This window comes from Pararcticibacter amylolyticus, assembly GCF_003130405.1.
Classification (GTDB): Bacteria; Bacteroidota; Bacteroidia; order Sphingobacteriales; family Sphingobacteriaceae; genus Arcticibacter; species Arcticibacter amylolyticus.
Window position 1 is genome coordinate 40,106 of the sequence record NZ_QEAS01000003.1, and the last position, 55,859, is coordinate 95,964.

48 protein-coding genes, 1 tRNA gene and 1 riboswitch are annotated in these 55,859 nt (G+C 44.7%); of the genes, 30 read left to right on the forward strand and 19 right to left on the reverse strand.

Annotated elements, in window-relative coordinates:
* The 4 genes from DDR33_RS04585 to DDR33_RS04600 all read right to left on the reverse strand — a co-directional run.
* On the reverse strand, positions 1–630 hold a 630-nt coding region (locus tag DDR33_RS04585; protein ID WP_158280633.1), incomplete at its 3' end, for a DUF4136 domain-containing protein.
* Between the two features lie 231 nt (positions 631–861).
* The gene (locus DDR33_RS26440) at positions 862–2,529 is read right to left on the reverse strand and encodes a M56 family metallopeptidase (RefSeq protein ID WP_109414602.1); all 1,668 of its coding nucleotides are present in this window, start codon (positions 2,527–2,529) and stop codon (positions 862–864) included.
* Between the two features lie 7 nt (positions 2,530–2,536).
* Positions 2,537–2,917 (reverse strand): BlaI/MecI/CopY family transcriptional regulator, encoded by a 381-nt coding sequence (locus DDR33_RS04595; RefSeq protein WP_109414603.1) that lies wholly within the window; start codon positions 2,915–2,917, stop codon positions 2,537–2,539.
* A gap of 215 nt (positions 2,918–3,132) precedes the next feature.
* A complete protein-coding gene (locus DDR33_RS04600; protein ID WP_109414604.1) occupies positions 3,133–3,354 on the reverse strand; it encodes a hypothetical protein in 222 nt (73 codons plus the stop codon).
* A 240-nt stretch (positions 3,355–3,594) separates the two neighbouring features.
* On the opposite strand from DDR33_RS04600, the gene DDR33_RS04605 reads away from it, so the two are divergent.
* Entirely contained in the window at positions 3,595–4,314 is a 720-nt protein-coding gene (locus tag DDR33_RS04605; protein ID WP_109414605.1) for an EcsC family protein, read from the forward strand.
* 31 nt (positions 4,315–4,345) lie between these two features.
* Positions 4,346–5,548, forward strand: coding sequence for a DUF763 domain-containing protein (locus DDR33_RS04610; RefSeq protein ID WP_109414606.1), 1,203 nt, complete (start codon positions 4,346–4,348; stop codon positions 5,546–5,548).
* Positions 5,549–5,569: 21 nt separating this feature from the next.
* Here the strand turns inward: DDR33_RS04610 and prmC are convergent, their stop codons facing one another.
* Complete coding sequence (gene prmC, locus DDR33_RS04615) at positions 5,570–6,436, reverse strand: peptide chain release factor N(5)-glutamine methyltransferase (RefSeq protein ID WP_109414607.1); 867 nt, start codon at positions 6,434–6,436, stop codon at positions 5,570–5,572.
* A 124-nt stretch (positions 6,437–6,560) separates the two neighbouring features.
* Here prmC and ribD point away from each other — a divergent pair, with 124 nt between their 5' ends.
* Genes ribD through DDR33_RS04630 form a run of 3 tightly spaced genes read left to right on the forward strand, consistent with a single transcriptional unit; the run spans position 6,561 to position 8,354 of the window.
* Positions 6,561–7,658, forward strand: coding sequence for a bifunctional diaminohydroxyphosphoribosylaminopyrimidine deaminase/5-amino-6-(5-phosphoribosylamino)uracil reductase RibD (gene ribD, locus DDR33_RS04620; protein ID WP_394341101.1), 1,098 nt, complete (start codon positions 6,561–6,563; stop codon positions 7,656–7,658).
* 27 nt (positions 7,659–7,685) lie between these two features.
* Positions 7,686–8,021: a cupin domain-containing protein gene (locus tag DDR33_RS04625; RefSeq protein WP_109414609.1), complete on the forward strand. Its 336-nt coding sequence runs from the start codon at positions 7,686–7,688 to the stop codon at positions 8,019–8,021.
* Between the two features lie 42 nt (positions 8,022–8,063).
* Positions 8,064–8,354 (forward strand): hypothetical protein, encoded by a 291-nt coding sequence (locus DDR33_RS04630; protein ID WP_146198699.1) that lies wholly within the window; start codon positions 8,064–8,066, stop codon positions 8,352–8,354.
* An 11-nt stretch (positions 8,355–8,365) separates the two neighbouring features.
* On the opposite strand, the gene DDR33_RS04635 is transcribed toward DDR33_RS04630, so the two are convergent.
* From DDR33_RS04635 to aroQ, 6 genes are all read right to left on the reverse strand, one after another.
* Positions 8,366–8,797 carry an NUDIX domain-containing protein gene (locus DDR33_RS04635; protein ID WP_158280634.1) on the reverse strand — a complete coding sequence of 144 codons (432 nt, stop codon included), beginning with the start codon at positions 8,795–8,797 and terminating at the stop codon, positions 8,366–8,368.
* 17 nt (positions 8,798–8,814) lie between these two features.
* Positions 8,815–9,477: a TenA family protein gene (locus DDR33_RS04640; protein ID WP_109414612.1), complete on the reverse strand. Its 663-nt coding sequence runs from the start codon at positions 9,475–9,477 to the stop codon at positions 8,815–8,817.
* Positions 9,474–10,298: a bifunctional hydroxymethylpyrimidine kinase/phosphomethylpyrimidine kinase gene (thiD, locus tag DDR33_RS04645; protein ID WP_109414613.1), complete on the reverse strand. Its 825-nt coding sequence runs from the start codon at positions 10,296–10,298 to the stop codon at positions 9,474–9,476. Before thiD ends, DDR33_RS04640 begins: the two co-directional genes overlap by 4 nt.
* Positions 10,299–10,306: 8 nt before the next feature.
* The gene (thiE, locus tag DDR33_RS04650; RefSeq protein ID WP_109414614.1) at positions 10,307–10,957 is read right to left on the reverse strand and encodes a thiamine phosphate synthase; all 651 of its coding nucleotides are present in this window, start codon (positions 10,955–10,957) and stop codon (positions 10,307–10,309) included.
* Positions 10,947–11,756 carry a hydroxyethylthiazole kinase gene (thiM, locus tag DDR33_RS04655; RefSeq protein WP_109414615.1) on the reverse strand — a complete coding sequence of 270 codons (810 nt, stop codon included), beginning with the start codon at positions 11,754–11,756 and terminating at the stop codon, positions 10,947–10,949. Before thiM ends, thiE begins: the two co-directional genes overlap by 11 nt.
* Positions 11,757–11,803: 47 nt before the next feature.
* Positions 11,804–11,897, reverse strand: a riboswitch (TPP riboswitch).
* Between the two features lie 54 nt (positions 11,898–11,951).
* Positions 11,952–12,374 carry a type II 3-dehydroquinate dehydratase gene (gene aroQ / locus DDR33_RS04660; RefSeq protein WP_109414616.1) on the reverse strand — a complete coding sequence of 141 codons (423 nt, stop codon included), beginning with the start codon at positions 12,372–12,374 and terminating at the stop codon, positions 11,952–11,954.
* Positions 12,375–12,486: 112 nt separating this feature from the next.
* Between aroQ and xerD the strand changes: the two genes are divergently transcribed.
* Both xerD and lspA read left to right on the forward strand, forming a co-directional pair.
* Complete coding sequence (gene xerD / locus DDR33_RS04665) at positions 12,487–13,383, forward strand: site-specific tyrosine recombinase XerD (RefSeq protein WP_109414617.1); 897 nt, start codon at positions 12,487–12,489, stop codon at positions 13,381–13,383.
* 123 nt (positions 13,384–13,506) lie between these two features.
* Positions 13,507–14,025, forward strand: a complete 519-nt coding sequence (gene lspA / locus DDR33_RS04670) for a signal peptidase II (protein WP_109414618.1) — start codon at positions 13,507–13,509, stop codon at positions 14,023–14,025.
* Here lspA and DDR33_RS04675 read toward each other — a convergent pair.
* The 3 genes from DDR33_RS04675 to DDR33_RS04685 all read right to left on the reverse strand — a co-directional run bounded on the left by DDR33_RS04675 (position 14,022) and on the right by DDR33_RS04685 (position 20,566).
* A complete protein-coding gene (locus DDR33_RS04675) occupies positions 14,022–15,887 on the reverse strand; it encodes a sensor histidine kinase (RefSeq protein ID WP_109414619.1) in 1,866 nt (621 codons plus the stop codon). The genes lspA and DDR33_RS04675 overlap by 4 nt on opposite strands.
* A gap of 85 nt (positions 15,888–15,972) precedes the next feature.
* The gene (locus DDR33_RS04680) at positions 15,973–18,405 is read right to left on the reverse strand and encodes an AsmA family protein (protein WP_238387665.1); all 2,433 of its coding nucleotides are present in this window, start codon (positions 18,403–18,405) and stop codon (positions 15,973–15,975) included.
* A 118-nt stretch (positions 18,406–18,523) separates the two neighbouring features.
* Positions 18,524–20,566: an LruC domain-containing protein gene (locus tag DDR33_RS04685; protein ID WP_109414621.1), complete on the reverse strand. Its 2,043-nt coding sequence runs from the start codon at positions 20,564–20,566 to the stop codon at positions 18,524–18,526.
* A gap of 331 nt (positions 20,567–20,897) precedes the next feature.
* On the opposite strand from DDR33_RS04685, the gene DDR33_RS04690 reads away from it, so the two are divergent.
* From DDR33_RS04690 to DDR33_RS04710, 5 genes are all read left to right on the forward strand, one after another.
* Positions 20,898–21,863 carry an NAD(P)H-quinone oxidoreductase gene (locus DDR33_RS04690; RefSeq protein ID WP_109414622.1) on the forward strand — a complete coding sequence of 322 codons (966 nt, stop codon included), beginning with the start codon at positions 20,898–20,900 and terminating at the stop codon, positions 21,861–21,863.
* A gap of 226 nt (positions 21,864–22,089) precedes the next feature.
* A complete protein-coding gene (locus DDR33_RS04695) occupies positions 22,090–22,632 on the forward strand; it encodes a DinB family protein (protein ID WP_109414623.1) in 543 nt (180 codons plus the stop codon).
* A gap of 92 nt (positions 22,633–22,724) precedes the next feature.
* The gene (locus tag DDR33_RS04700) at positions 22,725–28,142 is read left to right on the forward strand and encodes a PKD domain-containing protein (protein ID WP_158280635.1); all 5,418 of its coding nucleotides are present in this window, start codon (positions 22,725–22,727) and stop codon (positions 28,140–28,142) included.
* Positions 28,142–29,167, forward strand: coding sequence for a PorP/SprF family type IX secretion system membrane protein (locus DDR33_RS04705; RefSeq protein WP_238387666.1), 1,026 nt, complete (start codon positions 28,142–28,144; stop codon positions 29,165–29,167). Before DDR33_RS04700 ends, DDR33_RS04705 begins: the two co-directional genes overlap by 1 nt.
* A 168-nt stretch (positions 29,168–29,335) precedes the next feature.
* The gene (locus DDR33_RS04710; RefSeq protein WP_109414626.1) at positions 29,336–29,728 is read left to right on the forward strand and encodes a hypothetical protein; all 393 of its coding nucleotides are present in this window, start codon (positions 29,336–29,338) and stop codon (positions 29,726–29,728) included.
* Between the two features lie 221 nt (positions 29,729–29,949).
* Here DDR33_RS04710 and DDR33_RS04715 read toward each other — a convergent pair whose 3' ends face one another.
* Together DDR33_RS04715 and DDR33_RS04720 are read right to left on the reverse strand one after the other, a co-directional pair.
* Complete coding sequence (locus DDR33_RS04715; protein ID WP_109414627.1) at positions 29,950–32,055, reverse strand: LruC domain-containing protein; 2,106 nt, start codon at positions 32,053–32,055, stop codon at positions 29,950–29,952.
* A gap of 165 nt (positions 32,056–32,220) precedes the next feature.
* A complete protein-coding gene (locus tag DDR33_RS04720) occupies positions 32,221–34,353 on the reverse strand; it encodes an LruC domain-containing protein (protein WP_109414628.1) in 2,133 nt (710 codons plus the stop codon).
* 353 nt (positions 34,354–34,706) lie between these two features.
* Here DDR33_RS04720 and DDR33_RS04725 point away from each other — a divergent pair, with 353 nt between their 5' ends.
* From DDR33_RS04725 to DDR33_RS04735, 3 genes are all read left to right on the forward strand, one after another.
* Positions 34,707–35,360 (forward strand): porin family protein, encoded by a 654-nt coding sequence (locus tag DDR33_RS04725; protein WP_109414629.1) that lies wholly within the window; start codon positions 34,707–34,709, stop codon positions 35,358–35,360.
* Between the two features lie 90 nt (positions 35,361–35,450).
* Positions 35,451–37,772, forward strand: coding sequence for a patatin-like phospholipase family protein (locus DDR33_RS04730; RefSeq protein ID WP_238387667.1), 2,322 nt, complete (start codon positions 35,451–35,453; stop codon positions 37,770–37,772).
* Positions 37,772–38,317: a hypothetical protein gene (locus DDR33_RS04735; RefSeq protein WP_109414630.1), complete on the forward strand. Its 546-nt coding sequence runs from the start codon at positions 37,772–37,774 to the stop codon at positions 38,315–38,317. The genes DDR33_RS04730 and DDR33_RS04735 overlap by 1 nt, the downstream gene beginning before the upstream one ends.
* Positions 38,318–38,393: 76 nt before the next feature.
* Here DDR33_RS04735 and tamL read toward each other — a convergent pair whose 3' ends face one another.
* On the reverse strand, positions 38,394–40,781 hold the full coding sequence (gene tamL, locus DDR33_RS04740) for a translocation and assembly module lipoprotein TamL (protein ID WP_238387668.1): 2,388 nt from the start codon (positions 40,779–40,781) through the stop codon (positions 38,394–38,396).
* Between tamL and DDR33_RS04745 the strand changes: the two genes are divergently transcribed.
* The 4 genes from DDR33_RS04745 to DDR33_RS04760 all read left to right on the forward strand — a co-directional run bounded on the left by DDR33_RS04745 (position 40,772) and on the right by DDR33_RS04760 (position 43,465).
* Positions 40,772–41,515, forward strand: a complete 744-nt coding sequence (locus DDR33_RS04745; protein WP_109414631.1) for a TrmH family RNA methyltransferase — start codon at positions 40,772–40,774, stop codon at positions 41,513–41,515. The genes tamL and DDR33_RS04745 overlap by 10 nt on opposite strands.
* Positions 41,516–41,573: 58 nt before the next feature.
* Positions 41,574–41,644: transfer RNA gene (locus tag DDR33_RS04750), tRNA-Cys, on the forward strand.
* A 28-nt stretch (positions 41,645–41,672) separates the two neighbouring features.
* Positions 41,673–41,852, forward strand: coding sequence for a spore protein (locus DDR33_RS04755; RefSeq protein ID WP_109414632.1), 180 nt, complete (start codon positions 41,673–41,675; stop codon positions 41,850–41,852).
* 257 nt (positions 41,853–42,109) lie between these two features.
* The gene (locus DDR33_RS04760) at positions 42,110–43,465 is read left to right on the forward strand and encodes an ATP-binding protein (RefSeq protein ID WP_109414633.1); all 1,356 of its coding nucleotides are present in this window, start codon (positions 42,110–42,112) and stop codon (positions 43,463–43,465) included.
* Positions 43,466–43,529: 64 nt separating this feature from the next.
* Here DDR33_RS04760 and DDR33_RS04765 read toward each other — a convergent pair whose 3' ends face one another.
* A complete protein-coding gene (locus DDR33_RS04765; protein WP_109414634.1) occupies positions 43,530–44,561 on the reverse strand; it encodes a quinone-dependent dihydroorotate dehydrogenase in 1,032 nt (343 codons plus the stop codon).
* A gap of 85 nt (positions 44,562–44,646) precedes the next feature.
* Between DDR33_RS04765 and mnmD the strand changes: the two genes are divergently transcribed.
* The gene (mnmD, locus tag DDR33_RS04770) at positions 44,647–45,336 is read left to right on the forward strand and encodes a tRNA (5-methylaminomethyl-2-thiouridine)(34)-methyltransferase MnmD (RefSeq protein WP_238387669.1); all 690 of its coding nucleotides are present in this window, start codon (positions 44,647–44,649) and stop codon (positions 45,334–45,336) included.
* 65 nt (positions 45,337–45,401) lie between these two features.
* On the opposite strand, the gene DDR33_RS04775 is transcribed toward mnmD, so the two are convergent.
* Positions 45,402–46,589, reverse strand: a complete 1,188-nt coding sequence (locus DDR33_RS04775; RefSeq protein ID WP_109414635.1) for a BaiN/RdsA family NAD(P)/FAD-dependent oxidoreductase — start codon at positions 46,587–46,589, stop codon at positions 45,402–45,404.
* Positions 46,590–46,881: 292 nt separating this feature from the next.
* On the opposite strand from DDR33_RS04775, the gene hisG reads away from it, so the two are divergent.
* From hisG to DDR33_RS04825, 10 genes are all read left to right on the forward strand, one after another.
* Positions 46,882–47,733, forward strand: a complete 852-nt coding sequence (gene hisG / locus DDR33_RS04780) for an ATP phosphoribosyltransferase (RefSeq protein WP_109414636.1) — start codon at positions 46,882–46,884, stop codon at positions 47,731–47,733.
* Between the two features lie 65 nt (positions 47,734–47,798).
* Entirely contained in the window at positions 47,799–49,124 is a 1,326-nt protein-coding gene (gene hisD, locus DDR33_RS04785) for a histidinol dehydrogenase (protein ID WP_238387670.1), read from the forward strand.
* A gap of 14 nt (positions 49,125–49,138) precedes the next feature.
* Positions 49,139–50,185, forward strand: a complete 1,047-nt coding sequence (gene hisC / locus DDR33_RS04790) for a histidinol-phosphate transaminase (protein WP_109414637.1) — start codon at positions 49,139–49,141, stop codon at positions 50,183–50,185.
* Between the two features lie 7 nt (positions 50,186–50,192).
* On the forward strand, positions 50,193–51,362 hold the full coding sequence (gene hisB, locus DDR33_RS04795) for a bifunctional histidinol-phosphatase/imidazoleglycerol-phosphate dehydratase HisB (protein ID WP_109414638.1): 1,170 nt from the start codon (positions 50,193–50,195) through the stop codon (positions 51,360–51,362).
* A gap of 24 nt (positions 51,363–51,386) precedes the next feature.
* On the forward strand, positions 51,387–52,034 hold the full coding sequence (gene hisH / locus DDR33_RS04800; protein ID WP_109414639.1) for an imidazole glycerol phosphate synthase subunit HisH: 648 nt from the start codon (positions 51,387–51,389) through the stop codon (positions 52,032–52,034).
* 6 nt (positions 52,035–52,040) lie between these two features.
* Complete coding sequence (locus DDR33_RS04805; protein ID WP_109414640.1) at positions 52,041–52,790, forward strand: 1-(5-phosphoribosyl)-5-[(5-phosphoribosylamino)methylideneamino]imidazole-4-carboxamide isomerase; 750 nt, start codon at positions 52,041–52,043, stop codon at positions 52,788–52,790.
* Between the two features lie 45 nt (positions 52,791–52,835).
* On the forward strand, positions 52,836–53,693 hold the full coding sequence (hisF, locus tag DDR33_RS04810) for an imidazole glycerol phosphate synthase subunit HisF (RefSeq protein WP_109414641.1): 858 nt from the start codon (positions 52,836–52,838) through the stop codon (positions 53,691–53,693).
* Positions 53,694–53,728: 35 nt separating this feature from the next.
* Positions 53,729–54,208, forward strand: coding sequence for a GNAT family N-acetyltransferase (locus DDR33_RS04815; RefSeq protein WP_394341102.1), 480 nt, complete (start codon positions 53,729–53,731; stop codon positions 54,206–54,208).
* Positions 54,199–54,786, forward strand: coding sequence for a bifunctional phosphoribosyl-AMP cyclohydrolase/phosphoribosyl-ATP diphosphatase HisIE (hisIE, locus tag DDR33_RS04820; RefSeq protein WP_109414643.1), 588 nt, complete (start codon positions 54,199–54,201; stop codon positions 54,784–54,786). The genes DDR33_RS04815 and hisIE overlap by 10 nt, the downstream gene beginning before the upstream one ends.
* Positions 54,787–54,871: 85 nt before the next feature.
* Positions 54,872–55,783, forward strand: coding sequence for a WD40 repeat domain-containing protein (locus tag DDR33_RS04825; protein WP_109414644.1), 912 nt, complete (start codon positions 54,872–54,874; stop codon positions 55,781–55,783).
* The last annotated feature ends 76 nt before the right edge of the window (positions 55,784–55,859 follow it).

Sequence of the window (55,859 nt, forward strand, 5' to 3'; positions counted from 1 at the left end):
GCTGCTCAAGATCCCGTCTGCTTTCATCTTTTCGGCTATTGCCTTTACGTAGTCTTCGATAAAGCTGTTCAGGCTGGATGGGCTCGGAGTTTTGGATTGGGCAGACCAGATAAGTTTGTCAGTTTTCGCGTCGAATACATTGGTTTCGAGATAGTATACGCGCTCAAGGGTATAATAACCTGGATCATAGAAGCGGCCATAGTATCCGCGGTAGTATCCCCAAAAGTTCCCCGCCCACCCCCAGGGGGCATAAGACATACCGACGTAACGTTCCTGGGTTTGTTTGTCGATGACCGCATTCGTAACGATCAGATCAGCATCATAATCTTTGATCTTTTTCAGCAACGCTTCCTTATCCCGGTTATTTTTGCTCTCAATGTCGGGAGGAAAGGCGTCAAGGCTTTTCGTTACGGTTGCTCCTGCCCCGGAAAACAACGCAGCCAGTTCGTTTTCGACCTTCTGCTTTGCCTGTAAGTTATTTGTAAGAGCAGCGACAAATACTTTCTTATAAGCCAGTGAATCCGAAAGCCCTTCTTTTTTCCAGGAACCAACAATCTGGGTTGATGTTCCGCAGGAGGTTAATATGAGGCACCATGCAAGGCCCGTCAGCAGTGATGAATATATTCTCATTTGTACTATCATTTATTTGGTTAGATAACGAATTTTAACGGGCTGTTATTTCACGCCGAAAGTCATTTTACAATCACAGGAAAGGAGTTCTTTTGCCTGTACGTTTTTTGCACGCGGTATCCCTGTATTCACTATTTACATTCCTGATAGCAACACACTTAAAAGGAAAAATGTTTAAAAAGAAAGAGGCTGAATCATGTTGATCCAGCCTCCCAGTACTATTTGCATTGATTACAGATCAGAGTTTTCCCCTGTTTCTCTCCTCTGCTCTTCCGCTTTCTTAAGCTGTTCCTCAGCTTTCTTCTGCATTTTTATGGATTTATCCTGCAGTTCAGCTACTTTTTTCTTCCATTCCGGAGAATCAAACTGCTTGCTTATTTCTTCGGCATGCTGCTTCATCGACTCAACCTGCTGTTTCCACTGCGGACTGTCGTAATACTTTTTCATTGCCTCTGCATCGACTTTTATCTTAGCAACCTGCTGTTTCCATTCGGGGCTGCTAAAATATTTCTGCAGTTCCAGCGATTGCTTTTTTACATCTTCCATCTGCTGTTTCCACTGCGGGCCGTTAATGTATTTCTTTATTTCCTCGCTTTGTTTCTTTATGGCATCCACCTGTTGCTTCCATTCAGGGCTTTTAAAATAACGACTAACGCTTTCAGCAATGGAGTCGGGCGCAACAGGAGCCACCGGTTCGACAGGCAGCACAGGCGCCACCGGAGCAACAGGCGTCACCGGAGCAACAGGGGCGACTGGATTTACCGGCGCAACAGGTAAGCTCGTATCAGCTAAGTGGGACAAATAACAATCGTTGCCTTTTTTTGAGGAAGACGTTACCGCGCTGATGCGGGGGCTTCCTGCAGGATTATCTGAAGCAGTATTTACACGTATCTCCTGCGTCTTTATTAAAGTTTTCTTAGTATCTTCTGATGGTTTAACCCATCCTACGAAGAGAACTGCTACCATTAGTCCCGTAAATACGACAGCTTTAGGCAGTCCTGTTGATTTTGAAGTTTCCATATCTGTTAATCTTTTGATCCGTTCGAGTAATGAATTTTTCTGCCCCCCTGATGCCTGCATGAGCAGATTATATCCGGCCCTTTCTCTCTCAAGAAGGAAGAGTGCCCGTGCATACGAAACCGTTACCTGGTTTTGCTTCAACACCACATCGTCACAGCAATATTCTCTTTCCTTCTTTATTTCGGAAGCAAGCACCCATGCTACCGGATTAAAGAACATAAACATTTCCATGACCCGCTGCAACAGGTTCCAGAGATAGTCGTTTCGCTTGATGTGAGCAAGCTCATGAACCAGTATCGCTTCTATTTGTTCAGTACTGAGGCTGGTAAGCGCGGCTACAGGAAAAAACACTACCGGTTTGAGCCAGCCAATGGTAAATGGCCCGCTCACTCTCTCGCCGAAAAACAATCTCACCTTGCGTGTTATTCCAAGGGTTTGCATAAGCGCTTCCAGCTTCATTTGCCAGAGTTCGTTATGATGAAGGTAACGGCGATTCTTATACCATTGTATTTTGAAGAAAGAGGTGACAAACAAAATGAGCTGAAGGATGACTCCCAGAACATAAACCGCGCCTATCTCAAAAGCATAGCGGTGAACAGTACTCTTAAAGTCAAAGATCCTGGCCTGTGGTTCCTGAAGCGGCACTGCATTGCCGGAAGCAGCTAAATGTGAACTATCTGAATACAGCAGGTACAGCCGTCCGGCAAACAGCAAAAAAGACATCGTCAAAGAGAAATACAGTACCCGGTACCTGAATACCGAATCCATCCAGGGCAATAAAAAAATAATTAATCTGGCTAGTAAATAAATTATAAGAGCCTGCCCCAGCGACTCGTACATGGCTTCAGTGAGCCCATGAACTAATTTAATAGTCTCCATCGTGATTCTATTTTTTATCCAGTTGATCCAAATATTTCTTTATCTGTTCAATTTCCTCTTTCGACGATTTTCTGTTACTCAGAGCCTGCATCACTAATTGTGTAGCTGAACCGTTGAAAACTGTGTCAATTACTTTGTTTAAAATAGTCCGCTTCGTGTGATCGGGATTCATTAAAGCATGGTATACGTGAGTCCGCGAACTCGTATCCCTGTCTACCATCCCCTTCTCATGCATAATCTGCATCAGTTTAAGAGTTGTTGTATACCCAACATCCTCTCCTCTCTCCTCAGAAAGCATTTCGTTCACGTCTCTTACCGTACAGCTCCCCTTTTTCCAAAGAACCTGTAAAATTTCTAACTCGCTGTCTGTTGGTTTTAGATTCATCATTCTACGAATATTTTCGTAATACAATTATACGAACACTTTCGTAATTAAAAAACAATTTTAACTTTTTTTAACTATCTGTTCCATAAACAACTGATTATCAATTCAAAAATTCAACAAAAAGAATATGAAGCATATAAAGGAGAGATAAAGAATGCAGAAGAAACAGCAGTCAAACAGCTGAATGATAGATAAAGCTTTGTAAGAATTCAGGTAAACTACAGGTGTTTGGCGATCTGTTGCCCGATAAAATTCACTTCAGCATCTTCCCTGAACAATGGCAGCTCTGTTTCTTCATCCAGTTTCAGCCATTGACTTTCATCGTCTTTCTGAATCTTCATATACTCCTTTCCATCTTTGAAAATTGTATAAATCCCTTCTTCTTCAGGAAATACAGAATAAGTAACGTCTTCCAGCTCTATATCGAATGGTTCTTGCATGACGCAAACTTATAGAAATTTATCCTATCGTTTGCAAATCTTTCATTATTTAAGGGAGTCAGGAAGAATTGATTAGTTTTAAGATAAATATACCTGTATGAACAAGCGTTGAGGTGTTCTGCAAGACATCCTGATCTGGAAAATTGATCAGATTCCGGCAGAGTATCAGGAGTATTTAGAATGAACCACCCCCTGCATCAGTAAGAAAACTTTTGCCGGGGCAACAGGTTATAAAGGCGTATGCAGGGAATTAATTATGATGAATTCGCCCGGACAGAACTATTGCACTGGCAGGAAAAAATGCAAAAGGAGCCGGATTTGTTCGACAAGATTTCCAAAGGAGCTCAAACAAGGATTAATAAACTTATCCCGGAGAAAGCTCACCGGATGATCACATCCACTATCCAAAAGATGGTAGAGGCAGTCTTGTTTGGTGCAAAATATACGACAGCGACGCCACTTGCTGATGTTCCTCTTCTTTTCAGGGATAACCAGATGCAGGAGCGCATCCTCTTCTACCGGCATTCGGCAGTAGCTGAAGGAGCTATCACAGGCGCCGGGGGAATCCTGCTTGGACTGGCGGACTTTCCCCTTCTGCTGGGCATTAAAATCAAGCTCCTGTTTGATGCAGCTGCTATCTATGGATTCGATGTCAAAGAGTACAAGGAGCGCCTGTATATCCTATATATTTTCCAGCTGACTTTTTCGAGCCGCAGCAAAAGAAAAGAAACATTCAGTATTCTCAGAAACTGGGATGAATATTCCCGCACCCTCCCCTCCTCTCCCGAAGAATTTGACTGGAGAAGCTTTCAGCAGGAATACCGCGATTATATCGACCTGGCTAAGATGGCGCAGCTGCTACCATTCGTAGGTGCAGCAGTAGGTGCTGTTGCAAATTATAAGCTTATTAATCAGCTCGGAGAAAGCGCTAAGAATGCCTACCGGATGAGGATCTTGTGATACCAGTCCTTTTTTACTAACTTTGTTAGCAATGAAACGATCCGGCAGTGCTGATTTACCTCTTCATTATGGCTATGTTCCCCGGTGGCTCGCTGAACGGATGGCAAAATTGGGTCTGGCCATTACCGAGTCCATTATCTGTGAATATGGAAAGCACGAAATTTTGAGACGCCTCAGCGATCCCTTCTGGTTTCAAAGCCTCGGCGCCGTGATGGGAATGGACTGGCACTCTTCAGGCATCACCACCTCCGTTATGGGGGCGCTTAAGAGGGCTGTTAATCCCCATTCCAGAGAACTGGGCATCTATATCTGCGGAGGTAAGGGAAAATACTCCAGGGAAGCACCCCGGGAACTGATGGCAGTGGGCGAACGGACCGGAATAAACGGCGACCACCTCGTAAGGTGCAGTAAACTAAGCGCAAAGGTGGATAATACAGCCGTTCAGGATGGATTCCAATTATATACGCACAACTTCATTGTCAGCGACGAAGGCGACTGGACAGTCGTACAACAGGGAATGCAAACCCATGGTTCCTCAGCCAGGCGTTATCACTGGCATTCTTCTTCTCTGAGATCCTTCGTTGACGAACCGCATACTGCCATCTGCGGGGCCAACCAGGGAAATATCCTTAACATGGTTGCCAGGGAGGCGGGCCAGTCAAGAAACGCGGTTATGACCATGACTGCGGAGAAGCCCAACCTGATGCTGGCAGAAGCACAGAAACTGGTAATGCCATCGCACCATGAAGTCCGAGCCAAAGATGTAGACCTGAAGAGACTCGGGAGCGTGTTATGGCTTGCACACGAAAAGAGGCCGGCTGATTTTGAAGAACTGCTCCTTCTCGAAGGAGTAGGGCCACGTACCCTGCAATCACTGGCGCTTGTCAGTGAGGTTATCTACGGAACACCTTCAAGGTTCAAAGATCCTGCCCGCTTCGCTTTTGCTCACGGAGGTAAGGATGGTCATCCCTTTCCTGTGCCCATAAAGGTTTATGACGAAACGATCAGCACTCTTCAAACAGCAGTACATAAAGCGAAGATGGGGAATTCCGATAAACAGGAAGCCATAAAGAAACTGAGCGAAATTGCCCGGCAGGCTGAAGCTGGTTTTCAGCCAAATGCCAATTTCGACAAGCTAATCGAAGAAGAACGTGCCGCCTCGTGGCGTTATGGAGGCCGCACGGTATTTGGTAAAGAAAAGCCTCCTGAAGGAGGCCAGCTGAAATTATTCTAAACCCGACGTAGGGTCTTTAATTTACCTCCAGGCTTTCACCATCCTGTCTTTTCCCCGCAGATCTTTCCTCAGCTCAGTTCTGAATCCCTTCTCCTCCAGCAGGGAACAGGTAGCAGGACCAAAATTCTCGTTGATCTCCAGGAATAGAGAGCCATCGCCGGCCAGGTGTTTTAACGAGAAATCCGCTATGTGGCGGTAGAATAACAGAGGATCATCATCGGGCACAAACAGGGCTGTGTGGGGCTCAAACTCAAGCACATTCTTTTGCATGCTGTTTCTTTCTGAGTCCGTAACATAAGGAGGATTGCTTGTTATGAGGTTAAATTGCGAGGAAAGGCTAAATCCATCATCCAGGATATCGCCCCGGATAAACCGGACCTCCACACCATTCATCACTGAATTCTTCAAAGCGGTTTCCAGTGCGCCATGAGAAATGTCAATTGCGGACACCTCTGCCTCCGGAACATTTTTCTTCAGCGCCACGGGAATACAACCACTGCCGGTACCGATATCCAGGATAGAAATATGTTCCGTATCCAGGTTCTGTTTTTTTCGTTCATTCACCGAAGTAAGCACCCAGTGGACCAGTTCCTCTGTTTCAGGCCTGGGAATAAGTACTGACGAATTTACCTTAAAGCGCAAGCCGAAGAAATCGGCTTCCTCCAGTACGTACTGCAACGGACGACCCAGACGCAGTTCATCGAGTATCCGGATCAGCGATGTTTCCTGCGCTAATGTTAATGTCTCACTTTTATGAAGCATATAGTAGCTTCTGGTAATGTTACATACATGCTCGGCAGCTATTGCGGCAATATTCCTGGATTCATCCTTTTCGTAAAAGGCTGGCAGCTGGCTCACGTAAATCGTTTCGATATCCCCTAGTGTCATATTCCTGCAAAGTAAAACAATGTATCCGGCTTGTCTATTTTTTCCTCTGTAAATTCAGGTACATTTGGACAGCAAAGACAAGTAATTCTCTCTTAAAGAAAATAAAACAAAGGAAATTGTTTTGATACAGGCAGAAGAAAAATACATGAAGAGGGCCATCGAACTTGCACAACTGGGTGCAGGGTCGGTAAGTCCTAACCCGATGGTAGGGGCGGTTATTGTTCACCGGGGCAAAATCATCGGAGAAGGATATCACCAGAAATACGGGGAGCCGCATGCCGAGGTAAATGCCATTAACTCGGTGCTATTCAAATATCCCCTGGCAGAAGAGATACTGAGAGAGTCTGAGATATATGTCACCCTCGAACCCTGTGCGCACCACGGGAAAACTCCTCCCTGTGCCGATCTGATTATACGTTATGGCATTCCGCACGTTATAACCGGCAGTCCTGATCCCTTCAGCCTTGTAAACGGAAAAGGAATAGAGAAACTCAGGGAGGCGGGGATATACGTAACGGAGAATATACTCCGCAGAGAATGTGATATGATGAACAGGCGTTTCCTTACCCGTATCTGGGAACACAGGCCGTACATAATACTGAAATGGGCACGGACAGCCGACCATTTCTTTGCGCCGGCCGGCGGGGCTCAAAAATGGATAACATCGCCGACATCCCGCATGCTCGTTCATCGCTGGCGGTCTGAAGAAGACGCTGTGCTGGTAGGCAAAAATACTGCACTGACAGATAACCCTGGATTGAATGTCAGGGACTGGACAGGCCGGAATCCGAAAAGGATCGTTATTGACCGTCACCTTGAGTTGCCGGCAGATCTCTACCTGTTCGACCAAAGCCAGGAAACAATGGTTTTCAACTCACAAAAAACAGAAACCCACGGAACTGTGAAATATCTCTGGCTGGAAGATTTTGATCACTACCTGCCTCAGATGCTTACCTATCAGCTTTATTTAATGGATATACAGTCGGTCATTATTGAGGGAGGGGCTAAAGTCCTCGATCTTTTTATTAAAGCCGGCCTTTGGGATGAAGCAAGGATCTTCACTTCGCAGCAACACTGGGGCGAGGGGATAAAATCACCTGAGATCCGCGGACTTTCTGCTGATAGAACAGACAGCGGCCCAGATACTCTGGAAATACTGATAAACCCTAAAAGTAAACTGATGACTGAACTCTTCTCCGCAGCAGAGACAACAAGCATTTAATCACAGATCAAATACTATCATAATCATATGCCAGTACAGCGTTACCATGAAGCACAGGTTCAAACACCCGCCCCGGGAGTTGAACGACGGATTGTCCACACCGATAAACTCCTGACCGCAGTTCTTGATTTCAGCAACGGCCCTCAGGAAGAACCGGACCCGATGCATTCGCATCCCCATGAACAGACCTGCTATATCGCAGAGGGTGAGTTAATTTTCTTTATGGAAGATGAAGAACCGCAGCACTTAAGTGCCGGGGATATGTTTTTCGTACCTTCAGGAAAGAAACATTCCATTCAGCTTTTAAGTGCTGCCGCGCGGCTTATCGACAGCTTTTCTCCTGTCAGGGAAGATTTTTTGTAAACTATTCCGGCGGTCCGTTTGTCTATTGAGAAAAAAAAAGATATGCCTTCATTCAGAACTCATTTCCCTGTAAAGAACATCCGCACGGATGTTGTGGTGACCCCGGTAGAAGAGAATACATTTGCCATAGAACTGGAAAGTACTGATCCGTTTGATGAAGAGAAGGACCCGAAAAACGAGACTGTTTCGAGTATGCGCCCCCCGAATCTGATCGTTCAAAAGACCAAAACACAGGGCTGGGTGATTCTGCAGGAAGGAACCTTCGACTTAACCAACGACGAAGTACAAGCGCTCGGCATGGCTATTGAAAATGATTATCACCGGGCTATATAATACCGGCGGGACTACCGGATAAAGAAGGTGCCCTCCTTATTCAGGGCATCTTTTATCCAGTTCGGATCCATCTTCAGCATTTCGTCCGGAAGCTTCGTAACTTCAAAAAATTTCAGCTCACAGGTTTCGTTACAGGTGAACAGTAAGTCAGGCTCATTTAAAAGTGACACCTCAAAGTAAAGCGTGACATATTGCACAATACCGTCCTCTCTTTCATATTGTTGTGATTTTGGCGACGAGTACACGCCAATGCATCTGAGCACCTCAGACCGGCAGCCTGTCTCTTCGAATACTTCTCTCAGCATAGCCTCTTCAACTGTTTCCCCGAACTCTACATGCCCGCCGATAAGGCCCCAGCGATTGCTGTCTTTTCTTCTCTGCAATAACACGTTACCATCATCGCTCTGAATCAGAGCAGCAACCGCGGGGAGGATCTTTCTCATTTCCATTAAAATAAAGGTTATCTATCCATCATATTATCCCAGGTTTCGAGTCTCCAGGCGCTGTCCCAGAACAACCATTCCAGGCGCGAAGCTGTTAAGAAAGCCCTGGTCATTTCTTCACGACGGGAGGCGGTACACTCCTCGGCCACCTGGTCGCAGATGTGAATTGCTTTCTCCACCAGTATACCAAACTCCTCGCCTGCGTAGGTATTGATCCACGTGTGATAAGGATTATCTTCGTTATCACTTAAAGAATAAATATAGTCGCCCACTTTCTTATAAATCCAGAAACAAGGCAGCAGAGCCGCCATTGCTGTCTCCACGGGAGCAAGTGAAGCGTTACTTAATAAAAATGATGTATAATACTGACAAGCAGGAGATATTGCAACTGAAGAAACCATCCCGTATTGTTCAAAGTATCCTGAATGTAGTGCATTTTCCACCACGATAGCCCCCTCGCTAAACCGAATGTAGTCCAGCATGTAGGGGGCTGGGACTCTTGATGCAATCAGGGATAATGCACGTCCAAAGTGCTCCAGGTAATTAGAATCCTGCCCGATGTAAAACTTAAACTTCTCCGGCGGAAGCGTTCCGTCAATAAGTCCCCTGATAAAGGGCATTGAAATAATCCTGATATAAACGGGTTCCGACTCCTTCCATGTAATTTCACTCCATTTCATATTTTTATCTGGCTTTGAGGGTCAAAAAAATGGTTAAGAGGTCCGTTTCCTTCCCCTGTTTTCACGTCACTGCCTTCCGCTATCGCCTGATGTACATATTTACCGGCTTCCAGTACAGCTTCAGCCAGAGGAAGACCACGCGCCACAAACGATGCTATTGCGGAAGAGAGTGTACACCCGGTTCCATGCGTGTTATTCGTATCTATGTAAGCAGAACTGATTGTAGTGGCAGTACCCATTCTGTCAAGATATATATCCTGCAACGTATCCCGCTTCAGATGCCCGCCTTTCACCAAAACGGCGTTACATCCGGTTTGCAGGATAAGGTGAGCAGCTTCTTCCATGGTTTCCGGCGACCTTACCTCCATGCCGGAAAGGATTTCAGCTTCATCAAGATTTGGGGTCACCAGTGTGGCAAGCGGAAACAGTTCTTTTTTCAGCACTTCAACGGTTTCTTTTTGAATAAGCCGGTCGCCGCTGGTTGCAACCATAACCGGATCAAGGATGACGGGCACGTCGCGGTAATCTTTTAATGTATTTGCTATAGCCGAAGCAAGTTCAGCACTATGTACCATCCCTATCTTTATTGCGGAAGGCTTCAGGTCGTCCATCACAGCCCTGATCTGCCCTGCAACAATATTAACCGGGATGCTATGTATATCCTTTACACCCACGGTATTCTGCACCGTAATGGCCGTAATGGCAGAAGTTCCAAAGCAGCCCAGGGATGCGAAGGTTTTAAGATCAGCCTGGATTCCTGCGCCGCCGCCGCTATCGGAGCCGGCAATAGTGAGAACGGTCACATATTGATATTTCTTCATAAAACAGGTCAATGAGATGATTGTAAACCTTTTTCAATTTCATTCCTCAACTGTGCTGCGGCATACTCAGGACTGTCAGCAGAACAAATGGCAGATACTACCGCAAGGCAATCTGCCCCGGCATTGATCACCTGTGCTGCATTTAACTGGCTGATGCCGCCGATTGCTACCAGAGGCTTATCTGTCATCCCCCGCATTCTCTGCACCCCTTCTAACTGCCATTCAGTAACGGTATCGGTCTTAGTAGCTGTCAGGAAAACCGGGCTTAAGGCCAGGTAATCTGCAAGCCGCGCATCTTCTGTATCTAACTGCTGCTCATACTCGATTGAAAGGCCCAGCAGGGAGCATTCAGGCCATTCCTGCTTCACCGCGGCAGGCGGGACATCTGAATTTCCCACATGTATTCCTGCCGCCCCGCATTGTTCGGCCACCCACAGGTTGTCATTAATAATCAAGGGGACATTATATTTATCCAGGATTGCCTTCAACCGTTTTGCCCGTAACAAAAAAGCGTCACCTGCAAGCCTTTTCTCTCTTAGCTGCACGAGATCCACACCTCCCTTTACCGCTTCTTCAACAACCCATAACAGATCCCTGCCTGCCATTGAGCCTTCATCTGTTACCAAATACAGACGATATGGAAACTGTTTATTCGCCATCACGTTCACTTACTTTCACAATCCGCATAAAATCCTCTTCTTTGAGCCCGTAAAGCTCATCCAGCAGGTATAACTGCAAAGTTCCCGGTCCCTGCGCTTTAGAAGCGGCAAATTCTCCGGCCACTCCAAGTAAAGCCATTGCCGAAACACAGGCAAGAAAAAGACCGGATGGGTTTACAGCAGCAAATGCACCTGTAAGAGCGGAAGCCGTACAGCCCAGCCCGGTAACACGGGACATCATCGGATGGCCGTTGTCGAGCGCTGCCGTGCGTGATCCGGAAATAATAAAGTCTGTTGCACCCGACACACATACCACAGCCCCGGAAGTCTTATTTAACTGCCTGGATACATTCACAGCATCGCTGCTTCCGTGAACACTATCCACTCCTTTTGTCGTTCCGGTCTGTGCTCCTGCTATAGAAATAATTTCAGAGGCATTGCCCCTGATTATTGAAGGTTTATGAGCCATCAGCTGTTTTATGACCTGGTTCCTGTATGGGGTGGCCCCGGCTCCAACCGGATCCAGTACCCAGGGTTTGTTCAGGCGCACAGCCTGTGACGACGCCGTCTCCATGCTCTCCACCCAGTACTCGTCCAATGTACCTATATTCACTACCAGCGCACCTGCGATTGCTACCATATCATCCATTTCAGGATAAGCGTGCGCCATCACGGGAGACGCGCCACAAGCCAGCAGTGCGTTTGCCGTGTTATTCATTACCACATAGTTCGTGATATTGTGCACAAGGGGTGCATTCTCTCTTACCTTTAAAATTTGTTGCCAGATTAACTCCTTCATTGCCTTAATACTAGATGATCGTGGCTGTGGAGTACGCTTCAACAGAGCAAGCAAGGAATACTTTTCCCTTCGCCGGAATTACCCGGATCAGGTTCAAAGGGTATTATCTCAGCTCATTTAAGAGCACCCCTAAAGCCGCGCCTAAGTTAGGAATTAAAAAATAAGGATCAAATGAATTTTAAGAGAGCTGCCTGTTTATGGATTCATTAAAAAGCTCTCCAGCGCAAGCCTGTAGCTTTCCAGACCGAATCCGGCAATGACTCCCCGGCAGTTTCCGGCCATTCTTGAAACATGCCTGAACTCTTCGCGGGCATGAACATTGGAGATATGCACTTCCACAACAGGGGTAATGATCGCAGCAATTGCATCAGCTATCGCTATCGAAGTGTGCGTGTAGCCTCCTGCGTTAAAAATAATACCATCGTAACTAAACCCCACCTCATGTAGTTTATCAATCAGCGCTCCTTCCGAATTGCTCTGGAAGTAATCGATATGGAGATCTTCATAATCTGACCGGAGCTTTTCCAGGAAAGGCTCAAAACCGCTTTCACCGTAGATGGATTTCTCTCTGACCCCCAAAAGATTCAGATTTGGCCCGTTGATTATTTGTATCTTCATCTTTCGAAATTAAAAGAAAAAAAAACACTTTCCTAATTTGTATTTTTATCGCGGTCAGACGATCTGCAATGGAACCTGATAAAGGGATAAAATAAAAAACACCCGACACGGTATGCACTGGGAAGAAGCAATCAGAGGTTTCTCAACTTTTCTTAAACTTGAGCGTTCGCTGGCTGGCAACAGTGTAGAAGCCTATATCGGGGATATTGGCAAATTGCGGCAGTTTTCGGAATCGGGGAACCAAAAAGCTCCGGGACAGCTTACGACCAGCGATCTTAAGGATTTCCTGAAATGGGTGAACGAACTCGGGATGCTAGCACCGACACAGGCACGGGTACTCTCAGGGATTAAAGCCTTTTTCAGGTTTCTCCAGTTGGAGCACGTACGGGATGACGATCCGGCCCACTTAATAGAGAGCCCAAGGATCCAGCGTAAATTGCCGGATATCCTCAGTATCCAGGATATTCAAAATCTCATCACAGCAATTGATCTTTCCACGGCCGAGGGTATGCGCAACAAAGCGATACTGGAAGTTCTGTATGGCTGCGGACTTCGCGTATCAGAACTTACCAGCCTGAAGCTTTCTAATCTGTTCCTCGACATTGAGTTTATTAAGGTTACAGGAAAAGGCAGCAAGGAACGACTGATACCTATAGGTACAGAGGCCATTAAATTTCTCAGGATATATCTGAATGAAACACGGGTTCACATCAATATAAAGCCAGGAAAAGAAGATTTCGTTTTTTTGAACAGACGGGGTTCGCCCCTCAGCAGGGTGATGGTTTTCCTGATCATTAAAGGCCTGGCCGAAAAGACAGGACTGAAAAAGCACATCAGCCCGCATACCTTCCGCCATTCCTTTGCTACCCATCTTATAGAAGGGGGAGCTGACCTTCGGGCCGTACAGGAGATGCTGGGCCACGAAAGTATCACCACCACAGAGATCTACACGCATCTCGACAGAAGCTATCTCCGGGATGTCATCACACAATATCATCCCCGCAGTTAGCACGTTCTGTATCACCTCAGGGAAGATATAAAAACAGGCGAAGACTGTGAAACTTAAAGTCTGCTGTGCTATATTCGCCGTTAATACGTTTAAGAAATTTACAGAAAACTAAAAATTGCCCGAATGACTCTCAAGCGTCAGCATAAAATACTCATGTTCCTCCTCCTTTCGGTGGTTTTCATCGCACTCGACAGGTATACAAAAGGCCTGGCAAAAGAACATTTAATGTTTAATCCTCCTCACTCCTATTTTAATGACACTGTCAGGCTGCTTTATATCGAAAACACGGGGGCCTTCTTTGGAATGGGCGCAGGGATCCCGCAGCCATTTAATTTCATCCTGCTGAGTTTACTTCCCCTGATCATGCTTACCGTATTGTTTATCTACGTGGCAGCAAGAACAAAAGAGATCAAAAAGGGAGAGTTAATTGCATTTGCTCTTATTTTTTCCGGCGGACTGGGAAATATCATTGACAGGATAATGTTCGAAAGCCGGGTAACTGATTTTCTTAATGTGGGGATCGGAAGCCTCAGAACGGGTATCTTTAATGTGGCTGATATGTGTGTCACCACCGGTGTGATCATGATGCTGTTTCTGAGCCGCGACAGGAAGAAAGCAGAGGACATAGAAAAGGAAATTTAAATGGATGCAGTAGCGGGAAAGGAAAAGAAGAAGGTGGTACCCTCTCCGTGACGGCTGGTAAACCAGATATTTCCGCCATTTACTTCTACGAATTCTTTACACAAAATCAAGCCCAGCCCCGTGCCTTTTTCATTTGCGGTGCCAATTGTCGATTGGGTACTGTCGATCTTCAGCAGGTCCTTTGCCTGGTGATTCTCAATGCCGACACCGGAATCAGACACTGAAAACACGACAGCCTGCTCCTGGTCTTCAGCCTTCACAGAAATCAGGCTCCCCGGAAAACTGAACTTCACTGCATTGCTGACCAGGTTCCGGAGCACGGTATTAATCATCTGCCGGTCGACAAACACTGCCCTGGCCGTGTTGCATATCACCTTTATTTCAATTCCTTTAGCCCTCGCACTGGTATCAGAGATCCTGCTGGCTTCATCCAGAAGTTCCGCAGGTGAAAGATGATGCTGTACAGGGGAAAGGTTTCCGGTTTGTATCCGCGCCCAATGGAGCAGATTCTCAAGAAGAGCATAGGTCTGTCTCGACGATTCATGCAGCCTTTCAGCTACCTGCTGAACTCTTTCAGCAGGTAATTTCGAAACATTTGAGGCCAGAAGCTGGCTATACCCAAGCAAAGAAGTAAAAGGGTTCTTCAGGTCATGTGCTATAATAGAAAAGAACTTATCTTTCGTTGCGTTCAGTTCGCGCAGCTCTTTTTCGGCTAGCTTAAGTGTCGTGATATCAAAACATATCATCAGATAAGTTTCCTCACCCTTCAGAGATGTAAATTCGGGGACTACCTGCAAAGAGAAAAAATGCTCCGTCCCGTCCAGATAAGAATTAAAATCAACAATTTGATTCTTCTGTGTTTCGCGGGCCTTTTGCAAGACGGAACTCAGCACTTTCTCTACGTCTTCTTTCAGCCCGATCTCAGAATATTCCAGGCCCGTAATCTCTTTCTGTACTCCCGGCAGGAATCTTCTTACCGCATTGTTCGAATACACACAACGAAGATCAGTATCAAATCTCATGATCATTTCGGGGAGATTCTCAGCCAGCGTGCGGTACTCTTCCTCTTTATCCTTTAAACCTTTGAAAATAATAGCCGAAGGATTGGTAAACCCGGTTTCTATGTTGGCTTTATAGATCAGGTAAAAGGAGATCAGTTTTGCATAGTGTCCGATCTGATTGGAGATACTATAATTGGAGATATAAAGAGTAAAACAGAACTCACCGGCAATGGTAAAAATGAGCGAGATCAGAAGGAACCTGAAAACTGATTCCGTAAAAAACCTCCTGCGTTTTAAGAGTAACCATAAAGCTCCTGTTAAGATCAGGATAATGAAATACTCCGTATAGATTTTGAACGTGGTTTGTCCCTGCCCTTCAATATAACAGACCGGAAAGATCTTCCAGCTGAGGATACTCAGTGAGATCAATACCGAAATAATGAAATAAACGACAAAGACGGTTTCGGCATTTATCTTCTTTTTGTTATCAAGCGAATAGAAGCCAATGAAGAGCGTCACAGCCTCCAGAAACCTGGTTGCCACCCAAAACTGGTTAGCGTAAAACTCATTTGTCCGGATAACCTGCATTCCCGTATAGGTGAGCGTGTGCAACAGATCAAGACAGCCTATAAAGAAATAAGAAATACCAACAAGAAACAGATAATTATTGTCGAGGATGCGACGCGAGTTCCATGTAATGATGAAAACGGCAAAAGCCACAATAATAGACAGGAGCTCAACAATAGTATGGAATAAGAGGTAACTCTCACGAAGGCTCAGGAAAAATATCAGTGACAGTGCACCGGTTGCAAACAAAGCACGATACCAGCCGGAAGTAAAATTTCTTAACCCAAATTTCAATGCTTATACACTAGATGACAAACTTATGTAAAATCACAACATATCCTGAGAAAAACTTAAAAACTTCTTAGCCCTCCGGCAATGCTTAATCATGATTCTTGTTCCATTTGAATTTGAGCTTGCCATCTTCTTCATCCGTTGCCAGTATATGCAGCACAATCCCCTTCATCCTTCTTTCTTCAATTTGTTTTTTATCTGTAATCTTCTCGTCCTTTCCCGGATTACGGAGAGGGACATCGAGTGCTATATTGGTCCCTCTGTTCAGTGCATAAGTTCCGGCAACATTCATATTTAAAACGCTTGAGCTGATCTTCATCGGGTTGATCCGTATCTTATCTCCCAGAAGATCAAATTTACCGTTCAGATTTGAGAATGTAATACTATCCAGGTTTCTGAACGGGAAAGCAAATTTCGCCACGCCCTGCAGGGGCGGAAACTTAATGAGTTCTCCCCTCTTAAGATCAAAGATGACAGAGCCCCGGAAAGAACGGGGCACAATTTTACCTTTATCAGAAATCGCACCTGATACATTCGTTTTTGAAAACAGGTAGCCCTTCAGGTTTTCATGAGTAAGAGTTTGCATGCCAAAGTTATCGAATGCATAAAAGAACTGACGGATATTTACATTCGAAACGCGGGCATTTATTGCAAACCTGTTCAACGAAGCACTTTGATTAACAGTCCCGCTTAACCGCAGAAAGCCTCCGGCATGTCGTACCTGGATATCCTCTATATGGATCCCCCCTTCCGACATGGTCAGATTAGCCCTGGCATCCGAGGCGGTGAACTTATTAAAGATGAGTTTGTCAACGCGGAGGTTCATCCCGATCCGGCTTCGGTCGAGGACATTATTCAGTTGTTCGATAAAATCATTCCGCCCTCTTTTTTTCTTTATATGGACAACGCGCTGCCTGGCGGCAAGCAGTCCCAGAAATTCACCGAGATTGACGCGGGGGCTGGTTATATTACAGTTAAACAGCATCTTTTCCGGCGCCGTATAATAAAGGTTCATGAAATTACGCACAGTTCCGTTAATACGTAAAATGCTGCTGCCGCTCTGCACCCTGATATCTTTCAGCTGGAGATCGTTGGATGTAAAGTGTAAAAGAACATCACTGTTTTTAAAATTCAGTTTCCTGGGGATATAATCTGCATCCGCACCACGAATGGCTATGGTACCTGTAAAAATAGGCTTACTCAATTCAAAGTCGGCAATGCTTGCCTTGTAACGGACGTTAATATCCGCCGACCCCGAATTAAACTTCAGCAGTTCCTCTCCGAACACCGCATTGAGCTTCTGCAAGTTAAACCGGCTTTTAAAAGTCCCTCCGGCCTGGGGCTTTACCAGGTTATTAATGTAAAGAGTATCCATCTCCACCGGGATTCCCTCGTACGTTCCCGTCATCTGAAAAAGCCTGATGATGGAATTTTCATCTGTATTTCCCTTCCCGTTTATGTAATGATTTGAGTAAATCCCGCTGAAACTGCAATTATCCATGATCCCTCCGGGCGAGCTGAGCACATTATTCTTCACCTTGCATGATACATCTATTGATGGCTGGGATCCCGGCCCCATATTTCCGGCGATCACTGCATTTACAGCAAAGGGGGCTGTAAGATCGAACATATTTAGCTTTTTGGAAATATTAGGAGCCAGAAGCGACGCAGCCCGTTTCCATATCAGTTTGTCTGAATCAAGGGTGATAACGAACTCCACCGGCTTTTTGGAAGTACTGAAATGGCCACCTAATACATAAGTATCTCCGCCTATTTCCACATTCTTTTTCTCTGCTTCTATCACACCGGTTTTGGCGCTATAGGTAAGTAAGAATCCGCCTTTGAGGCGCTTATCTTTAAGGAAGCTTCCTTTCTGAGTGTTAAAGGCAAGGTCTCTTACAAGAATGTCAGCATCAGCTTTGGCTTTCCATCCGGAACCACGATGGTTTACATTCGCCGTAAGGCGGGGGACTACAAATCTGAACATCTTCTTTCCCGCCCTATTGTCAAGCGTAAAATTAACGTTAACAAAAGCAAACCGGTTAATTTCAGCCGAAAGACTTCCTCCCTTCTCTTTTGTTTTTTGCTGTTCACCAGTTTTGAAAACGGATGTATTACTGTATCCAGTGTTGTTGGTAAAAAGATAAATATCAGCGCCTTTTACCGTCATTCTGTTGATCCTCACGGTGCCAGTGAGCAAAGCCAGCACGTTCAGGGAGACATCCATTTCTTTCGCATTCAGAAGTGTATGCCTGTGCAAGTGCCAGAGGCTATCCCTTACCGTTACATTCTTCAAATTAACCGAGACTCCGGGAAAGCCCTGGAGAAGTGACGGTTCTATACTTCCGATTTTTACTGTACCATTTACATTATCGTTTAACGATTTATTAACCGCTACGATAAGACTCTCCTTATTCTGATTTACATAAACAGCAACTCCTACATAAAGCAAAAAGATCAGGGCTAGTAAGATGGCAAATATTTTAAGTGTGATTTTCGGCCACCGGTGCATTCTCAACATTTATTAGCAAAAGAGCACTTGCGCTTCTTTTGTTTGATCAGTTGAGAAAAAAGCAACAGAAAAGGGCTCCTTTTCGGGAGCCCTGCTTCTGAGATACGTAGATATAAAAAGTATGTCGTTATTTCGTATACAGATTCTTTGTTGTTCTGTAGCCTGAATGATCAGAATACCAGTCTGCATATTGCTTTCCGCCAGAAGCCGCCCATTCATCAAAGTGCGTGTACCCTTCCTGTATAGCTTTTTTCTCTACCGGATATATAAACGGGCCAAAGAAATCAAGAGCGAAAGGTCTGTTCGTTGCTGTTATATAATATCTGCCCTTTGACGGGTCTGAATCGTCAGCAATAGTTTTTAACAGTTTAAGATCAGCCAGGTCTGTTGGGACATGATTAACCAGGTGAATTTCCCTTCCTCTTGTTAAATCACTGATCATAAAAGGGTTAAAAGGAGCAGCCGCAGTAAACTCATCAGGCAGTACCGAAGTGAAGGCGACTTCCAGTTTAAACACATCACTACTGAGCTTCGGCTTGTCTGAATAAGTATTCACATACGAAGACGAAGCTCCGAAAGCAGCCCTGTAAGTATCAAAAGGAATCAATACAGCTTTAGACTGACCTGCCTCTGTCCCGTTCGAAGCCATTTGAATATAGTTCCCGGCATGTTTGTAACCGGTGACAGAACTAACCTGTCCGGGTGCCAGAGGTAATTGTACCCCGAAGCCATTCTGGAAGGAAGCACCGGCAGCCAGCGGCTTAAACTCACCGTCCATATTGACGACCTTATTATTCGAGTTTATCGCAAACTTATACCGGTAAGAGACCACCAGGTCGTTCAGATCATAATCCCCTTCCGCAGGCCACTGATCTTCAAAAGCTGTAGTTCCCCATACCAGCTTACTTGGGTAATACCTGTCGTATGCCCGTGTCGGATCGTTGGGATATTCATCCGTAAAATCAGGAACGCCGTCTTTGTCGGTATCTTTTACGTTTTCTTCCAGATATGGGATATCTACAGGAGAGATCGCTTCTACAGGATTAGACTGAGCATAAAAAACCAGATCATTAAAATCGTTATCACTCGAATTACCCTCTCTGAACTGATCTTCAAAGCCGATGATGAACGTATGTTTCTCTGCATTATGCAACAAAACATTATGACGTTTTTTACCATTATTCTCCTCGGGGTTCAGCTCTTCGTTAGTGTAAAAGCGGCGGGCGTTTAAGTTAACAGACTTGTCACTATTGTAAGCATCCTGCAGCAATACAAAACCGATCGTTGTTCCGGCTTCAAACCTTCCGATCTTCACTTTATCGCCCGACACCATTCCTCCTTTACTGTTTCGGTAAGAGGCATTCAGTAAAATAACATTAATCTTGCTTATTTCAGCAGGCGTTTTGGGGTCCTGGCCTGTCGGATACGTATAATATCCCAGAACGTTCCTGTAATCCGCTCCTTCGTGCAAAAAAGAAATCCATACGTCAGCGAGCTGTGTGATCTTGAGATTTGCAGGTGCCTGGCTGTTCAGGTATTTCGCCGGAACAGAATTCTTCTTCTCCGGCAGCACAGCAGTTACCTGATCCAGGAGTCCCGACACATCGTCAGGGGTTACCAGGGCCAGGGGCCTTCCATCTTTATCAAAATCTGCCGTATTATAAATTACGTTGGGTCCAACACTTGAAGTAACAGCCGAAACTTTGAAAGAAGCAGATGCTTTAGCTTCATAACTGCCGTCGATATTTCCGCTGGAACCATTTTCGCCTCCGATAACCGCACTGATAGCATTCGCACTGATGTAGGCTTTCGCATTCCGGAGTAAACCAATATATGCCGGATCGATTATAAGTGTATCTGTGACCGAAGGTACTGTAAGAGTGGTACGGACATAGCCGTTGTTGTCACTCAAAACCTTAGTCAGCTCAGCTCCTTCACTTACATTTCCCGGATTATAGATAGAGACCAGCACGCCGCTTATAGGCTTTTCGTTCCTTGAAAGAAGCCTGACCGTAACATCAACACTTTTCGTTGTACTGTAATCAAACCCATCAGGAGCAGCTTTTTCACCTGCGTCAACAGGATCTGTTCCAGATGACATTTCTTTCCTGCATGAACTAACTGTTAGTCCGGCAAGCGTCATCGCTAATAGTAGTAATTTTATTTTCATATATGTATTTTAAAGCATAATGGCAGTTTGCCAGGTCACACCCTCCCCACGGCCTCTTTAAAAGAAAGAATGATACCAGAAAGAAAAACATAAAATAACTAACTAAAAAACAACTACTTACACATAAACAAAATCAAAACAATGTCCCTTCGGCTCCACGGTTTGGGGAATTTTGCACTCAGTCCCGTCGTACTTGTCCGTATACTTAAAGACATATAAAGAACCCAGTATAAAAAATCTGGCAGACCCGGCGGGAATGAAATATCAGGATGGAGAAAACTATATTTGAACATATAGTCTTTTATTAAAGCTACCGCCAGAAAGATCTTGTATGAGAGTTGTGACCATTACATCGCCAGGAGGGCCTGAAGTACTGCGGATTGCAGAAAGGCCTGTCCCCGCACCCAGGGAAAATGAAGTCCTGATAAGAATAAAAGCCGCAGGAATAAACAGGCCGGATCTCTTTCAGCGGAAAGGGAACTACCCTGCGCCCAAAGGGGTGCCGCAGGACATCCCCGGTCTTGAAGTGGCCGGTATTATCGAGGAATGCGGACTGGGAACAGAACGCTGGCGGCCGGGCGACAGCGTCTGCGCCCTGCTCGGCGGTGCGGGATATGCCGAATATGCCGTAGTTCATGAAGGGCACTGTCTCCCTCTTCCCGGAAACAGTTTTACAGAAGCCGCCGCCTTACCCGAAACCATCTTTACTGTATGGCATAATGTATTTCAATCCGGCCGCCTTAAGCAGGATGAGAACTTCCTGATACACGGCGGGGCCGGCGGAATCGGCAGTACCGCCATCCAGCTTGCCCGGTGCTTCGGAGCACAGGTCTTCGCCACTGCAGGTTCCGACGAAAAATGCCGCTTATGTGAAGATCTTGGCGCCTCGCGTGCTATTAATTATAAAAAGGAAGATTTTGAAGAAATACTGAGAGAGGAAGGAATAGATGTCATTCTTGATGCGATAGGAGGCGACTACATCACAAAAAACATCAGAATACTTCATCCCGGCGGGAGGCTTGTATTTATAAATGCAGTAAAGGGCGGGCGGGGAGAATTTGACGTCTTCGACATCATGAACAGACGCCTCGTGATCACCGGCAGTACCTTGCGGCCGCGCGACGCAGCGTTTAAAAAGTCGCTGGCAGAAGAAGTGGAAAAACATGTATGGCCTCTGATCCGCAGCGGCCAGTTCCGTCCGGAAGTAACCGCCACTTTTCCGCTCGAAGCAGCGTCAGAGGCGCACCGCCTGATGGAAGACAACAGCCATGTCGGCAAAATAGTTCTGCTTGTGTAATTTTGTGATCAGTACCCGGCAGCAAATTGCTCCGCTCTTCCCGGATAACAGCTTACCCGGTTAAGTTAATTAACTGAAATACAATATTCTCTTAATACAGCACCCGTATCTTTGTTGTGGCATTGATTGTGCTTGAATATGCAAACAAAAAGGATCATGATAATGTTGTACTATTAGTAAATCACTAGCCAGATAACCATACCAAATAATCTTAAAGAAAATACTTATGAATTTAAATGAATATACATTGGAGCGTTTTGCCAATCAGCATAAGACGATCAAGAACTATATAGATGATCTTCCCCCGGAGGCGATTTACAACCGGTTGAATCCCGACAAGTTTTCGATCCATGAAACGATTGCTTACCTGACAAGATACCAGCACATTTTTATAGACAGGCTTAACAGGATTACGAATGAGGTTAACCCTTATTTTGAGATCTATAAGCCCGAAACCGATCCTGACTTTGCCTTTACCTGCGCAAAGACGACTGGTTCCCTTCTCCATGAAATGTACAGGCTCAGAGGAAATCTTTGCCTGATGCTGGAGGAGATGCCTTCAGAACATTATGCGCGGGTAGCTACCCACGCCGTACTGGGACGGATGGCTGTTAATCAATGGACTGAATTTTTCCTGCTTCATGAGTCAAGTCAGCAGTTCAAGATCTTCAAACTGGCCGGAAGCTTTTGGTCTATGCAGGTTGAAAAACACCCTGATATCATCTATTTGCCGCGCCTGACTAATTATATCGACGAACTCGCTGTTTAGTAACAATTTTTCTTTTCCACGGAACCCCTGGCCTGCCTCTTTCGTATACAGATCTTTCTAACTGTATATAAATGTGGCAGATCAGGGTTTCCATGAAAAAGTTCCTTTTAACTTTTTCAGTATTTTTCGTTTTCATCCTGAAAGGCTATAGTCAGGATATCGGGATTCAGCTTGCAGAGAATGGCATCTATGGACGGGGTTCATCTATTGCAGTAAAACTGACACTGGATGAAACAGCTGACTATTTTAAAACAAACAACGAATTTACACTATACCTTTCCGACGCCACCGGAAATTTTGCTAATGAAACGGAGATCGGGAGGTATGCCGGATTCTATAGTACTTTTCTGAACGGAAGAATTCCGACAACTGCCTTAGCCGGCAACTATAAACTGCGTGTAAAAGCCAGCAATCCCGCTGTCATAAGTTTGCCAACTGCGTCATTTGAAATAAAAACCGATATAGGAGTTCTTGCTGAAATAAATGCACCAGCTCTGCAGACGATAGAGAATGCCGGAACAAAAGCATTCGGTTCCTGTACGCCCGGAAAAAATGATCAGCGATTCAATTTCACCAACGGCTCTTCGTATGGCGCAGAGGTCAGCGCTGTTTTTGTTAACGAAAGCAATGGAACTTCCACTACTTTAGACTTTAACACTTCTCCCCAGACATTTACTGCCAAGATCACTCATTACACGGTTTTTGTGAGGGCAACGTTAAACGGCATTACCGGCACAAAGGCATTCTTTCTGATCAATAATATGATCAATACGCCCTTTAACCCACCAGGGAGCAGTACTGTTTGTCTGCCTCTCGGAGCATTGGAATATAACGTTGAAACGACCTCGACAAATGGGATTCAAATGAATTTCCCGGGTAACACGTATCAGGTAACCTGGGGAGACGGCATCGTGGAAAGTTACAACCTGAGACGGATAAAAGCATCAAATGGCAAGATCAGCCATGTATATACAAAATCCTCCTGCGGGAGCCAGATTAATATAGGAAGCATCCGTTACTATAATGTTTTCGGGATCGTGGTTCAATCCATGAGCCCGTATTGCGGGAACATCGGCGTGCCGGTATCAAGCCAGGCGAAGGTAATCGTACAACCAGAAAATCGTTTTTTCCTCCCAACTGTTGCCTGTATAAACACATCTCTTGCCATTCCTAACAGTTCTATTGCAGGGGAAGACCCGAGTTCCACTTCACCATCATGTCAGAACAATAATGTCGTATACTACTGGTATGTAAACAATACACCCATTACACCTCAGGGTGTTCCGTTATCCTGGCAGCTGAACATCACGTTCAAAGACGCCGGTTACTATAAGATCAGACTTGAATCGCAAAGCACGTCTGAATGCCAGGCTGATCCGGTGGAAAAAACAATTTATGTGCAGAAAGCACCTGTTCCTGACTTTAAATTAAACGGTTCGATATTTTGCAGCGGGGCAACGGTTAAGCCCGAAAATAAATCGGTGATTGACACCAGTATCCTGGCTGTAAGTTCATATAAATGGGCAGTTTCAGGCCCTGCCCCTGCTGTGTTTCTTTCCAACACTAAAGACACCAGTCCCAATCCTGAAATCGGCATTACCAAAGCCGGTATCTATACCATTAAGCTAAGTATCATTTCGGCCTGCAAAACGGTAACAACCGGCGAGCAGACATTTATTTTTAACGAGAGCCCCGGTGTCAACGCTAACTGGGCGACAAATCTATGCGGAAAAGGGCATCTCCTGACATTCAGTAATACAAGCGGTAATCCTGTGCAAACTACCTTTACGGGGACTTACTATGAACAGGCCGCAAACTATAAATGGGAAGTTTCCGGGGGAGCCTATTCATTCGGGAACGGGACCACATCGGCTTCCAAAGAGCCTTCGATTCTTTTTAAGGATTATGGAGTATATACCGTATCTGTTACTTACAGCAATAATTGCGGAACCATTACCACAACCAGGAAGATTACATTCAACGAATCACCAACCGTCAGTGCCGGAAATGATCTGACGATATGTCCGGATGAGCAGGTTCATCTTAATGGGTCTATAACCGGACCGCCGGTTTTATCTTTTGAATGGAAAGGCGGCACCGGTACTTTTATGCCCGGCAGGAATGTTCTCAACCCTCAGTATATTCCTTCTTCTGATGAAATTGCAGCCGGAAAGGTTGATCTGGTCCTGTCGGCAATCACCATGAACCCGGCACCGTGTAATATTGTGGAAGATGTGATCTCCATTTCCATTAATCCCCTCAACAAAATAACCACTGCAAAGGAAATAACCATTTGTACCGGATCTGCGGTCAATTACAATCCTGTTTCTTCAGTAACAGGCAGTACCTTCAAATGGACAGCATCCGGAACGGCAAATGCAAGCGGGTATCACAGTTCCGGCACCGGCCCGGTTAACGATGTTATTATCAATACAGATGCCAGCAATGACGCCATAGTCACTTATACGATCATACCGGAAAGTAACGGATGCCAGGGCGAATCTTTTACGCTGAAAGTAAAGGTCTCCCCCCTGCCGGTCATTTCTTTCAGCACAGGAGGCAACTCGGTTTGTACAGGGCTCCCTGCGGGAATTACCCTTTCTTCAAACCTCGCGAATACATTATACCGGTGGACAAGCAGCGTAACGGGCAATCTTAGCGGCAATTCAACGCAAAATACTCCGGTCAGCATTAACACCATCAGCGACATCCTGCAAAATTCAGGGAATACCTCCGGCACAGTCACCTATACAGTTGTTCCTGTAACATCTTCAGGATGTGAAGGCACTCCTGCTACCATTACGATCACGGTATCAGCGCCCCCTGTTATAGCAAACGCGGGCACAGACCAGAAGCTTTGTAACGTAACAATGGTTAAACTGGATGCAAATCATCCGGGAGAGGGCAACGGTAAATGGACACTCCAGTCGGGCCAGAAGGGAGTAAGTTTTGACAACGATACCCATTTTGATGCCGTAGTCTCCGGGCTGGTTGCCGGCGAAACTTACAGGTTCCTCTGGACCATTACAGGCCCCTTCAATTGCCAGGGCAGCAGTGATGAAGTGCTGATCCGGGTGCTTCCACCCATCACTTTAAACGATATATCAACGCCTTTGACTACAGTATGCGAAGGTTCGGATTTTATGATCTATGGCACCTTGCCTACAGGCGGAGACGGAAATTACAGTTTCCGCTGGGAAACAAGTGAAGACGGCTCTTCCTGGTCTGCTCTTAACACGCTTCCAACTCAGAACATTAAGGTAACGGCAAGTGACACGACCTGGTTCAGAAGGATCGTGACATCCGGTGATTGCAGCAGTTACAGCAACGAGATCAAAGTAAATGTACAGGAGGGGATCAGGAACAATACCCTATCAGGAGACCAGTATATCTGTTCCAATATAATTCCTTCTATAATCAGCGGAAGTGCTCCCGGAGGGGCTGACGGCATATTTAGTTACCAGTGGGAAAAACGGACCAGCGGCAATAGTAAATGGACAACCATCCTCACAGCTGTAGATATAAATTACCAGCCAGAGGCGCTTACCGAAACTACTATGTTCCGCAGAATTGTTACTACCGCACTGTGCAACGGGCTTCAGCAGAACGTAAGCAATGTGATCACTATAAAAGTCTCTCCCGGCCCGCGCGCACATTTCAACTGGAAAAGCGATGCATCCTGCGCTCCTTTCTCGCTGAGCAGCGATGTGCTGAAAGCAGAAGACTCAGAGCCAGGCGACGTATATACCTGGTATGTAAATGATAAAAAAGCCGGAACCGGACAAACTTTTCCCGGTCTGACCCTTCCAAACCCGGGCGATTCGGCAATAGTAAAGCTGGAAGTAGCAAGCGCCCTTGGCTGCGGATCTTCGTTCTATTCTCACACCTTCCGTACCAGTAACGCACTTGAGGCCAGTTTTACAGCAGATAAAATCAAAGGATGCGGCCCTCTCAATGTCAAATTCACCAATACTACGTCGAATACACAGGATGTAAATTTCACGTGGGACTTTGGCAACGGAAAATCATCAGGGCTTCAGGATCCTTCAGCAGTAGTATTTGAAGGCAGGAAAGACGGAAGAGACACTATCTACACCGTCACCCTCACCGCTACATCCAAATGCTCCACATCGTCAAGAACGATCCAGGTTAAGGTAATCGGGCAGGCAATCGCTTCATTTGTTCCTACCAGGACCACAGGCTGTTCACCTTTAACCGTTACCTTCAGGAATACAACAAAGGGAGAGTCAAACACCTATATCTGGGACTTTGGGGACGGATCGGATGTAGTGAGAACAGACAGCAAAGAATCTGTCACCCATACCTATAAATCCAGCAAACCCAGGATGTATACAACCACCCTGACGGTGGTAAATGAATGCGGCAGCAATGAGCAGCCCTTTGTCATCAGCATATCTCCAAATACAATAGCACCCGAGCTCTTGGTGAACGGAAATGAATTCGAGGGTTGCGCCCCTCACAAAGTAAGGTTCATAAACGGTTCAGCAGGAGCCAGTATCTATACTTACGATTTTGGCGACAACACTCCTCTCTACACAACTAACAGTTCTGACCCGGTAGTCCACTCCTTTGCAAAAGGCGGTGTCTTCACTGTTAAAATGACGGCTTCAAACGGATGTTCTGACACCACTGTTTCTAAAACAATCACGGTATATCCCCAGGCAGTGACAGATTTCGCAGCAGATCAGACAACAGGATGTACCTCTCTTGCTGTCAACTTCCTCAACCGGTCCACCGGCGCTGCATTCTTTAAATGGGAGTTCGGAGATGGATCGGTGTCCGATGAGGCCAGTCCTTCACACACTTATGAAGGGCGATCCAGGCCCTATACCGTAAAACTGATCTCTGTCACCTCATTTGGGTGCACAGACACCCTTATACTCAAAGATTACATTACAGTATATCCTCCGCCCGTGGCTGCCATGGAGGTACTTCCCGGCGAAACAATCAGCCATCCTCAGTACGGTTTCCAGTTCAAAGATGCCAGTACAGGAAATATCAGTTCACGGCTCTGGGATTTCGGGGACAAGAGTGACGGATCTTCCGCACGCGATCCGGAACATACCTATCCGGACACCGGTGCTTACGAAGTGAAATTAATGGTCACCTCGGCCGAAGGATGTGTATCTACTATCACAAAAACGGTTAGAATAACCGGAGTACCCGGCCAGCTTTTTATCCCCAATGCATTTATGCCAAACAGCGTAACAGAAGAGCTCAGGACATTTAAAGTGAAAGGTTCGGGAATAAAGAAGTGGCAGATGAGGATCTTCAACAAATGGGGTGAGCAGATCTGGCAGACGCGTTTGCTCACAGAAAAAGGCATTCCTGCTGAACACTGGGATGGAACCAGCAATGGAAGTCCTGTCCCTCAGGGGGTATATTTCTGGGAGATATCTGCAGAATTTAAAAATGGAACCCAATGGGCCGGAATGACGTATAACCATTCAGAGCCTAAAAGAACGGGCGCTATCCATTTGATAAGATAATGAAACGCTTTTTTCCATCCATACTAGATAAAATTATAATAGCGATGCTTTTTATGATCTCCGGCGGTGTTAAAGCCCAGGATCATATCTATTCACAATTTTTCAATGCCCCAGCTTATCTCAATCCCGCTTTAAGCGGAGAGTTCCGGGGCTCATTCAGGGCTAATATGATCTATCGCAATCAATGGAGTTCCATTGCCGGAGATCTGAACTACATGACAACTTCTGTTGATTACAAGCTGCCGAGCTTCGGAGGCGCTGTTGGCCTTATGTTTAACAGTTCATCAGAAGGAACGGCATATCTTAAGAAAAATAATATTGCAGGAATTTACTCATACAGTGTCGGTACGGATGGCTTCACCGCTTCATTCGGATTGCAGGCGGGCATCACAAACAGGAAGCTGGATTTCAGCAGGCTGGTATTTTCAGATCAGCTTGATGCACGCCTGGGTTTTGAGGGAGGAGCTTCCGCTGCGGAGTCCCCTTTTAATGATAACAAATATTATTTCGATGCCGGTACGGGTGTGAACCTTGTATTCGGAACAGCCATGCTCGGAGGCTCGCTGATGCACATCAACAAACCAGATGAATCATTTACCGGCAGCAGGGTATATACGCCTATGCGCCTGGCTGTCCATGCCAGCTACCGCCATGCCCTCGACCGCGCAGACCCGTATGATGATGACGGCACCTACCTGATTCCATCTGTGGTCTACTACAGACAGGCTGAAGCTGCTTCCCTGAGTGCAGGCGTACAATTCAAATACAGGGGCGTAAACGCCGGTGCGTGGTACAGGTCAAACGGAAAAGGCCAGAGCGACTCGTTCGTAGTATCTCTGATATTCGACATCTTTACCAGCGGCTATAAAAATCAAAAGGTACGTTTAGGAGTCAGCCATGATGCTACTGCCAATAAGCTGAACTATTCCAATACCAGTGGTACGTCGGAACTCAGCGTAGGATTTGAAACCGGAGAGGCACATGACAGAGGATACCAGGGCCTGAAATGCTACGATTTCTATTAACAGGATTACTTTAATATTCTCCGGTCTTATATATGCCGGAGAATCTGATTCTTTTTGAACCTCCTGAATTTCTCCCCCGGCGGCAAACCTTTTTACCATTCATATTGAAAAAAATTAAAACAAGCAGAAAAGCAGGAGGTTATATTTAACAAACAATACCTTACTCCTATGAAACGAATATTCTTTACATTAACCGCTGCCACTTTTTTCCTTGCTTTTTCAGGAGGGAATGCTATCGCACAGACTGCTGCAAAAGCAAACAGCAGCACAAAAGTAAATACCAGTACAAAAAGCACAGCCAAACCCCGGATCAGCAGAACCAACGACACTTCCATGTTTGCAAGGTACAGGCAACGGTCTTTACTGAGAATCACAGACACAACAGGGATTGGCCTGGGCTTGCGGTCTGATTCCCTGAGAAGGCTGAACTTCAAGCCGGGGAGGCCTGCTCTGCCTGTACAGAATAACCCCAACCCGTATTCTAATTCGCCGGTTGTACATCCGGACAGACCAGCTTTGAAAACACCGGCGATAGCACCAAAAACGAAAACAAAAGATTAATAAATAGAAAAGGACGAGATTATCACGATAGTCTGTGCTTGCATTTTAAGCCCGGATTATCTGAATTATCCTGGTATTTCACCGATCCTGGGAAGGAGTTGTCTTACCAAAGAGATGAGTTAAACTATCTAAGCGTTATATATAAAAAAACAAGCTTAAACAGAATGAGCCCGATGGATATCGGGCTCATTCTGTTAAGCTTGTCTGGTATCAGATATAAACTAATCTGCTACCGGGTAACAATATTGTAAAACAGGCATTTCATACCATTTGAGCGAAGTGTTACCGCCGTTCTGAGCCCAGTCTGTGATTGATGGATATGCACGCACGATATTAGTCTTCTCCTTCGGATATTTAAAATTCGAAACAGGGATATTCAATGCCCATGGAAGATTGCCGCGTGTTACATATGTCATAGTGGTGGAATTATCACCGCTGCCTAACACATTATTTGCAAGGCTCGTTCCGCTGAATCCTGGCAGGTGAACTTCATTACGTTTACCTCCTGTGCTCTTCTGGAATATAAAAGGATTCAGGGTAAATGCTTCGCTTGACAGCTCAACCGGAGTGTTAAACGTCACAGTAAACGTATAGGTCACTGTAGGCGATTTTGATCCGTCTGCAATTGTATTCCAGTTTTGCTGAACTGCCCTTGCGTTGTCGAACAGCACTACAACAGCTTTAGTCTGTCCCTGCTCTTTTTTAATACTTTCCTTATTAGTAGCAGAAAGTGTGATATTGCTTGAAGCCGTTGGGAATTCTATACCAAATCCGTTTTCATAATCTCCTCCGGAAGCAAGCAGGGTATAAGTTCCTTCAAGTTTAGTAGCCTTATTGCCGTCTTTATATAACCTGTAAGAATAAGCTACAACGATATCATTCAAGTCGAAGTCACCTTTTGATGGCCAGTTATCTTCAAATATCAATGTATAGTTTCCTGAGTTAGTAACAGGCGCTTCGCCGTTTCCGGGATTACATCCTGTTGCCGGCATGTAATAGTCGCTTTTGTTGGTCTTTACAGCACCATCATTGAACTTATTCGAGGCTATAGTATTTTGTGCATCATTCTTATGGTATACAACAAGATTTCCGGAAAATGAACCATTTAAATTATTGTAAGAATCAAACTTCAACAAAGATGTGTTGCCGGTTGCTAAAGCCTTACCGTTCAAATAGTCAATCTTAATGGTTTGGAATATTGCGCCGTTCCTTAAGACTATGTCCCTGTTACATTTTGTCACTCCGCTTCCATTGATATGGGTTGCAGGGTTGCTAGCATCCAAAACATATCCAACATTTGTAAAACCAGAGTTTTCAAATTTACCGTCTATGCCAAATTCATTCTTCACATACAGGGCGCACTCATTGTACAAGCCTCCGTTTCCGTTTACCATCAGGTCATTAGCGAAGATCTTATCATGGTTAACGCCGGTTACCGTTGCGTTGATAATGAATTTACCATTGACGCGGAAAGGCCCGTAGTTTTCAAACCCAAGATCAGAGGAATTTAATGTAAAATCCCCGTTGGCTACGATCGAACCGTAATTTAAAAACTGAGATGCAGTAATGGACTTATTAGATGCATTAACAGTTAAAGAGCCATAGTTGATTATAGAAGCACCATTGTTTATCTGGGCATTGCCTTCCATTGAAAGAGAAGCCCCTCTTGTGAGGATTAGCTTCGACTTATCTTTGAGATTGCCGCTGAAGCGTACATTCTGAGCACATACTTTTATTGTTACAGATCCTGAGTTATCATTAAAACTCAGTTCAACACCATTCGTTGTAACGCAAAAAGTTTTTCCGTTATCGGATGACTCTAAATTATTGCTTCTGTTCGTTTTGATCTGGTTGGCATCATCACAATCACAAACAGGCTCAACTGCACTAACCCTGGCTGAAGAGATTGAAGTACTGCCCTTTTGCTCCCCAAACGCAACAGAAACGTTCGCTCCGGATATCTTAACTTTTTCAGTAACAGAAGATCCGTCAGGTGACGTTTTAACAACGTAGACTTCCTCCAGCGCAGAAGTTAAATTTATCTTCTCTATAAAAGGAGCCACAAGTGTAGCATTTCCGCTTGAAATAAGGCTACCACCATTTGATGGATTTGCATCATAAATAGCAACTGAGTGTACAGCATTTCCAAAACGGGAGTCGGTTACACTTATGTTAAATTTAACTGCCTTTGTAGTAGCCCAGTTAAATCCCTCAGGGACTGTTATATCCTCAAGTGACGTTTCAGCAGAAGGCCCTGATCCCTCCTTCTTACAGGAACTTGTTGCAATAATACCGGCTATACCGGCTAATAGTAGTAATCTTTTCATTCTAAATCTCCTTCTCCATTTAACACCAAACAAGTGCCAAAAAGGAAATTCCCCCTGTCAACGCGGGAAACCGGGAAATTGGGAAACGGCCCAAAAAAAAACGGGGAATTCTTTACACAACTGGCTGTGGAAAGATTCCCCGTTTAAACATCTAATTTTAAAACCCTATTTATAAATGAAGCTGTTTTGACGATATCCGGAAGCAGTATTACTATACCAGTCAGTATAGTTAGCTCCTCCCGATGCAGCCCATCTTGCAAAGTAAAGATAGGTCTTCGAGATATCTTTAGATTCCGCAGGATAGCTGAATGAAGATTGGGGAACATCTATTGCCCATGGCAGACCTGTTGCCGTTACATAGTATTTTCCTGAGCCTGTCCTGTCATCCTGGGTTCCGAAAAGCGAAGTATTGGCAAGGGCAGTAGAAGATTTGCCCGCCAGGTGTGTTTCCACACCTCTGCTTAATGAATGATTCCAGATAAACGGATTATAGGCCCCAAGTCCGAATGAATTGATCTGGGGCTTGCTTGTTACGTTAAAACTTATATTGTAAGTCTTAACAGGAGCGGAAGGCTCTCCGGGGATCGTGTTCCAGGCACTCTGCTCATTCCTCGAATCAGAGAACACCAGAATGACTGCTTTGTCCTGCCCTGTTTCCAGCGTTCCTCCCGTTACATCTGCAACTTCCGACCGCTTAACCGGAAACTCTATCCCAAATCCATTATGGTTCGTTCCTCCGCTTGCAATTAAATTATATGTTGCATTGACCTGGACAACCTTATTGTTAGCATCTGTGACGATCATGTAACGGTATCCTATCACCACGTCATTCAGATCATAATCTCCTTTTGAAGGCCATGTATCTTCGAACGCCAGAGTAGACTGGGCGTCAGGTGAATTAGAGGGATAATAGTTATTAAACGCTTTAGTTGGATCATCAGGGTACTGATCTATAGCATCAGCCACCTTATCGCCATCCCGGTCTGCTATGGGAGCTGTTCCATTCCCTTCCGTGTTACAGGAGGAAACCGGAATATACAGGTCGCACCCGGTTTTAGCACCTCCGGAGAAAGTACCGTAATTGGTCTCTATACCATTTTGATCGCAATAAACCACGTTGCCTGAAACAGCCCCGCTGTTAATCGTCGATACGCCGGATACCTTTACCAGAGAAGCAGTTCCGTATCCTCTTATCCCGGTATTCATGGTCAGGTTTGCAGAACTGAACATAGCCGTATTGTATAAGCCCAGTTCCCCGCTATTTAAATAAGATATCCTGTCAACTCTTACGTATCCATAGTTCCTCATGGTTCCATTGTTATGGTATTCGTTTTTTGCGTAGAGGAAACAGTTATTAATGAATGTACCGGAATTTAACCTGAAACTATCATTGGTAGTGATTTTTCCGCCATTTAAAGCGGTATTATTGGAACTGCTCTGAAAACTCGAACTGACAGTGATGGTGCCGTTATTCGTAAAAGTACCGGAAGAGTTGAGATCCAGGTTACCGTTAACTGCAAAATTTCCATTATTGGTTAAAATACCATTTAGTGAAAACCCGCCGTCGAAAGTAACAGTACCATTGTTCTCAAAATAAGTAGATGCACTGTTCAGATTTATGGAACCTGCTGATACCGTAACTCCGGAAGAGATAATAAGCTTCGAATTATTATTGAGATTCGCATAATTTATCCTTACGTTATTACCGGTGATCCTTACAGTTGAGCTTGCATTAAAATTAAACCCTACCGTTATATTACTTGCCGATACACATATCACCTCGTTATCAGTACCCAGATTATAGTCCCCCGAAACTGTGATAGATCTTGTACATGGTGTCTCAGTTGCCGAAGTTGCAGCACTGCTTTTAGCCTGCATAACGGCTTTCCCGGAAGCTTCTGAGCTGATAGATAAAGAAACAAGAGCTCCGTTTACCGCCACCTTTTCAGTCACGGATGTCCCGTCGGGAGCTGTCTTCACTATATATACAGCATTCAGCGATGTGCGGAGCGCCAGCTTAACATTGAAGGAATTAATAAGAGAAGCCGCCCCTCTGGCAATTAGTGAACCTCCCGCCAGCGGATCTGCATCGTAAATTGAAATCACATGAATTGCTTCTTCAAAGCGCGCATCCGAAACACCTATCGTAAAAGATACTTCCCGCGAATTCTCCCAATTGAAACCCTCGGGGATGCTTATGCTTTCCAAATCTTCAGAAACTGTATCTCCTGTATCCTTCGTACAGGAGGATACCATAAAAAATAGTAATGAGGCTGTAATAAGTAAATACCTGGTCATGCGCGTTAATCTAAAATTGTGTTGAGGGCTAATCTAAAACCTTTGCTCTTTATTTCTCACTTTTACGGCAAATAAAATACAAGGTTTCCTTTAATTTTATTTGCCTGCTTTCGTTTCCCCGTTAACTGGCCGGATCGACAATTTGTTTTGTCTATTAAAAAATTACATTCCTGTAGACTTTAACAGACAAAATTGACCACCAAACAAATCATTTAACACAAGTGCCAAAAAGTTTCGGATTATGCAAAAGCCTCTTTTTTAAGCGATTCCTGAATTTTTGATTTTTTGGTGCGCATCTTGAACATTCCCGGTACACACTTAACAATAACAGTTAAATAAAAAGTGAAAAAAAAATGAAAAAAATAGTTTTACTTGCAGCAGGCTTTCTGATGGGAGGCGCTGCTTTTGCTCAGACAACAACGACTCCGGGTACAACAAAATGGGGATTAAAGGTGGGGGTAAACTTACCTAAATACCACGTAAAGAATGATAACGGCGATGACCCGGAATCTGAGAGTACCGTAAATTTTCATGTAACAGGTTATGCTGATGTTCCACTTAGCAATTACTTCTATGTTCAACCGGGCTTAAGCCTCCAGGGAAAAGGAGGAAAGGTTAGTAGCGAAGCTCTGAATACTAAAGTTGAATATAATACCATGGAACTTGGCGTACCTATCAATTTTGTTTGTAAAATGCCACTCGGGCCAATGGCAAATCTTTATTTAGGTGCAGGCCCTTATGTGTCATTCGCATTGAGCGGTGAACGGAAATTTACAGCAGGTAACAGTGAAACCAAGGAAGATTTAGAATTTGGTAGTGATTCTGGTGACGATCTGAAACGCACAGACGCAGGTTTGAACATCCTTGCTGGTGTTGAACTTGGAGGCGGATTCAATATTGGCGCCAACTACGGCCTCGGACTTACTGACCTGAGACCAAAAGGTGACGGCGATAACGGAAAGTTAACCAACCGTGTATGGTCTTTCTCAGTAGGTTATTCTTTCTAACATCATCACATTTCTTTCTAAATTAACGCTCTTAATTAAAAGTTCCGTTCCCATTCGGGGGCGGAACTTTTTTATTGGTACTTTTACAGCGTGAAAACTTTCTGTCTCCTGCAGATCTTTTTTTCGCTGCTCCTCTTATCGATCCCTGGCAAAGCCCAGAAAGTTGGGTTGGTGTTCAGCGGCGGAGGCGCTAAAGGGCTTGCCCATATAGGGGTTTTAAAGGCGCTCGAGGAAAACAATATTCCCGTCGACTACATTACCGGAACTTCAATGGGAGGAGTAGTGGGAAGCATGTATGCGGCTGGATTTACACCTGCTGAGATAGAATACATAGCTAAAAGCACTGGCTTCCAAAACTGGGTGAACGGAAGATTTGAGAGTGACTATAAACATTACTTTAAAAAAAAGCCTGAAAACCCCTCCGTGCTTTCCCTAAAGCTCAGGATACAAAAAGGCCTGCATCCAAAACTCAGATCAGGTTTGATCAGCGACATTCCCCTGAACTTTGCGCTGATAGAACTTTTATCACAAGCTTCAGCCAATGCAAAGAATAATTTCGACAGCCTTTTCGTTCCCTTTCGTTGTGTCGTTTCAGATGTTCTGTCGGAGAAGATGATCGCTGCGGATACCGGAAGTCTCGTGGAAGCAGTAAGAGGAACGATGACCGTTCCCCTTGTGTACAGGCCGGTAAAAGTCAACGGTAAATATGTATTTGACGGCGGTCTGTATAACAATTTCCCCATTGATGTAATGAAAAAGGACTTCAAGCCCGACTTCATACTTGGGATCAATGTTTCATCCAAAACATTTAATGAATACCCCAAAGATATCGATGAACAGCTGATAGACAGGTTTCTTCTATACATGTTTCTTTCCAAAACAGATTCTACCTCCATAGGCAGGGACGGTATTTACATCCAGCCCGATATTGCCGGGTATACAAGTTCCAATTTTTCTCCCGTTGAAGCCCTTATCCGGAAAGGCTATGATGCTACCATGGCTGAAATGCCTGCCATTAAAGCTGCCATTTCTCGCCGGACGAATGAAAGGGAACTCGCGCAAAGACGCGATGAATTTATCCATAAGAAAGAACGCCTTCAGTTCCGCAACCTCAGGGTAACGGGCATAAATTCCAAACAAAAGCGATATGTTACCCAGCTCTTCCGGCAAAGGGAAAAGGAATTGAACCTCCATGACATCAAAGATGGATACTACCGGGTGGTGGCCGACGAAAGCTTTGAAACGGTTTATCCCCGAATACTTCGTAACTCACAAAATGAAACGTACGACTTTGAAATGCAAGTGAGACCGGAGAGCAATTTCAAAATTGATATTGGCGGATTTATCTCCACCCGCCCCATCAGTAATACCTATCTCGGATTACAGTACAATTACCTCAGGCGTAAATCATATACTCTTGGAACGAACTTTTATCTCGGCCGATTTTATGAGTCAGCCCAGGCGACGTCCCGGATTGACTTTCCGGCCTCTCTCCCTTTCTTTGTGGAAGCTGAATTCACCTATAACCACTGGAACTACTTAAACTCCAGCAAAATCTTTATATCAAGTCTCAACTCCCTCTATATAGAACAATCAGACAGGAGGATTATCTTTAAGAGCGGAATCCCTTTGTCGCATAACGGCAAATTTGAAATCTATTCCGGATACATCAACACGGAAGATAATTACAGTCCGGATAACAGCTATAGAAGCGGGGACACGTTTGACGAAACCACTTTCGATGCTTTCACCAGCGGCTTCAGTCTTGAAAAAAACACGCTTAACAGAAGACAATACGCCACCAAAGGACTTTCATTCACACTTAACGGCGCTTTCTACTCGGGAGTGGAAAACTATGTTCCGGGCAATATATTAAGGGACGAGCCCGGATTTGAAAACATAGCAGAGGAAAAACATCATCACAACTGGTTCCGCTTTAAGGTGAACCACGAGCAATATGTTCTCTCAAATAAGACCTATTCACTCGGCTACCTGTACGAAGGTGTGCTGAGTAATAAATCCTTTTTCAGCAACTACAAATCAACCATCCTGAGCGCACCGGCATTCTATCCTCTTCAGGATTCGAAATCACTCTACCTGGAAAGCTTCAGGGCACATTCTTATGCGGCAATGGGATTGAAAAACGTCTTCAGTCTCCGCAGGAATGTCGATCTCAGGATCGAGGGATACATCTTCCAGCCGGTGGAGCCTTTTGGGAAAAAAAATCTTCAGTCGACCGCCTACAAAGGTATATTTGCGGATCGTTCGTACGCGGCAACTGCCGGATTGGTTTTCCATTCACCGGCAGGTCCCATTGGTTTAAGTTTCAATCATTACGACGATGCACAAAAGCGGTATGGTATTATGTTCCATATTGGCTATGTACTGTATAATAAAAGAAGTTTAGAATAATGAAAACGCTCATAAGAATTTTACTGTTAGCTACTGTAATATCATCCCATTCGGCATTAGCCGGAACGAAAACCGATTCTCTTAATAATTTCATCGTAAAGGAAAACCTTCTTAAAAACGATAAGTTGGCAGTAATAGCAGCCGACGAAAACGAAAGACCACTGGAAAGCGTAAGCGGAACCTACCTGTTCAGCATAAATGGATTCAAACAGGAACTCCGGTTTAACGACGGAGTGGCTGTAGCCCCTCAGCAAATAGACAAATCGACATTTGTATATCTGAAACATAAAAACGACGCAGGTACACATGCCAAGCTCTATTATGTTATTAAAAAAGAAAGCGGACTAAATCCTTTCAAAATAAACTGGATGATACTGGTACTGGTACCTCTGGCTCTTATTGTTCTCGCAAGCATGTTCCGCAAATTCATTGTGTTTGCTGTCATCATTCTGATTGCGATGGCCCTGTTTAATTCTAATAAAGGATTGGGGTTGCCAACTGTGTTTGAGACGATTATCGACGGAATAAAGTCAGCTGTTTTTTAATGCTCTTACAATGTTAGGGTAATAGTTGCAACATAAAGTCCCTCCTGCATCAGAGCCGCATGCTGTTGAGGCTTTTCTAGAACGGCAGACCGATTCCGAAATTATACTGCAAAAACCGGTAGCGGTCGGGGGCATTTGTTCTTAAATACTCAGCTTTAAAGTCGCTCCGCTCACTTCTGCTGAACAAGTGTTTTACAACCCATTGATCTGAACCTGTAAATTGAGGATCTTTGATTTTAGCTCCTACATCAAGACGAAAAACGAAATACTGAACATCAATCCTTAACCCCGCTCCTGCACCAAGCGCAAGCTGATCAAGGAATTTATCAAACCTGAACTCCCCTCCCCTGAAATCCTTTGTCCGGTGCAGCCTCCATACGTTCCCAAAGTCTGTAAACGTTGCTCCTTTCAGCTTGGCTCCCAGGAAATTGTTCATGATCTTAAAACGGTATTCAATATTACCTTCCAGCTTTATTTCGCCATACTGATCAAGGTAAGTCAGGTTCTTTCTCGCCTCTTCTGATTGTATATCCCGCCGGTTGTAATTACCCGGCCCTAGCGTTCTCGCCTGCCATGCCCGAACACCGGAAAAGCCGCCTGCATAAAAATTCCTCTCATAAGGAAGACCTACTGAATCAGTACTTCCGTACGTATTCCCATAGGCATAAACTACACCTGGATTTATCCTGGCAACAAGCTGCCTCTCGCCTCCCATGTGCTTGTAGAAGCGGAAGTCTATTTCCGTCTTTGCATATTGCAGATATTTCAATCCTGCCAGCGTCCTGAAACCCGCGGTATCCTTCTTAAGTTTCAGAACATTAGCCAATATTCCCAATGTATTACCTCCAAGGTCGGCGAGCCCGCGGAAATAGAAGAAGTTATCATACGAATTTAACTTGTTGGCATTATAAGTAAAACTATAAATGCTTCCAAGGTTAAAGTAGCGGCGGTCGTTAGTCCTGATATAAGCCTCATACCCCAACTGCCTTATCGAATCACGAAACTCAGGATCTAAGCGCCCGTCGCGATACTCAATATTAACCGGCGTTAAACTATGAAGCTTATTCCTGTCCTGCATCCAGTCGTATGTTATCGAGTTAATAAACAACCGGTTACGAAAGGCCCCAGGCTGATCAAAAACCTGCATACTGCTTGAAAAAGTAGTATGGGGGATCGCTGTACTGATTTTTGAAGGGATTCCAAAAGGCACAAGAAGCCTTGGGATAATCAGATTAGCCCCGATCTGGAACTCCCTGTTAAAAACGTTGCCCCAGATTTTCCTTCCCCCCTGGGTGTCAAAAAGTATCCCGTAGCGAAATTTGATGTCCAGCTGCTCCGCCCCTCCAAACAGGTTGCGGTTCGTATAAGTATTTCCAAGGTTGAAGCCGTTACGTCCTGAATTGAACGTATACTCCCCTTCCACCCGGTTACTCATTCGCTTTAAAGGCGTTGTCTCGATACGGACATTCAGGCTGGAACTGTCGGGATCTTTTTCATACTCGATCTTCAAAGATCTGAATACATTTAACTCATACAGGCGGTCGTATGTCAGGTTTTCCTTTTTCACACTATAGGGAGCCCCATAGTCCATAAACATGTAGCGGGAAAGAGGCTTAAAGCGAAACCGGTGAGAATAATCCCTGAAAAAAAACTTATCGCCGACCCATCCGCTGTCCGGCACAACACCTCTCACCCTGCCGCTGCTGTTGCGGATTTCCATCACCGTTTTTTTGTTAAAGTAATATTTAGGATGAGCCGCCTTGCCGGGAGGATTATATATATTCATCTTCACATCTACCCTTCCGGATGACAGGTTGCTGTCTACGTTTACATGTATATACTGCTTTACGAAGTCATAATATCCGTTATCCTTCAGGATATCGTATGTGCCGTTAATTTCATACATCACAGAGTCGGCATCATAACGATTTCCGCTTCTGATCCTGGTAAAACCAGCACGGTTCTTCTCGTAAAGAGCGCGCACGGATGTATCAGGAATATCATAAGTAAAGTTCCTGATATTAAAGGCCGGTCCCTGTTCGGCCGTGAAGCTGATATAAGCTTTTTTATTCTTTACTTCTATTTCGCTTTTCACCCTGGCGTTGAAATACCCCTTATATACCAGGAACTTCTGGATCTCACGTGTGGAGATATCAACCAGAGAACTATCAAGTAAATGCGGTGCTTCTCCAACGTTCCTCACCCTCCCCGTACGGTATTTCCCGTCCTTCGTGTTAAACATATTGTAAAGAGCAAGGTTAAACCGCGAATTAGGCTGGATATCCTTTTGAATATAAAGGGAAGCAGCCTCTTTAAGCTCTTTATCTACCCCCTCCAGTTTTACGTTTTTTACAAGCGCCTGATCTTCGTTAAGGTAACGGGTAGCGGAACATCCTCCTAATATAACTGTTAAAAACAGTATACTTGCAGCAAAGAAAATACGAAAGGTACTATATGCTTTCAAAATCCCAAGTCAGTTTTGTAAATGCATTACATCAAAAAAAACACAGAAAAGAACATCTTCTTTTCATTGCAGAAGGGTATAAATCAATAACTGAATTTCTTCAGTCAGATTATTCAGTCGACACAATTTTTTATACCCCTTCAGCCGCGCCAAAGTTGGGTAAATTCTCCCAAAAAGTAAAGCTGGTTGAAATCAGCGCAAATGAATTAAAAAAAATCAGTACTCTTACCACCCCGCAAGACTGTCTGGCTCTCATCCATACACCCCAAAAAACTATCTTAAGCACCGAAAGTTTTAAGAACAAGTTCACTATTGTGCTCGACGGCGTTCAGGACCCAGGCAACCTGGGCACCATTATACGAACTGCTGACTGGTTTGGGTTTTCTGAAATTGTGTGTTCCGAGGATACGGTAGAGGCATATAATCCCAAGGTGGTACAGGCCACAATGGGATCTCTGGCCCGTTTAAAGGTACATTACGGGGATCTGACAAGCCTTTTAAAGCAGACAAAGCTTCCCGTATTCGGAGCGCTGCTGAACGGAACGCCTGTTTATGAAACTGATTTTGGCAGAGAAGGATTTTTAATACTGGGTAATGAAGGAAATGGAATTTCTGAAAGCGTGATCACAACGATCACCAATAAAGTTACCATCCCCCGCTTCGGAAATGCGGAATCATTGAATGTTGCCATTTCTGCCGGAATTTTCTGTTCTGAGCTAAGAAGATCGAAGTAAATTCAAAAACTGATTTTTAATTTCAAAATAATTATTATTTTTGCACTCCCTCAAACAGGGTCGGATGGCCGAGTGGCTAGGCAGAGGTCTGCAAAACCTCCTACAGCGGTTCGAATCCGCTTCCGACCTCACAGGAGAAAACATTAAAAAGAAAACCATGGGAGTTACACGTTTAAAAAGAAAAGACAGAAGAAACAAAACGGTTTCACGCCTGGAAGTTCAATTCCTGAAGCTTGGCCGCAACATCGAACAGGGCAGCCGCTCAAAGGAATCTGCTAACAGCCAGCTGGCAAAGAACAACGAAGTTCTTGCTAAGATCGAAGCTGAAGCAAAATAAGGAAGATCCTGTCTTTTACAGGCAGAAAAGATATTGTGAGAGGATACTTTTAAAAAGTATCCTCTTTTTTTGTGGCATCTGCAGCCTATGCTATCTATGTGCTTTGATTTATATGCGCACTATCATCTCCAGTCCACTTGGCTATCCCTCCACTTTATTACCATATAAAAAAATCAACCCTCACTCTATTACAAATTTCCAATAATTTTACCCTCACTTTATTACAATATGGAAAAATTTAATTTAACTTTAGCTGTATGTTTAATAGATCAATTCTCTCCGAATTAGCATTATGGTCAACTAAATCACGCAGAAAGCCTTTGGTTATCAGGGGAGCAAGGCAAGTCGGCAAAACAACTGCAGTCAACCAATTTGCCCAACAATTCGAACAATATATTTACCTGAACCTGGAAGTGCAAAGTGATCGGCAGCCATTTGATCAGTTTAAAACTATTGAAACACTGGTACAGACATTATTCTTTCTAAAGAATTTATCGCTTACAAAAAAGGATAATACACTTCTGTTTATCGATGAAATACAGGAAGTGCCTGAAGCTCTCAATATCTTGCGATATTTCTATGAAACAGAACCGGGAATAGCTGTTATTGCCGCTGGAAGCTTGCTTGAAACGTTATTCGATAAAAACATCAGTTTTCCGGTGGGGCGCGTTGAATACAAAATATTGAGACCTGTATCTTTTCCAGAATTTCTTGCAGCAATAGGAGAAAAAGAGGCACTACAATATTTGGAACAAATCCCTATCCCGGCGTTTACACACGAAAAAATGTTAACACTCTTTCATACTTACGCACTTATAGGCGGTATGCCAGAGGTGATAGCAGACTATAGTCAAAATAAAGATTTAAACGCATTATCGACTATTTACGATTCACTTATAACGGCATACATTGATGACGTCGAAAAATATACTTCCAGTGCATCACAGGTTCAGCATATCCGCCATGCTATCCGTGCTTCGTTCTCCCAGGCAGGGAAAAGAATCAAATTTGAAGGCTTTGGGAACTCCCCATATCGCTCCCGTGATATGGGTGAAGCTTTACGAACATTAGAAAAAGCCTTACTAATTCAATTGACATACCCCTGCACACAAGCACAATTGCCTCTCTTGCCTGACTATAAAAGATCGCCGCGATTACAGGTCTTAGACACTGGTATGCTTAATTATTTTGTAGGCATACAAAAGGAAATATTGGGGACTCCCGACTTAAACAACGTTTATCAGGGAACGTTGATTGAGCATTTAGTTGGTCAGGAATTACTCGCCACTCAATTTAATGCTTTAAGTGCATTGAATTTTTGGGTGAGAGAAAAAAAAGAATCCACCGCGGAAGTAGATTATATATGGGTATTCGAGGGTAAGCTTATCCCTATTGAAGTAAAATCAGGAACTGAGGGAAAACTAAAATCACTGCATCTTTATATGGATATGGCCACCCATGCAATGGCCGTACGTTTTTATGCAGGCGAAATCAGTATAACTAAAGCGTATACCCTTGCCGGGAAAATCTATTATCTGCTCAACTTACCTTATTACCTGGTGTCTTGTATAGAGCTCTATCTGCAATGGTTCCAAAAGCAAATACAAAAATAGCCGGGAAACATCCTCCTCTTTCCGACGGTTTCTCAGACCGGAATTGCAACTATTTACGCGAAGTTTACTTATTTCTTCTTAGCAGTGCTTTATTTATCCGTTTAATGAGCGTAGGTCCCTGATATATGAAACCCGTATAGATCTGCACAAGAGATGCACCAGCCTCAAGCTTTTCAATCGCGTCTGAAGGAGAATGTATTCCTCCCACTCCTATTATGGGGAACGCTTTGCCCGATTTCTCAGAGAGATATTTAATCACCTCGGTGGATCTCTTAGTCAGCGGCTTGCCGCTCAGCCCTCCCGTTTCGGAAGTCACGCTTGACGGGGAAGTTAGTCCCTGTCTCGATAATGTGGTATTGGTCGCGATAATCCCGGCAATTCCGGTCTCTTTCACGATATCCACAATGTCGTCAAGCTGGCTGTCAGTAAGATCAGGCGCAATTTTCAACAGGATAGGACGGGATATACCGTTCTTGCTATTCCGCTGCTGCAATGTGTTGAGGATATTTTTCAGAGGTTCCTTTTCCTGTAATTCCCGGAGCCCGGGTGTATTGGGAGAACTTACATTTACGACAAAATAATCAACAACGTCAAACAGGACATCGAAACACTTTACATAATCCTCTACTGCTTTTTCATTCGGAGTGACTTTGTTCTTCCCGATATTTCCGCCGATAATCAGTCCGTCGCGCTTTAAATGACGAAGGTGACCGGCTGCCACTTCGGCTCCCTGGTTATTGAATCCCATTCTGTTGATCAGGCCTTCATCAGCAGGCAGCCTGAACATCCGGGGCTTATCGTTGCCGGGCTGTGGCAATGGAGTAACAGTACCAATTTCAATGAAGCCGAACCCAAGATTCGCAATTTCCTTTACATGGGAGGCATTTTTATCAAAACCAGCACCCAGGCCCACTGGATTCTTAAACTTCAATCCAAATACTTCCCTTTCCAGACGCGGGTCATTCACATGCAACATCTTCCTCTGCAATGCAGAGACACCGGGAATACGGTTCACCGTTTTTAGCATTGCGGTAACAAAATGATGGATTCCTTCAGGCTCAAAGCGAAAAAACAGGGGTCTTATGAGATGGTACATGGCGCGAAATTAAAGAGTTTTATGATTTCTTCTCAGCTTTTTTATTTATTCTGCCAATATTTGCGACTTAGTCCCGCCTAAAGGAATGAATACTAAAATGAATGATCTTTCTATCGTTGCTACAGCAGACGGCTCAAAAACCATCTTTAATCCGGACGTAGGAGAACACTATCACTCCAAACATGGTGCATTGCAGGAAAGCAAACATGTCTTCCTGGAATCAGGATTAAACTTCTTCCTTCAGCAACATCCTGTCCGCCAGGTGAGTGTTCTGGAAGTAGGCTTTGGCACCGGCTTAAATTTCCTGCTGAGCGCAGATCATTGTTCCCGCATGTACATCAGGCTTCAATATACAGGAATAGAGGCTTTCCCTTTATATGAGAATACGATCTTTCAAACAGGATACGAACAATATGTACAGGCAGAACTATGGAACAGTTTCCAAAACTGCTACCGGCAGTCTTTTGCTGCCCCGGCGGATCTGAATGAATTCTGTAATTTTCGCATTGACCAATGTAAACTTTTGGAATTTCATTCAGACCAATCCTATGATGTGCTTTATTTCGATGCGTTCGCAGCGGTACACCAGCCTGAGATGTGGAGTGCGGAATCGCTCGAAAAGTGTACCCGTTATCTGAAGCCCGGTGGTGTGTTTGTGACGTATGCTATAACGGGAAACCTGAAAAGAACAATGAAGTCCCTGAACTTCGAAATAGAGAAAGCTCCCGGTGCTCCGGGGAAAAGAGAAATGCTGAGGGCCGTAAAGAAACTTTAGAGCCGGTGACAGAGCAGCAGCCCGGAAGACGTCCGGGAGATCCCCGGACCAAGAGGACTGTACGTTTAAATGTTACAGGCGATCACGAATCCCGATGCCCATGCCCATTGAAAGTTGTAGCCCCCCAGCCAGCCTGTTACGTCAACGCATTCGCCGCCGAAGAAAAGCCCCGGAACTTTCCTGGCTTCGAGTGTCTTGGATGAAAGTTCTTCTGTAGCGACACCTCCCCTCATTACTTCTGCACGGTCGTATCCCTTGTCACCCGCCGGTTTAATCCTGAAATGATGGATCTGCGTTTCTATTTGGGCAAGATCCGACTTGTTCAGAGATGCAAGGTTCTTGTCAACAGGCAGATACTTCCCGAGTGCTTCTGCAAATTTACGAGGGAAAACTGACGACAATAACGTCAAAAACATTTTCTTCCCGTTTTGATTCCGCTCAGTTTCTATCAGGCTGGAAATCTTTCTATCAGGTAGCAGATCGATATCTATCCATTCCCCCGGCTTCCAGTAAGAAGATATTTGCAGGATAGCAGGTCCGCTAAGTCCCCAGTGCGTAAAAAGGATATTTTCCTCAAAGCTGATCTGTTCATTGCTGACCCGGCAGAAGATACTGTTTCCCGACAAATGCGCGAACCATTCGGCATCTTTACCCGTAACCGTCAGCGGCACCAGCGCAGGTGCGGTCTTTGCAATCCGGAGACCAAACTGCTGTGCTGTTTTTAAAGCGAAATCTGAAGCTCCCAGCTTCCGGACAGGTAATCCCCCCGTAGTAAGCACAAGCCTGGGTGCCCGGACGCTCACGATCCTGCCCTCACTTTGATAAGAGACAACGAAACTGTCATCCTCTTTTTTTACTTCCATTACATCCGCATTGCAACGAATTTCCTGTCCGAAATCTGTACATAAACTGATAAAAACGTTAACAATATCTTTCGCCTTGTCCGTCGCGGGGAATAATTGGCCCAGTGTTTTTTCCTTGCCGTAGATACCATAGGTTTCAAAAAAAGTAATGGTGTCGTTTACGGTCCATTGAGAAAAAGCCGATTTGCAGAAATGCTCATTCCCTGAAATAAAATTCGCTGGGGAGGTGTTCAGGTTTGTGTAATTACACCTGCCGCCGCCCGATATAAGGATTTTGGCTCCCGGCTGAGCATTCTTTTCCAGAAGTAACACCCTTTTCCCGAGAAACCCGGCCTGGACTGCACACATCAGCCCACAGGCCCCGGCTCCTATTATCAGCGCGTCGTACATGAATCTTTAAAAAACGCAAAGGTAATTAATAATCCTAAACATTAGTTTCTCCGGACGAACCGTTAGCGGGCATTTCTTTGTCGTACAATCGCATTTAAAATTTTGTTATTAATGATGGATTTGTATATTTGCGCTCCCGGTTTTAATCAGGAGTTACAATAAATGCAAATATTTTTCACATATCACCGTCATTTCCATCATCGCCCCTGAGGCGATATGATGAACTTGTACGGTTTCTACGTGAAACTGATTTTATTGAACTTATTTCTTGTACTGATTAAATAATAACGAATTGAAAACACTCAAAATCGCTATCCAGAAATCGGGTAGACTAAATGAAAAATCTGTTGAGCTTCTTAAAAACTGTGGCTTAAGCTTCGAGAATTATAAGAGTTCCCTTATATCCCCCGTTTCAAACTTCCCATTAGAAATCCTTTTTTTAAGAGACGATGATATTCCGGAATATGTGCAGGACGGTATTGCCGACCTGGGCATTGTTGGAGAAAACGTCATTAATGAAACAGAAGTCGACGTCGCCTATCTTCAAATGCTGGGATTCGGAAAATGCTCGCTTAAGCTGGCTATCCCTAACCAGTGTTCTATTAAAACACTTTCTGATCTCAATGGAAAGTCTATCGCTACGTCTTACCCTGTTATATTGAGAAAATTTCTTGAGAAAAATTTCGTACAGGCAGATATCCGTACTATCTCCGGATCCGTAGAGATATCCCCCGGACTCGGCCTGAGCGATGCTATCTGCGATCTTGTATCAACAGGAGGTACGCTGAAAAGTAACGGTCTTACTCCTTTTGCAGATGTATTACATTCTGAGGCGGTAATGATCGGACGTAAAGGAATCGAGAATGACCCATTAATTATTGAGCTCATCCAGAGGGTTCAATCCGTATTGCGTGCGAAAGAAACAAAATACGTAGTTCTTAATATTGAAGAAAAGAACCTTGATGCCATCAAAGCTCTTCTGCCGGGCATCAAAAGTCCTACTGTAGTGCCACTTGCAGAAAAAGGCTGGGCGGCAGTTCATACCGTTATACCGGAGAAAGATTTCTGGAGCAAAATCAACGAATTAAAAGCTGCGGGAGCTCAGGGAATTGTGGTAATGCCCATAGAAAAAATAATTCTTTAGATCCTGGATACCAGCTTACATCTTACCACGAGACCACGGTTTTGGGGTAATAATATGAGAGAACAATGAAAGTCATAAGCTTTAATCCTGATGATAAGGAAACTGGTTTTACAGCGATGCCGGATATCGAAACCCTTATTGCGAGAAATATTGATCCTGATAAAACAATAACAGAGCGTGTTGAGGCCATAATATCCGATGTAAAAACGAATGGAGACAAAGCTTTATTTGATTTCGCTGAACGTTTTGATGGCGTAAAACTTGAGAAACTGTTTATCGGCGCCGGGGAAATAAGAGAACTGGCATCTGCTATAGGAGAAGAACAGAAATCGGCTATAGATACCGCCTATCACAATATCCGGCTGTTTCACGAAAGCCAGTATAAAAAGGAAGACAAGATAGAAACCATGCCTGGCGTAACTTGCTGGCGCGATTCGCGACCGATTGAGAAAGTCGGCCTTTATATTCCCGGCGGATCCGCGGTTTTGCCGAGCACCTTCCTGATGCTGGGCATACCGGCCAGAATTGCCGGTTGCAGGGAGATTATTGTTTGCTCCCCGCCTCAGAAGGATGGCGGGATAAATTGCTTCCTTGCCTATGTAGCAACCTTGCTGGATATAGACCGCATTTATTTATGCGGTGGTGCCCAGGCCGTAGCAGCTATGGCGTTCGGGACAGAAAGCATTGCTAAAGCAGATAAGATATTTGGCCCCGGGAACCAGTATGTAACCCGGGCAAAAACAATTATCCAATCTACCTCTCAAACCGCAATTGATATGCCGGCAGGGCCATCGGAGGTTCTCGTCATTGCCGACGAAAGTTCAGTACCGGCCTTTGTTGCTGCCGACCTTCTTGCACAGGCCGAGCATGGCCCCGATTCGCAGGCAGTCCTTGTTTCAAACGCAGAAGAGGTTATTAACGAGATCATAGAAAAATTAAAGCAGCAGCTCGAATTACTTCCCAGAAAAGATATTGCCGCTAAGGCTTTAGCCAATTCTTATGCAGTACTGACAGATGATCTTCGCGAAGCAATGGATTTCAGTAACAGATATGCTCCTGAACATCTCATCCTGGCAACAGATCAATGGCGGGACCTGATTTCATCGATCAGTAATGCAGGTTCTGTATTCCTGGGGAATCTTACTCCGGAAAGTGCTGGTGACTATGCATCGGGAACAAATCATACTCTACCGACCAGCGCGTATGCACGCTCTTATTCGGGCGTATCGCTCGATTCGTTCCTTAAAAAGATCACCTTCCAGCATATCACAGCGGAAGGTGTCAGAAATATCGCTCCCACGGTGGAAGTGCTCGCTGAACTCGAAGGCTTACAGGCTCACAAAAACGCCATGGCGGTGAGAAGAACCATGAGCTATGAGGACAATTACTAAAACAGCTTAAAAAGATGGACTTAAAAAAGATATTAAGAACGAACATACAAAACCTGGTACCCTACTCGTCCGCACGGGACGAGTTTCAGGGAGAGGCCTCCGTTTTCCTGGATGCTAACGAAAACAGCTTCGGTTCACCGCTTGCGACTGCATATAACCGCTATCCTGACCCGCTTCAGCTGGCAGTAAAAAAGAAGATAAGCGAAATAAAGGGCGTGCCTCCTCAGAATATTTTCCTGGGGAACGGAAGTGACGAGGCCATCGATATCCTTATCCGAGCTTTCTGCCGGCCGGGTATCGATAATATTATCCTGCTTCCTCCCACCTATGGGATGTATGAAGTATCAGCCAATATTAATGATGTCGCTGTAAAGAAAGTGCCGCTGACTGCAGGGTACCAGCTTAATCTTGAGGGCATAGCAGAAGCCATTGATGAGAATACCAAACTGATCTTTATCTGCTCCCCTAACAATCCTACTGCTAATTCCATTTACAGAGAGGATATTGAGACCGTATTAGCCAACTTTCCCGGATTAGTGATAATCGACGAGGCATATATTAATTACTCGCGGCAGAAAACATTTATCCGCGAATTAACAGAGTATAACAACCTGGTTATTCTTCAGACACTTTCCAAAGCATGGGGACTTGCCGGGCTGCGAGTGGGAATGGCATTTGCAAGTGAAGAAATTATCGAAGTGTTCAATAAGGTGAAGCCTCCCTATAACATCAATGAGGCTTCTCAGCAATTAGCCTTAAATGCGCTTCAGAACGTTGACCAGGTAAACGAATGGATCAGGGAAACAGTGGCTGAAAGAGACCGGTTGGGTACGGCGCTTCTTGATTTACACTGCGTGCGGGAAATATTTCCGTCTGATGCAAATTTCCTTTTGGTAAAAACCACCGATGCAAAAGGCATATATCAGTTTCTGGTAGAACGGGGCATCATTGTACGCGATCGCTCTAATGTCATCCTGTGCGAAGATAGTCTTCGTATCACAATAGGAACACCAAACGAAAACACTCTTTTACTCGGGGCTCTGAAGTCTTTCCCTCACTAAGAATTATATGGATACTTTTGAAAATAATGCTGCGTCGCCCAAAAAGAAAATTCTGTTTCTTGACAGGGACGGCACAATGGTACTGGAACCTGAAGACTACCAGGTAGACTCCTTCAGTAAACTCGAGTTTTATCCAGGTGCATTTAAATACCTGAATAAAATAGCAGAAGAACTTGATTTTGATTTGGTTATGGTAACCAATCAGGATGGGCTCGGCACAGATTCCCATCCCGAAGAAAACTTCTGGCCGGTGCACAACTTCATTCTTAAGTCCTTTGAAAACGAAGGCGTTAGCTTCAAAGAAGTCATTATTGACAAGACGTTTGCCCATGAGAATGCCCCTACCCGCAAACCGGGCACGGAGCTGCTCTTACATTATTTTGACGGGGATAAATACGACCTCGCCAATTCTTACGTTATAGGAGACCGGGTTACAGATGTAGTATTAGCAAAGAACCTGGGATCCAGGGCAATATGGTTAAAGCTGGATGACTCGCTCGGAGCTGACGAAATAAAAGAAAAGGCCGGTGAATTGAAGGATTGTCTGGCACTTGAAACAACTTCATGGAAAGAAGTATATGAATTTCTAAAAGCCGGAAAAAGAGAGGTAGAACACAGAAGGACTACTAAAGAGACAGATATCAGCATCAGGATCAACCTCGACGGCAAAGGCAATGCAAAGATTTCAACCGGCTTGCATTTCTTTGATCATATGCTCGATCAGATTGCCCGTCACGGGGGAATGGATCTTGAGATAGAAGCAAAAGGAGATTTACATATAGACGAACATCACACTATTGAAGACACTGGAATTACACTTGGAGAAGCAATTGCCAAAGCTCTGGGTGATAAAAGAGGAATCGAGAGATATGGTTTCTGTCTTCCGATGGACGATTGCCTGGCCCAGGTTGCCATAGATTTTGGAGGACGCAACTGGATTGTCTGGGATGCTGAGTTTAAGCGTGAAAAGGTCGGAGAAATGCCTACCGAGATGTTTTTCCATTTTTTCAAGTCATTCAGTGACGCGGCAAAATGCAACCTGAATATTAAAGCAGAGGGGGCCAATGAGCATCATAAAATTGAGGCTATTTTTAAGGCTTTTGCAAAAGCGATCAAAATGGCAGCTAAAAGGGATGTTAATAATATGTGGCTGCCCAGTACAAAAGGATTGATCTGACACAACAATATACAGTAAAAAGCTATGGCGGAAGAGAGCAATTTACAGTACCAGAATTCTGTTCAAACAGATGAAGGGAAGAAGACCGGGATCATTTCATACGGTGCCGGCAATATTTTTTCACTCACAGCAGCACTCGAACGTCAGAATATCCCATTCGGGATGATCTATTCACCTGAAGAGTTCGATCAGTACGACCGGTATATCATTCCCGGTGTCGGCCATGCCGGTGCTGCCATGCAGAAACTGGAAGAAAGCCGGATGATAGAAAAAATAAAATCGACCTCAAAACCGGTCCTGGGGATATGCGTGGGAATGCAATTATTAACCGATTTTTCTGAGGAAGGAAATGCACATCTGCTGTCTATTGCCCCGCTGAGAACCAGGCATTTTGATGAAACGCTTCAGATTAAAGTGCCTCACACAGGCTGGAACAAAGTTTGCTCTCAGTTTGAAAATGAATTATTTAATGATATAAAGGATGGCACTTACTTTTATTTTGTTCATTCCTATTTTATCGAATTTAATCCTACTTTTACACTCGCTTTTGCTGATTACGGGGTTAAATTTTCAGCGGCGTTGAAAAAAAACAATTTTTACGGAGTCCAGTTTCATCCTGAGAAATCCGGTGAAGCAGGAGAAAAAATACTCAAAAACTTTTCAGAATTATAGAAACATATGTACATCATCCCTGCAATTGACATTCTGGACAAGAAAGTTGTCCGCTTGCGAGAAGGAAACTACGATCAGGCTACATTTTACGATGTAACATTGGAAGAGATGATCGAAAAGTACCAGTCGAATGGTACAGAATTCGTTCATGTTATTGATCTGAACGGAGCTAAAGGAGACTTCAGCAATCAGGAATATCTCTTCGATATCATCCACAAAACCGAAATGAAAGTTCAGTACGGTGGGGGTGTGCGCAGTATTGAGAAAGTTAAAGAACTGATCGACGCAGGAGTGCACCGGGTAATCGTGGGCACACAGGCTATCACCAACCCTGAATTTTTAACAGAGCTGAGCAAAGCAATCTGCGGAAAACAACAGTGCTCCGACCAGGTAGTAGTTGCGATAGACGTGCTTGATGAAGTGATCAAATACTCTGGCTGGATGGAAAGCTCTCCGATAAAGCTCATGGATTATGTAGACCGTTGCTTAAATCTTGGCTTTTTCCGGTTCCTCTGCACAGACATCAATAAAGATGGAAAGCTGGGGGGAGCAGGCGTTGACCTGTATAAGAAATTACTGGAACACTCTCCTTTTATCAAGCTTATCGCTTCAGGCGGCATCAGTTCTATGGAGGACATCAAGATATTGCATGATATTAAAGTGGAATCATGTGTCGTGGGCAAAGCGATTTACGAAGGCATGATCTCGATAGAAGAAATCCAGGATTGGAATCTGAAATCCCTGATTTCATTTTAAACCGCCGGACACCCATGTGTGTCCCGGCCCCCTACTTCGTTCACTATGACGAATCACAGTTACAATTATAATCAGTCTGCTGCACCGCAAGCTTCTGAAAGAGAAAATGACCTGCCGCAGGCAGATCATTTTCCTGCTATAAGCGGAGGCCTCGCCAAGCGCATCATCCCATGTCTGGATGTCAAAGACGGACGCACGGTGAAAGGTGTTAACTTTGTTGACCTTCGTGATGCCGGTGATCCGGTCGAACTGGCCTGGCAGTATTCGCAGCAAGGCGCAGACGAGCTGGTCTTTCTCGACATTACAGCGACTCATGAGAGACGCAAAACCATGGTCGAACTTGTTAAGGCAGTTGCACGGCAGGTAAACATCCCGTTTACTATAGGCGGGGGAATAAACGAAATAGCAGACGCCGACATTCTGCTTAACGCAGGGGCAGACAAGATATCCATCAATTCGGCGGCAGTCCGCAGCCCTGAACTGGTAAATGAGTTAGCAAATGCGTTTGGAAAACAGTTCGTGGTGGTCGCGGTAGATACCAAGAATATAAATGGCAAAAATCTCGTCCACCTGAATGGAGGACGGATTCCGACTGATATTGAAACGAAAAAATGGATTAAAGAGGTGGAAGAACGTGGTGCGGGAGAGATCCTGCTTACTTCCATGGATCATGACGGTACTAAAGGCGGATTCGACAATACGCTCCTGAAGAAGATCAATGACTCCATATCCATCCCCCTGATCGCTTCAGGAGGTGCCGGATCAGAACAGCACTTTATCGACGTTTTTAAGCTGACGAACGTGGATGCTGCCCTGGCAGCATCGGTGTTTCACTACGGCGAAATTCTGATTCCCGACCTCAAAGCGAAACTGAAGAAAGAAAACATTGAAGTAAGATTCTAGCTATGTCTCTACAGTTGGAAACCGAAAGATTGATAATGAGGTGTATGCAACCAGAGGATGCAGAGTACATGTTTGATCTTAACAGTGACCCTGATGTGATCCGCTATACCGGTGATAAGCCCTTCAACAACATTGAAGAAGCCCTGAATCTGATCCTGAATTATGACCAGTATTCAAAATACCGGATGGGAAGGCTCAACATGTTCCTTAAATCAACAGGAGAATATATTGGTTGGTGCGGATTAAAATACCACCAGGATTCAGGAGAAACTGACATCGGATACCGGCTGAAAAAAAGTTGCTGGGGATATGGGTACGCTACCGAGTCGGGCAAGGCTAGTCTTGCCTATGGGTTTTCTGATCTTGGCCTGCCCTCTATCGTAGGGCATGCTCTGAAAGAAAATACCGCATCGATCAGGGTGCTGGAAAAACTAGGATTGAAATATATGCAGGACACGGAGTTCGATGATGAACCCGGAGTCTTATATAAAATAACACAAACGGAATGGAAATAGACTTTAATAAGGGTGATGGCCTCGTACCTGTTATCGTGCAGGACGAACAAACCCTGGAGGTTTTAATGCTCGGTTACATGAACGATGAAGCCTTCAAAAAAACATCAGAAGAAGGAAAAGTAACTTTCTTTTCCCGCTCTAAAAACAGGCTTTGGACCAAAGGAGAAGAAAGCGGAAACTATCTTTACGTCAAAAGCATCCATGATGACTGCGATCATGATACTCTGCTCATCAAGGCAAGCCCGGTTGGACCGACCTGTCATACAGGATCGAGAAGCTGCTTTTCTACCGGCTTCAATCAGAATTTCCTGTTCGAACTGGAACATATCATTGCCGACCGTTACGAGAATCCCCGCGAAGGTTCTTACGTCAATAGCCTTCAGAAAAAAGGCATCAACAGGATTGCGCAGAAAGTAGGCGAAGAAGGCGTGGAGACGGTAGTAGCAGCGCTCAACCAAACTGAGGATGATCTCATAAACGAAGCTTCAGACCTCATGTTTCACCTGCTGGTACTCCTTAAAGAAAAGAATATCAGCCTGAAGACAATTGCTGAGAACCTTGAGAAAAGACACAAGTAAGCGGACTCCCCTTCCTCGTAGTTCGTAACCTCAGTCAATGACTGATTAGCAGGAGTTGACAGGGACCACCGATAACAGAGACACCATGGAAATAAAACGTAAAGCGGCGCTTGCCGGACATCAGAACCCCATTTACACAATCGGGGCGCCGACTGATTCCGCTTTCTTTTATACTGCAGGAAATGATAAAGGGGTTGTTGAATGGGATTTTGAGAAACTCAGCCCTCTTAGAGTTCTCATACCTGTTAAGACATCGGTATATGGTCTTTACTTATCGCCCGACCGTTCTTTACTGGCTGCGGGTGAAAGAAGCGGCCAGGTAACGATCTTTGACTTCAACCAGCAAAAGATAGCAGCTAGGCTACAACCACATAGCCTTCCGGTGTTCTCACTTGGAGCAATCGTGAATAAACAGGAACTCGTTACGGCATCGGAAGATGGGACGGTTTCGGTAATCGACCTCAAAACATATTCAACAGTTTACCACTTCCGGGTGTCAGAGGAAACAGTACGATGTATGACGGTTAGTCCCGATGAATCGCTCATCGCATTTGGTTGTAAAGACAACGGCATCAGGATTTATAATTCTTCTGATTACAGCCTGCTGAAAGTTCTGACTGCACACACGATGCCTGTAACAGCCCTCTGCTTCTCCCCTGACGGCCAATTTCTATTGTCAGGAGGCCGTGATGCAAAACTTAACATATGGCGACTGCCCTCTTATGAATTACAGGAGAGCATCACCGCCCACATGTTCGCAATCTACGATATCGTATTTCATCCCTCTCTCCCGCTCTTCGCTACTGCGAGTCAGGATAAGAGCATCAAAATCTGGAGCAGCAACACTTTTAAATTGCTTAAAATATTGAGCAGGGAAAAAGGAATCGAATCGCATACCCACTCCGTCAATAAGCTCAACTGGAATACTCCCGACGGTACCCTTCTTTCCGTAAGCGATGATAAGATGATCATTGCCTGGGAAATAGAGAGGAGTTAAAAGTAGAAAGTTGAAAGTAGAAAGTTGAACTTGTGATTGGAAACTGTTGGCTGACTGCGGATAGACGACTACTGAG

Coding starts and splice junctions, on each gene's coding strand:
- mnmD (WP_238387669.1), top strand. CDS start 44,647: ATGAATACTAAAATGAATGATCTTTCTATCGTTGCTACAGCAGACGGC.
- DDR33_RS04685 (WP_109414621.1), bottom strand. CDS start 20,566: ATGAAAATAAAATTACTACTATTAGCGATGACGCTTGCCGGACTAACA.
- DDR33_RS04640 (WP_109414612.1), bottom strand. CDS start 9,477: ATGAAATGGAGTGAAATTACATGGAAGGAGTCGGAACCCGTTTATATC.
- DDR33_RS04745 (WP_109414631.1), top strand. CDS start 40,772: ATGCTTTCAAAATCCCAAGTCAGTTTTGTAAATGCATTACATCAAAAA.
- DDR33_RS04635 (WP_158280634.1), bottom strand. CDS start 8,797: ATGAGAAAGATCCTCCCCGCGGTTGCTGCTCTGATTCAGAGCGATGAT.
- DDR33_RS04825 (WP_109414644.1), top strand. CDS start 54,872: ATGGAAATAAAACGTAAAGCGGCGCTTGCCGGACATCAGAACCCCATT.
- DDR33_RS04755 (WP_109414632.1), top strand. CDS start 41,673: ATGGGAGTTACACGTTTAAAAAGAAAAGACAGAAGAAACAAAACGGTT.
- hisC (WP_109414637.1), top strand. CDS start 49,139: ATGGACTTAAAAAAGATATTAAGAACGAACATACAAAACCTGGTACCC.
- thiD (WP_109414613.1), bottom strand. CDS start 10,298: ATGAAGAAATATCAATATGTGACCGTTCTCACTATTGCCGGCTCCGAT.
- DDR33_RS04725 (WP_109414629.1), top strand. CDS start 34,707: ATGAAAAAAATAGTTTTACTTGCAGCAGGCTTTCTGATGGGAGGCGCT.
- thiE (WP_109414614.1), bottom strand. CDS start 10,957: ATGGCGAATAAACAGTTTCCATATCGTCTGTATTTGGTAACAGATGAA.
- DDR33_RS04610 (WP_109414606.1), top strand. CDS start 4,346: ATGAAACGATCCGGCAGTGCTGATTTACCTCTTCATTATGGCTATGTT.
- hisD (WP_238387670.1), top strand. CDS start 47,799: ATGAAAGTCATAAGCTTTAATCCTGATGATAAGGAAACTGGTTTTACA.
- lspA (WP_109414618.1), top strand. CDS start 13,507: ATGACTCTCAAGCGTCAGCATAAAATACTCATGTTCCTCCTCCTTTCG.
- DDR33_RS04695 (WP_109414623.1), top strand. CDS start 22,090: ATGAATTTAAATGAATATACATTGGAGCGTTTTGCCAATCAGCATAAG.
- DDR33_RS04735 (WP_109414630.1), top strand. CDS start 37,772: ATGAAAACGCTCATAAGAATTTTACTGTTAGCTACTGTAATATCATCC.
- DDR33_RS04710 (WP_109414626.1), top strand. CDS start 29,336: ATGAAACGAATATTCTTTACATTAACCGCTGCCACTTTTTTCCTTGCT.
- DDR33_RS04805 (WP_109414640.1), top strand. CDS start 52,041: ATGTACATCATCCCTGCAATTGACATTCTGGACAAGAAAGTTGTCCGC.
- DDR33_RS04600 (WP_109414604.1), bottom strand. CDS start 3,354: ATGCAAGAACCATTCGATATAGAGCTGGAAGACGTTACTTATTCTGTA.
- thiM (WP_109414615.1), bottom strand. CDS start 11,756: ATGAAGGAGTTAATCTGGCAACAAATTTTAAAGGTAAGAGAGAATGCA.
- DDR33_RS04775 (WP_109414635.1), bottom strand. CDS start 46,589: ATGTACGACGCGCTGATAATAGGAGCCGGGGCCTGTGGGCTGATGTGT.
- DDR33_RS04715 (WP_109414627.1), bottom strand. CDS start 32,055: ATGAAAAGATTACTACTATTAGCCGGTATAGCCGGTATTATTGCAACA.
- hisB (WP_109414638.1), top strand. CDS start 50,193: ATGGATACTTTTGAAAATAATGCTGCGTCGCCCAAAAAGAAAATTCTG.
- DDR33_RS04625 (WP_109414609.1), top strand. CDS start 7,686: ATGCCAGTACAGCGTTACCATGAAGCACAGGTTCAAACACCCGCCCCG.
- DDR33_RS04630 (WP_146198699.1), top strand. CDS start 8,064: ATGCCTTCATTCAGAACTCATTTCCCTGTAAAGAACATCCGCACGGAT.
- DDR33_RS26440 (WP_109414602.1), bottom strand. CDS start 2,529: ATGGAGACTATTAAATTAGTTCATGGGCTCACTGAAGCCATGTACGAG.
- DDR33_RS04700 (WP_158280635.1), top strand. CDS start 22,725: ATGAAAAAGTTCCTTTTAACTTTTTCAGTATTTTTCGTTTTCATCCTG.
- DDR33_RS04680 (WP_238387665.1), bottom strand. CDS start 18,405: ATGTTGAGAATGCACCGGTGGCCGAAAATCACACTTAAAATATTTGCC.
- DDR33_RS04760 (WP_109414633.1), top strand. CDS start 42,110: ATGTTTAATAGATCAATTCTCTCCGAATTAGCATTATGGTCAACTAAA.
- DDR33_RS04720 (WP_109414628.1), bottom strand. CDS start 34,353: ATGACCAGGTATTTACTTATTACAGCCTCATTACTATTTTTTATGGTA.
- hisIE (WP_109414643.1), top strand. CDS start 54,199: ATGGAAATAGACTTTAATAAGGGTGATGGCCTCGTACCTGTTATCGTG.
- DDR33_RS04705 (WP_238387666.1), top strand. CDS start 28,142: ATGAAACGCTTTTTTCCATCCATACTAGATAAAATTATAATAGCGATG.
- hisH (WP_109414639.1), top strand. CDS start 51,387: ATGGCGGAAGAGAGCAATTTACAGTACCAGAATTCTGTTCAAACAGAT.
- xerD (WP_109414617.1), top strand. CDS start 12,487: ATGCACTGGGAAGAAGCAATCAGAGGTTTCTCAACTTTTCTTAAACTT.
- DDR33_RS04765 (WP_109414634.1), bottom strand. CDS start 44,561: ATGTACCATCTCATAAGACCCCTGTTTTTTCGCTTTGAGCCTGAAGGA.
- hisF (WP_109414641.1), top strand. CDS start 52,836: ATGACGAATCACAGTTACAATTATAATCAGTCTGCTGCACCGCAAGCT.
- DDR33_RS04815 (WP_394341102.1), top strand. CDS start 53,729: ATGAGGTGTATGCAACCAGAGGATGCAGAGTACATGTTTGATCTTAAC.
- prmC (WP_109414607.1), bottom strand. CDS start 6,436: ATGACACTAGGGGATATCGAAACGATTTACGTGAGCCAGCTGCCAGCC.
- DDR33_RS04595 (WP_109414603.1), bottom strand. CDS start 2,917: ATGATGAATCTAAAACCAACAGACAGCGAGTTAGAAATTTTACAGGTT.
- DDR33_RS04605 (WP_109414605.1), top strand. CDS start 3,595: ATGCAGGGAATTAATTATGATGAATTCGCCCGGACAGAACTATTGCAC.
- aroQ (WP_109414616.1), bottom strand. CDS start 12,374: ATGAAGATACAAATAATCAACGGGCCAAATCTGAATCTTTTGGGGGTC.
- DDR33_RS04690 (WP_109414622.1), top strand. CDS start 20,898: ATGAGAGTTGTGACCATTACATCGCCAGGAGGGCCTGAAGTACTGCGG.